General features: G+C 66.6%; 37 protein-coding genes, 1 tRNA gene and 1 pseudogene. 6 read left to right on the plus strand and 33 right to left on the minus strand.

Annotated elements, in window-relative coordinates:
- Positions 1 to 187: 187 nt before the first annotated feature.
- From QQL87_RS34225 to rpmH, 7 genes and pseudogenes are all read right to left on the minus strand, one after another.
- Positions 188 to 1,246 carry a DUF1036 domain-containing protein gene (locus QQL87_RS34225; protein ID WP_284423586.1) on the minus strand — a complete coding sequence of 353 codons (1,059 nt, stop codon included), beginning with the start codon at positions 1,244 to 1,246 and terminating at the stop codon, positions 188 to 190.
- A 125-nt stretch (positions 1,247 to 1,371) separates the two neighbouring features.
- Positions 1,372 to 2,268, minus strand: a complete 897-nt coding sequence (gene argB / locus QQL87_RS34230; RefSeq protein ID WP_284423585.1) for an acetylglutamate kinase — start codon at positions 2,266 to 2,268, stop codon at positions 1,372 to 1,374.
- Positions 2,269 to 2,342: 74 nt separating this feature from the next.
- Entirely contained in the window at positions 2,343 to 2,714 is a 372-nt protein-coding gene (locus QQL87_RS34235; protein WP_284423584.1) for a DUF423 domain-containing protein, read from the minus strand.
- Positions 2,711 to 3,370 carry a ribosome biogenesis GTP-binding protein YihA/YsxC gene (gene yihA, locus QQL87_RS34240; protein ID WP_284423583.1) on the minus strand — a complete coding sequence of 220 codons (660 nt, stop codon included), beginning with the start codon at positions 3,368 to 3,370 and terminating at the stop codon, positions 2,711 to 2,713. Before yihA ends, QQL87_RS34235 begins: the two co-directional genes overlap by 4 nt.
- A gap of 143 nt (positions 3,371 to 3,513) precedes the next feature.
- Positions 3,514 to 5,379 (minus strand): membrane protein insertase YidC, encoded by a 1,866-nt coding sequence (gene yidC / locus QQL87_RS34245; protein WP_284423582.1) that lies wholly within the window; start codon positions 5,377 to 5,379, stop codon positions 3,514 to 3,516.
- Between the two features lie 22 nt (positions 5,380 to 5,401).
- Positions 5,402 to 5,808 (minus strand): annotated as a pseudogene (gene rnpA, locus QQL87_RS34250) (ribonuclease P protein component).
- A gap of 31 nt (positions 5,809 to 5,839) precedes the next feature.
- Positions 5,840 to 5,974 (minus strand): 50S ribosomal protein L34, encoded by a 135-nt coding sequence (gene rpmH / locus QQL87_RS34255; protein WP_006609582.1) that lies wholly within the window; start codon positions 5,972 to 5,974, stop codon positions 5,840 to 5,842.
- 511 nt (positions 5,975 to 6,485) lie between these two features.
- Here rpmH and QQL87_RS34260 point away from each other — a divergent pair.
- From QQL87_RS34260 to hisC, 3 genes are all read left to right on the plus strand, one after another.
- Positions 6,486 to 7,961, plus strand: coding sequence for a sensor histidine kinase (locus QQL87_RS34260; RefSeq protein ID WP_284423580.1), 1,476 nt, complete (start codon positions 6,486 to 6,488; stop codon positions 7,959 to 7,961).
- A 323-nt stretch (positions 7,962 to 8,284) separates the two neighbouring features.
- Positions 8,285 to 8,361: transfer RNA gene (locus QQL87_RS34265), tRNA-Arg, on the plus strand.
- A 93-nt stretch (positions 8,362 to 8,454) separates the two neighbouring features.
- Complete coding sequence (hisC, locus tag QQL87_RS34270; protein ID WP_284423579.1) at positions 8,455 to 9,528, plus strand: histidinol-phosphate transaminase; 1,074 nt, start codon at positions 8,455 to 8,457, stop codon at positions 9,526 to 9,528.
- Positions 9,529 to 9,610: 82 nt separating this feature from the next.
- On the opposite strand, the gene QQL87_RS34275 is transcribed toward hisC, so the two are convergent.
- The 22 genes from QQL87_RS34275 to QQL87_RS34380 all read right to left on the minus strand — a co-directional run bounded on the left by QQL87_RS34275 (position 9,611) and on the right by QQL87_RS34380 (position 35,174).
- On the minus strand, positions 9,611 to 11,311 hold the full coding sequence (locus QQL87_RS34275) for a chemotaxis protein (protein ID WP_284423578.1): 1,701 nt from the start codon (positions 11,309 to 11,311) through the stop codon (positions 9,611 to 9,613).
- A 47-nt stretch (positions 11,312 to 11,358) separates the two neighbouring features.
- On the minus strand, positions 11,359 to 12,453 hold the full coding sequence (locus QQL87_RS34280) for a protein-glutamate methylesterase/protein-glutamine glutaminase (protein WP_284423577.1): 1,095 nt from the start codon (positions 12,451 to 12,453) through the stop codon (positions 11,359 to 11,361).
- A 13-nt stretch (positions 12,454 to 12,466) separates the two neighbouring features.
- Positions 12,467 to 13,351 carry a CheR family methyltransferase gene (locus QQL87_RS34285; RefSeq protein ID WP_284423576.1) on the minus strand — a complete coding sequence of 295 codons (885 nt, stop codon included), beginning with the start codon at positions 13,349 to 13,351 and terminating at the stop codon, positions 12,467 to 12,469.
- A complete protein-coding gene (locus tag QQL87_RS34290; RefSeq protein ID WP_284423575.1) occupies positions 13,332 to 13,820 on the minus strand; it encodes a chemotaxis protein CheW in 489 nt (162 codons plus the stop codon). The genes QQL87_RS34285 and QQL87_RS34290 overlap by 20 nt, the downstream gene beginning before the upstream one ends.
- Positions 13,821 to 13,901: 81 nt before the next feature.
- A complete protein-coding gene (locus QQL87_RS34295) occupies positions 13,902 to 15,728 on the minus strand; it encodes a methyl-accepting chemotaxis protein (RefSeq protein WP_284423574.1) in 1,827 nt (608 codons plus the stop codon).
- A gap of 202 nt (positions 15,729 to 15,930) precedes the next feature.
- Positions 15,931 to 18,027, minus strand: a complete 2,097-nt coding sequence (locus QQL87_RS34300) for a HAMP domain-containing methyl-accepting chemotaxis protein (RefSeq protein WP_284423573.1) — start codon at positions 18,025 to 18,027, stop codon at positions 15,931 to 15,933.
- Positions 18,028 to 18,056: 29 nt separating this feature from the next.
- Complete coding sequence (locus tag QQL87_RS34305) at positions 18,057 to 18,524, minus strand: chemotaxis protein CheW (protein ID WP_284423572.1); 468 nt, start codon at positions 18,522 to 18,524, stop codon at positions 18,057 to 18,059.
- Positions 18,524 to 20,584: a chemotaxis protein CheA gene (locus tag QQL87_RS34310; RefSeq protein WP_284423571.1), complete on the minus strand. Its 2,061-nt coding sequence runs from the start codon at positions 20,582 to 20,584 to the stop codon at positions 18,524 to 18,526. The genes QQL87_RS34305 and QQL87_RS34310 overlap by 1 nt, the downstream gene beginning before the upstream one ends.
- Complete coding sequence (locus QQL87_RS34315; RefSeq protein ID WP_284423570.1) at positions 20,581 to 20,946, minus strand: response regulator; 366 nt, start codon at positions 20,944 to 20,946, stop codon at positions 20,581 to 20,583. The genes QQL87_RS34310 and QQL87_RS34315 overlap by 4 nt, the downstream gene beginning before the upstream one ends.
- Complete coding sequence (locus QQL87_RS34320) at positions 20,946 to 21,269, minus strand: STAS domain-containing protein (protein ID WP_284423569.1); 324 nt, start codon at positions 21,267 to 21,269, stop codon at positions 20,946 to 20,948. The genes QQL87_RS34315 and QQL87_RS34320 overlap by 1 nt, the downstream gene beginning before the upstream one ends.
- 246 nt (positions 21,270 to 21,515) lie before the next feature.
- Positions 21,516 to 21,713 carry a cobaltochelatase CobT-related protein gene (locus tag QQL87_RS34325; protein WP_284423568.1) on the minus strand — a complete coding sequence of 66 codons (198 nt, stop codon included), beginning with the start codon at positions 21,711 to 21,713 and terminating at the stop codon, positions 21,516 to 21,518.
- The gene (locus QQL87_RS34330) at positions 21,710 to 22,534 is read right to left on the minus strand and encodes an NAD(+)--dinitrogen-reductase ADP-D-ribosyltransferase (RefSeq protein WP_284423567.1); all 825 of its coding nucleotides are present in this window, start codon (positions 22,532 to 22,534) and stop codon (positions 21,710 to 21,712) included. Before QQL87_RS34330 ends, QQL87_RS34325 begins: the two co-directional genes overlap by 4 nt.
- An 85-nt stretch (positions 22,535 to 22,619) precedes the next feature.
- Positions 22,620 to 23,447 carry a TIGR04222 domain-containing membrane protein gene (locus tag QQL87_RS34335; RefSeq protein WP_284423566.1) on the minus strand — a complete coding sequence of 276 codons (828 nt, stop codon included), beginning with the start codon at positions 23,445 to 23,447 and terminating at the stop codon, positions 22,620 to 22,622.
- Positions 23,448 to 23,449: 2 nt separating this feature from the next.
- The gene (locus QQL87_RS34340; protein ID WP_284423565.1) at positions 23,450 to 24,004 is read right to left on the minus strand and encodes a glycine-rich domain-containing protein; all 555 of its coding nucleotides are present in this window, start codon (positions 24,002 to 24,004) and stop codon (positions 23,450 to 23,452) included.
- 95 nt (positions 24,005 to 24,099) lie between these two features.
- The gene (locus QQL87_RS34345; protein ID WP_284423564.1) at positions 24,100 to 25,182 is read right to left on the minus strand and encodes a M48 family metalloprotease; all 1,083 of its coding nucleotides are present in this window, start codon (positions 25,180 to 25,182) and stop codon (positions 24,100 to 24,102) included.
- A complete protein-coding gene (locus QQL87_RS34350) occupies positions 25,183 to 26,373 on the minus strand; it encodes a vWA domain-containing protein (RefSeq protein ID WP_284423563.1) in 1,191 nt (396 codons plus the stop codon).
- Positions 26,370 to 28,751, minus strand: a complete 2,382-nt coding sequence (locus tag QQL87_RS34355) for a DUF5682 family protein (protein ID WP_284423562.1) — start codon at positions 28,749 to 28,751, stop codon at positions 26,370 to 26,372. The genes QQL87_RS34350 and QQL87_RS34355 overlap by 4 nt, the downstream gene beginning before the upstream one ends.
- Before the next feature lies 1 nt (position 28,752).
- Complete coding sequence (locus QQL87_RS34360) at positions 28,753 to 29,856, minus strand: ATP-binding protein (protein WP_284423561.1); 1,104 nt, start codon at positions 29,854 to 29,856, stop codon at positions 28,753 to 28,755.
- Between the two features lie 31 nt (positions 29,857 to 29,887).
- Complete coding sequence (locus QQL87_RS34365; RefSeq protein WP_284423560.1) at positions 29,888 to 31,282, minus strand: DUF5691 domain-containing protein; 1,395 nt, start codon at positions 31,280 to 31,282, stop codon at positions 29,888 to 29,890.
- 2 nt (positions 31,283 to 31,284) lie between these two features.
- A complete protein-coding gene (locus tag QQL87_RS34370) occupies positions 31,285 to 32,715 on the minus strand; it encodes an SWIM zinc finger family protein (RefSeq protein ID WP_284423559.1) in 1,431 nt (476 codons plus the stop codon).
- A gap of 137 nt (positions 32,716 to 32,852) precedes the next feature.
- Positions 32,853 to 33,968, minus strand: coding sequence for a TAXI family TRAP transporter solute-binding subunit (locus tag QQL87_RS34375; RefSeq protein WP_284423558.1), 1,116 nt, complete (start codon positions 33,966 to 33,968; stop codon positions 32,853 to 32,855).
- Between the two features lie 255 nt (positions 33,969 to 34,223).
- Positions 34,224 to 35,174: an aldo/keto reductase gene (locus QQL87_RS34380; RefSeq protein WP_284423557.1), complete on the minus strand. Its 951-nt coding sequence runs from the start codon at positions 35,172 to 35,174 to the stop codon at positions 34,224 to 34,226.
- Positions 35,175 to 35,437: 263 nt separating this feature from the next.
- Between QQL87_RS34380 and QQL87_RS34385 the strand changes: the two genes are divergently transcribed.
- Complete coding sequence (locus QQL87_RS34385; protein WP_284423556.1) at positions 35,438 to 36,658, plus strand: NF038122 family metalloprotease; 1,221 nt, start codon at positions 35,438 to 35,440, stop codon at positions 36,656 to 36,658.
- A 110-nt stretch (positions 36,659 to 36,768) separates the two neighbouring features.
- Here the strand turns inward: QQL87_RS34385 and QQL87_RS34390 are convergent, their stop codons facing one another.
- From QQL87_RS34390 to QQL87_RS34405, 4 genes are all read right to left on the minus strand, one after another.
- Positions 36,769 to 37,293, minus strand: coding sequence for a P-loop nucleotide/nucleoside kinase family protein (locus tag QQL87_RS34390; protein WP_284423555.1), 525 nt, complete (start codon positions 37,291 to 37,293; stop codon positions 36,769 to 36,771).
- A 136-nt stretch (positions 37,294 to 37,429) separates the two neighbouring features.
- Positions 37,430 to 38,950, minus strand: a complete 1,521-nt coding sequence (locus tag QQL87_RS34395; protein WP_284423554.1) for a C13 family peptidase — start codon at positions 38,948 to 38,950, stop codon at positions 37,430 to 37,432.
- A 327-nt stretch (positions 38,951 to 39,277) separates the two neighbouring features.
- Positions 39,278 to 39,535: a hypothetical protein gene (locus QQL87_RS34400; RefSeq protein WP_284423553.1), complete on the minus strand. Its 258-nt coding sequence runs from the start codon at positions 39,533 to 39,535 to the stop codon at positions 39,278 to 39,280.
- Between the two features lie 282 nt (positions 39,536 to 39,817).
- Positions 39,818 to 40,519, minus strand: a complete 702-nt coding sequence (locus tag QQL87_RS34405) for a hypothetical protein (protein WP_284423552.1) — start codon at positions 40,517 to 40,519, stop codon at positions 39,818 to 39,820.
- A 341-nt stretch (positions 40,520 to 40,860) separates the two neighbouring features.
- On the opposite strand from QQL87_RS34405, the gene QQL87_RS34410 reads away from it, so the two are divergent.
- Together QQL87_RS34410 and QQL87_RS34415 are read left to right on the plus strand one after the other, a co-directional pair.
- Positions 40,861 to 41,523 carry a hypothetical protein gene (locus tag QQL87_RS34410; RefSeq protein ID WP_284423551.1) on the plus strand — a complete coding sequence of 221 codons (663 nt, stop codon included), beginning with the start codon at positions 40,861 to 40,863 and terminating at the stop codon, positions 41,521 to 41,523.
- Positions 41,524 to 41,852: 329 nt separating this feature from the next.
- A complete protein-coding gene (locus QQL87_RS34415; protein WP_284423550.1) occupies positions 41,853 to 42,236 on the plus strand; it encodes a hypothetical protein in 384 nt (127 codons plus the stop codon).
- Positions 42,237 to 42,368: the final 132 nt, after the last annotated feature.

Raw genomic sequence — 42,368 nt, forward strand, 5'->3', positions numbered from 1 at the left:
TGATTCTTCGCCGCAAGTCTATTTTAGCGCCTATGGGCGAAAGCCGGGACCCATACCGCGTGATGTGTCTTGTGGCAGGATGGCTGATGCTGGTGGCCCAAACTACGGCCGGTGGTTATGGATCCCGGCGTTCGCCGGGATGACAATGGAGTTTGTCGAGGCATCCCGGGCATCATCGACCCGACCATCACGGCAGCGCAAATCTGAGCGTCTTGCCGCCGCGGGCGATGTCGACGGCGGTGAAGCCGGTCGCGGTGAAGCCGCGGCTCGGACAGTCGCCTTGCTCCGATGTCTCGAACTTGTTCTCGCGCGTGCAGAGCTGGATCAGGCCGCCCCAGTTCAGCGGCTTGTCCTTGATCTTGATGGAGCGGTTGTCGGCATCGACAGCCTCGGCGAAGCTGTAGACCTTCTTCGGCTGTCCGGTGATGTCCGGATGCAGGCACTTGCCGGCATCGATGCGGTACCAGCCGCGGCTGACCACGGTGCGGCCGTCATCGGTGCCGACCGCCGCCATCACCTTGTGCGGGGTGTCGTTGCACCAGGTCAGCCCCACCGGCGACGGAGTCTGCACTGCATCGACCATCGTGGCGAAGAAGGTCGGCTGCGTGACGACATCGGACGACAGATTGCGGCTCTTCAGGAAGGCGGCGAGTGCGGCTTGGGTCTTCGGCCCATCGACGCCGTCGATCGGCGAGGCGTCATAGCCGGCGATGCCGAGCAGCCGCTGGATGCCGGCAAGGCGCGCCTGCTCGTCGTCATACTCGGCGCTCTCGGCGAGATAGGCGATCAGGGTGCCGTCGTCGGCCTTGGTCGGCGTCACCTGCGTGAACGCTGCGGGTGTCTGTCCGGTCCGGCACTGCCGGGCGGCGGCGATGATGAAATTGTCGGTGGTGGCGACGCACAGCTGATCATTGCCGTTCTCGGCAATGGGTGATGCGCCGTACAGGCTCAGCGCGCGCGCATGAAGGAGAATGCGATCGGCGGTCATCGTCCCCTGCAGCACCACGCGGCAGCTGGCCGGATCGAGCCGGAACCAACCACGCGTCGCGGTCGCCGCCTTCTCATCGATGCCGATCGCGGCCTCGATGACATAGCTCATGCGGTTGCAGAGCTTGAGGTCGGCGCGGGCGGGAGTGGCGAAGGTGAGGAGTAAAGCGGATAAGGCCAGAGCGACGCGAGTTCGGGTGGATGTCGCGTACGCAGCTATCTCACCAGCGTCACGGGCGGGCTTGACCCGGCCATCCATGTCTTTCCGACCACCGGAAAGGAAGTCGTGGATGCCCGGGCCTTCGCCGCGCCGGAGGGGCTTCGGCCCCGCAGGCGGGTCAAGCCCGGGCATGACGAGTTCTGACTGTGTGGCGGCCGTGCCCATCACTTGTGGATCAGCGTGCCCGTGCCCTGGTTGGTGAACAGCTCCAGCAGCACCGCGTGCTGGACCTTGCCGTCCAGGATCACGACGCCCTGCACGCCCTGCTCGAGCGCGTAGATGCAGGTCTCGACCTTCGGGATCATGCCGCCCGAGATGGTGCCGTCGGCGATCAGCTTGCGCGCGTCCTTGACCGACAGCTCCGGAATCAGCTTCTTCGACTTGTCGAGCACGCCGGGCACGTCGGTGAGCAGCAGCAGCCGCTTGGCCTTCAGCGCACCGGCGACTGCGCCCGCGAACGTATCGGCGTTGACGTTGAACGTCTGGCCGTCCTTGGAGGTCGCGAGCGGCGCCAGCACCGGGATCAGCTCGTAGCCGATCAGCTGGTTGAGCAGCGTGAGGTCGACCTTGTCGGGCTCGCCGACGAAGCCGAGATCGACCACCTTCTCGATGTGGCTGTCGGGGTCGACCATCGTGCGCGACGCCTTGACCGCGCGCACCATGTTGCCGTCCTTGCCGCACAGGCCGACGGCCTTGCCGCCGGCTTCGTTGATGTAGCCGACCAGCTGCTTGTTGATCGAGCCGGCCAGCACCATCTCGACGATCTCGATGGTCGCGGCATCGGTGATGCGCAGGCCGGCGGCGAACTCGGAGACGATGCCGAGGCGCTTGAGCATGGTCGCGATCTGCGGTCCGCCGCCATGCACCACCACCGGGTTGATGGCAGTCTGCTCGAGCAGCACGATGTCGCGTGCGAAGGCTTTGGCGGTGTCCTCGTCACCCATGGCGTGGCCGCCATATTTGATGACGATGGTTTCGTCGTCATACTCCTGCATGTGCGGGAGCGCTTCGGACAGGATGCGGGCTTGATCGAGCGGGCTGATGGTGGTCGCGTCGGCCATGTCTGGGAGGTCTCGGCTATCGGGGCGTCGCGCGCGGTTCTAGCCGATTGCCGGTCGCGGCGCAAAGCGCCGGATCACGCCCGCCGGGGCCACAACGCGCAGATGGCGAGCGCAATCCAGCTCGCGATCTGCAGGCTGCCACCGATCGGCGCCGCGAATGGAAACAGCCGGTCGCCGGTGAACTGTCGCATCAGGAGATCGCCCGCGAACAAAGCCGGGCCGAGCACGAAGCCGGTTGCTGCGATCAGGCCGATGCGCCGATGGACGATGCCGCGTTCGGCGAGAGCGATCGTGCCGAGCAGGGCGCAGGCGTGGAACAGCAGCATGGTCGAGGCGGTCGCGAGCCGCGCTGCTTCGGGATCATGCGCGGCCTTGGCCGCCAGCGCGACGCCGGCAGCGCCCATCAGGCCTGCCAGCGCCACCAGGATTCGCCACAGTCGCGTCATGCGCCGCGCTCCTCCAGAAGCCGCACCATCGCGGCGCGCAGCTCCGGCATGCCTGTGCCGGAGCGCGACGAGGTGGCCAGCACCTGCGGGAACGCCGCCGGATGCTTGGCGAGTGCGGCCTCGGTTTCGGCAATACGGCCGGCGAGCTCAGCCGGCTTGATCTGGTCGGCCTTGGTCAGGACGAGCTGGTAGCTGACGGCGGATCTGTCGAGGGTCTTGAAGATCTCCTGGTCGACCTCCTTGAGCCCGTGGCGGGCATCGATCAGCACGTAGACGCGGGCGAGCGAGGCGCGTCCGAGCAGGAACTTGTGGATCAGGTCGGTCCAGGAGGCGACCTTGGTCTTGGCCGCGGCGGCATAGCCATAGCCGGGCATGTCGACCAGCCGCAGGGGCGCGTATTCGGGGGCTTCGAAGAAGATCAGCTCCTGGGTGCGGCCCGGCGTGTGCGAGGTGCGCGCCAGCGCGTTCTGCCCGGTCAGCGCATTGATCAGGCTGGACTTGCCGACATTGGAGCGGCCGGCGAAGGCAACCTCGATGGCGCCCATCGCCGGCAGGCTCTCGATCGACGGCGACGCGTGCGTGAAGCGCCAGGACTGCGCGAACAGCTTGCGGCCCTTTTCGATCAGGCGCTCGTCGGTGTCGTGGCTGGTGGTCATCAATGTTCTCGCCTCGTCATTGCGAGCGAAGCGAAGCAATCCAGGGCTCGAAAGGAGGTCTGGATTGCTTCGTCGCTTGCGCTCCTCGCAATGACGAAACGGCGGCCGAAGCCGCCGTGCGGCTCACGCCGCCTTACTCGTCGTCACGCCGCTTTTTTTTTGAACGTGCCGCGGATGTTGTCGAACAGCTCCACCTTCACGCCGTTGCGGCGCATGATGAAGCCCTGCTGCAGCACCGACAGGGTGTTGTTCCAGGCCCAGTAGATCACCAGACCGGCCGGGAAGCCGGCGAGCATGAAGGTGAAGATCAGCGGCATCCAGTTGAAGATCATCGCCTGGGTCGGATCCGGCGGCGTCGGGTTCAGCTTCATCTGGAACCACATCGTGATGCCCATGATGATCGGCCAGATGCCGAGCGCGAGATAGTGCCCGAACAGCGGCAGCTGGGTCGGATCGAACGGGATGAGGCCGAACAGCGTGAACAAATTGGTCGGATCCGGCGCGGAGAGGTCCTTGATCCAGCCGATGAACGGCGCGTGCCGCATCTCGATGGTGACGAACAGGACCTTGTAGAGCGAGAAGAACACCGGGATCTGCAGCGCCACCGGAAGGCAGCCGGCGATCGGGTTGATCTTCTCCTTCTTGTAGATCTCCATCATCTCCTGCTGCTGCTTCATCCGGTCGTCCGGATAGCGCTCCTTGAGCGCGGCGAGCTGCGGCTGGATCGCCTTCATCTTGGCCATCGAGGCGTAGGACTTGTTGGCGAGCGGGAAGAACAAGAGCTTCACCAGCACGGTCACCAGCAGGATCGAGATGCCGAAATTGCCGAAGAAGCGGAAGAAGAAGTCGAGCGCCAGGAACATCGGCTTGGTCAGGAAATAGAACCAGCCCCAGTCGATCAGGAGATCGAAATGGTTCAGCCCGAGCTTCTGGTTGTAGCCGCCGAGCCCGCCGAGCGGGAAGTTGATGCCGACGACGCCGGCCTCCTTGGCGCCGGCGAACAGCCGGGTGGAAACGGTGTTGGTGGCGCCCGGCGCGACCGTCTGCGCATCCTGCAGATAGTCGGTCTGGTAGCGGCGGACGTTGTCGACCAGGTTGGACTGGTAGCGCGCCTTCAGATGCGCATCGCTGGCCGGCAGCAGCGCCGCGGCCCAGTATTTGTCGGTGAGGCCCATCCAGGCGTCGGTGACGCTGAACTCGGCGTTCTTGTCGTCGTCGATCTTCTTGTAGGTGTATTCTTGCAGGCCCTTTTCGCCGAGATAGCCGATCAGGCCCTCGTGCAGGATGTAATAGCCGGAGACGTGCGGCGTGCCGTGGCGCGAGATCAGGCCGTAGGGAAACAGCGTCGCCGGTGCCGTGCCGGAGTTGGTGACCTCGTCCTTGATCGAGAACAAATAGTGGTCATCGATCGAGATGGTGCGGCGGAAGGTGAGACCCGCGCCGTTGTCGTAAGTCAGCTTGACCGGCGTCGACGGCGTCAGCGCATTCGAGCCGTCCTGCTGCCAGAGTGTATTGCGATCGGGAATGTTGCCCGAGGCGCCGGCGGCGGGCACCCAGCCGAACTCGGCGTAGTACGGGTTGGCGGTGTTGGACGGCGAGAACAGCACGATCGCTGGTGAGGTGGGATCGACCGTGTCGCGGTACTGCACTAGCGCCAGATCATCGATGCGCGCGCCCTTGAGCGCGATGCTGCCGGTCAGGCGCGGCGTATCGATCTTGACCCGGGGCGAGGCGGCGATCGCGGCTTCGCGGGGCAGCACGGCGCCGGCGGCCGGCGCCACGCCGCCCGGGACGGTTGGGCTGCCGGTCGCGGCCGCGCCGGGCTGCGGCGTCGCGGCTGGCGCAGCGTCGCCCTGCGCCGCCGGCGCCTGCTTCTTGGCAAGCTCCGTCTGCAGCTGCGCCCGTTGCCGCTCCTTCTCCATTTGCGGTCCGTTGTAGAAGACCTGCCACAGGATCAGCACGAGGCCGGACAGAATGACGGCGAGGATGGTGTTGCGATTGTCGGTCATCGTTCTCTTATCGTCTCGTCATTCAATCCGGTTTGCGGGATGCGCGCCCGGCGTCGGTGCGGGCTGCCTGGCAGGCGAGGGCCGGCGCGGTTGCGGCCTGGCCTGAGGCCGGTCGAGGCGGCGCAGCGCGGTCGTGAGGTCGTCGAACATCGTCTGGAAGTCGCGCGACAGCGCATCGCGCCGGCCGATCAGCACATAGTCACTGTGCGGCCGCATCGACAGGGGATCGAGCCGTTTCACAAGCTCGCGCAGCCGCCGACGGATGCGATTACGCTCCGTGGCGGTGCCATTCTTCTTGGTGACGGTAAAGCCGACCCGGACCGGGCCCTGATCCGCGCGCTCACGGCGCTGGACCACGAAGGCAGGACTGTTCGCCCGTGCGCCATCGGCAACGGCGAGGAAGTCCGCCCGCTGCCGTAGCCGATCCATGATGGAAATCTCCGGGACAGACGCCCTGGCTTCAGGCGCTGAGGCGCTTGCGGCCCCGTGCGCGACGCGCGGCAAGGACCTTGCGACCGCCGGTGGTGGCGAGACGGGCGCGGAAGCCGTGACGGCGCTTGCGCACCAGTTTGCTGGGTTGATAAGTCCGCTTCACGGGTCGTTCTCCGCTGACGGGCAATTTGCCAGTTGACAACTTGCCGGCTTGAAATGTCGATTGATGTCCGGTGATGCTTTCGGGCCCAAAGTGGACCGCTGCCGGCCCTGAAATCGAGCCGCTCCCGGGCGAGCCGGGTCATCGCGGACAGTTGGCGCGGCTTATAAGGGAGCGTCCTGCCTTCGTCAATCGCGGCAAGCCGTCGCCGGGACAGGCAGATGCCTCGTCAAGGTCCTGGTAACGGACGCTGGCTCAGCGTTGCGGACGCCGAGAGAAAGGAACGCAAGGCCGCAGCAAAGGCCGCGATACAAGACGAGAAGGCGGCATCGCGCAAGAATAGTCCCCATATCGGCGCATGAAGCGGGATGAGCGATCGGGGATCGGAGCAATGCGAGTTCCATTCTGAACGATTTGGAAACCGGAACATGAGCGATCCGTAATTTGACCGGACTCCGGTGCAGTCCCATCTTGCGGTCCCGTAAGGGTGGGGTGTCTCTTACAAGGGCAGTACGTGACAGAGAGCGACAACCAGCCGATTCTGGAGCGCCTGCGACCGAAACGGTCGCGCCGACTCGGCTTGTCCGGAAAGCTTCTCCTGTTGACCATCCCGCTGGTGATGATCGCAGCAGTGCTGGTCTACGTGCCCGCGATTGCCAATTTCTGGAGCAACCGGCTCAACGACCGCCTCGCTGCCGCCAATACCGCTGCGCTCGTGCTCGATGCCGCACCCTCAGGCATGGTGCCGGATTCGCTGGCGCGGCAGATTCTCACCTCGATCAATGCCCGCGGCGTCGCCATCAAGATGGGCCAGCAGCGGCGGCTGCTCGCCAGTGCCGATCTGCCGGCCTCGATCGACCACGATTTCGATATGCGCGACATGACGGTGTGGTCGTCGATCATCAACTCGCTGAAGATGATGACCGAGACCGGCGACCACACCATGCGCGTGATCGGGCCGTCGCCCGGCCGCGCCCAGTTCATCGAGGTCGTGACCGACGAGAAGCCGCTGCGCAAGGCGATGTACCGCTTCTCGCGCAACCTGCTCGGCGTGTCGCTGCTGCTCGCAGTGCTGACCGCAGCGCTGGTCTATCTCGCCTTGCATTATCTGTTCGTGCGGCCGATGCGCCGGCTGACCGCGAGCCTGGTCGGGTTCCATGAGAATCCGGAGAGTGCGGCGCGAATCATCGTGCCGAGCCAGCGCTCCGACGAGATCGGCGTCGCCGAGCGCGAGCTCGCGGACATGCAGCGCGACCTCGTCTCGATGCTGCATCAGAAGAGCCGGCTGGCCGCGCTCGGCCTCGCCGTCTCCAAGATCAACCACGACCTGCGCAACCTGCTGGCCTCGTCGCAGCTGTTGTCGGACCAGCTCGCCAGCGTGCCGGACCCGCGGGTGCAGCGCTTCGCACCGAAGCTGATGCGGTCCTTGGAGCGCGCTATCGCGTTCTGCCAGTCGACCCTTTCCTACGGCAAGGTGCAGGAGCCGGCGCCGGACCGCCGCATGGTCGCCGTCGAGCAGGTGGTGGCGGAGGTCCGGGAGACCGCCGGGCTTGCACCGGACGCCTCGATCACCTGGATCAGCGCCATCGAGCGGGGCCTGAAGATCGATGCCGATCCGGACCAGCTGTTCCGCGTGCTGCTCAATTTGGTGCGCAACGCCGCGCAGGCGCTCGAGAGCATTTCCGGCGATTCGGGCGTGCGCCAGATCCGCATCACCGGCCGCCGCGAGGGGGCCGTGACCATCCTCGAAGTGGCCGATACCGGCCCCGGCGTGCCGCCCAAGGTGCGTGAGCACCTGTTCGAGGCGTTCCGCGGTGCCGGCCGGCCCGGCGGCTCGGGCCTCGGCCTCGCCATCGCCGCCGAGCTTGTGCGAGCCCATGACGGTGACATCCAGCTGGTCGAGGGCACCCTGGGTGCCACCTTCCGGCTCACGATTCCCGACCGTCCCGTCGAGCTGCAGACCTTCTGGACCGAGCGCGCCAGCGCCTGAGCCTTTGCCCGTCCGGCCCTGTCCAGGGCTGTCACAGAGGCGCTGGAGCCGCCATCCGGCGAACATCACGTGCTCCCGGCGCAACGCCGCAGGCATCGAACCCGGGATCCCGAGCCGGTCGGACAGCACACTATCCGCGCGAGCCGATGCAAACCGGCCCAGCGCGGTTGCGGAAAAATGCTTGCAAAAATGTCCCGCTCCAGCCTTGCCAAGCGGCCTCCGAGCCGTTAGTCAGAGGCCCTTCGCGAGGCCAGCCGGCGTTTGCCGCCCCGGCCTTCCAGGGTGCGGCCCCCGTGGTCTGGATCCTGACAGCCGCGAAAAACGCGCCCGTAGCTCAGCTGGATAGAGCATCAGACTACGAATCTGAGGGTCGGACGTTCGAATCGTTCCGGGCGCGCCATTTGTCGATGAAACCACTGCCATCCCCGTCGTATTTTCGGCGACGCCGATCGATCCACTGCGCCGTGGCTCTCGGCTCTGCAGGAGAACCGTCTTGAGCCGTTTCTGGTCAGAGCTCGCGCACGGGCTGTCGCCCTATGTGCCGGGCGAGCAGCCGCAGATCCCGGGTCTCGTCAAGCTCAACACCAATGAGAGCCCGTTCGGGCCGTCGCCCAGGGCGATCGCGGCGATCCAGGCTGCGGCGGCCGATACGCTGCGGCTCTATCCCGATCCACAGGCGACGCGGCTGCGCGAGGTGCTGGCTGCGTACCACAAGGTCGCGCCCGAGCAGGTGTTCGTCGGCAACGGCTCGGACGAGGTGCTCGCGCATACATTCGCAGCGCTGCTGAAGCAGCCGGCGCCGCTGCTGTTCCCGGACGTGACCTACAGCTTCTATCCGGTGTACTGCCGCCTGCTCGGGATCGCCTATGAGACCGTGCCGCTCGATGCCGGGATGCGCGTACGCGTCGATGACTATCTCGGCCGCGCCGGTCCGGTGATCGTAGCCAATCCGAACGCGCCGACCGGAATCGCGCTGGCGCGCGCGGAGATCGCCCGACTCGTGTCGGCCCGCAGCGACGCGGCCGTCGTGATCGACGAGGCCTATGTCGATTTCGGCGCCGAGACCGCGATCCCGCTGATCCGCGACTATCCCAATCTCCTGGTGGTCCAGACGATGTCGAAGTCGCGCGCGCTGGCTGGACTGCGCGTCGGCTATGCGATCGGTGACGCCGGGCTGATCGAGGGGCTGACGCGGGTCAAGGACAGCTTCAATTCCTATCCGCTCGGCCGCCCGGCCCAGGCCGGCGCCATCGCCTCGCTCGAGGATGAGGCGCACTTCCAACAGGCGCGCTCGGTCATCATGCAGAATCGCGCAGACCTCACGGCCGCGCTGGTCCGGCTCGGCTTCGATGTCCTGCCCTCCAGCACCAATTTCGTGTTCGCCCGACATCCGGACCGCGCGGGCCAGGCGCTGGCCGCTGCCTTGCGCGAGCGCGCGGTGCTCGTCCGCCATTTCACGGCGCCGCGCATTGCCGATTTTCTTCGCATCACCATCGGCTCGGCGGCGGAGCTTGCGCGGCTGACCGAGGCGTTGCGCGAGATCCTGGCCGGCCCCCGAATCGGCTGATCACGTCTTGCCGTCCTGACATCGCCGGGCGCGGCAGGTGACAGGCGGGGGCCGCCCAGCCGCTGTCTCCTCGACCGACCAGCTAGAACAGCTCGATGCCGTGCTCGAGTTCGCGGGCCGTGTCCGCCATTCGAATCTGCGCGAAGCCCGGTCCGGCAAGGCGCATGAACTCGGCATGGACCTCGCGCTCGCGTTTCATGGTGTAGCGCGCGAACACCTCATCGACGACGCGTTGATCATCCACGGTCGGTCGATCGACCGGCATCGATGCGCGGCGGGCTTCCAGGGCGTCTGCGGCTGCCGACAAGCCGCCGAAATCGGCGGCCAGAGCGGCCATCAGCTCGCGGGCCGAGCTCACGAGCTGCTCGAACTCGCGGCCTTCCTGGGTCAGCCGGTTCATGATGCCGGAGAGGTGGCGGTTGCCCGTTTCGACCTTGCCGAGTGCTGTCGTGATCGACGGCTCGAGCCGGGCGAGCTGCATCGGATCACTGTGCTGGCGAAGCGCCTTCAGGCTGTTCGCCGCGGCCTCGATCTCGTCCAGCAGGGGCACGAGCCTGCCGGCTCCTGCGGCAATATGGCCGCCATTCGTATTGAGCTCGTTGGCAATGACGACGAACGCGCGCCCCCGCGTGCCCAGCCGGTTGGCGCGCAGTCCGGCGTTCATTCCGGTCAGCGTGATGTCGGCAACGACGTCGGACAGCACGCGAACGGTGTGCCGGAATCGGGTCAACGTGGTCTCGACGATGACGATCGCGTCGTCCATCGCGCGGCCGGCGCTCTCGCATTCGGCAATCAGCCGCAATGTTCGGCCGAGCACCGTTCGGGTCTGGTCCAGGAACGTTGACGATCCGTCATCCTGGCCGCCGCTCAGCGAACGGCCTTTGGCGATGACATCGGCCGCGCGGGCGCGGATGTCGTTGAAAGCGTCCAGGATCGCGTCGATGTTCTCGCGAAATTCGCCGTCGGTGTCGCGCAGCTGCATGGCGAGCAGACGCTGGAGCAGATCGGCGACCTCGGGACGCACGCCAACAGCCGATGCGGAGCCGGCGCCCGCATTGCTTGCCAGCAGCAGGCCGTCTCTGATGTGTTCGAGGCGCTGACGGGTGCTGTCGCCGGACTGCAGCGATACGATGGCGCGGCCGACGGCGTCCGCGATCGTTGCCGTGCCCTGCAGGGTCAGCTGGGCGACGGTCGCGGCCGTCTGGCGATGGTTGACGATCGATCCGTGGGCCGTGCCGAGCTCGCTGCGGCTGCCATGGAGCTGGTCGCGGTAGGATGCATCGAACTGCGACTGCCGCTTGAAGGCGCCGTCGACGGCCGCAGCCAGCGATTGCTGGTCGCGCAAGCATTCGCTGACCGCTTGCTGCACCTGCCTGCCGAGCTCATAGGCTTCATGGGTGAACGCCAGAAAGCTCTCGCGGTCTTCCTGCAGCGACGCGGCTTCGATCCGCGCGCTGCGCGCGACGATCGTGATCGTTCCGATGTAGCCCGACAGCAGCTTGAGCTCGGGAGCCGTGGCTTCGACGCTCCTGGCAATGCGGGCGAGCAGGGCACTCTCCGACGGCAGCGCCTCGACGATGCGGTCGAGTGTGGTGTTGATGTCGGACACGACCCGCGAGACGTCCTCGAGATCGGTGCCGGGCAGGACCTGGCACAGCTCGGCCAGCGTCTGATTGAGCTCCAGGAAGGTCGCGCGGCCGTCACCCAGCTGGAGGCCGACCTGCGCCAGGGTCTCCTCGATCCGCGAGCGCGCGGCGTCGATTGTCGCGAGGCTGTCAGCCATGGACTTTGCTGGCGAAGCGGACATGGGACGTCGTCTTTCGGCTCTTGCTAGTGCGCCGCCGTGGCGTGGCCGGCGTGCTGCCATTTCGTGATTTCGCGGGGAATCTGATCCAGGGGAATGACCTTCTCCACTGCGCCACAGGCGATGGCCTCCTTCGGCATTCCGAACACGACGCAGCTTTCCTCGTTCTGTGCGCGGGTTGCCGCACCGAGCTTGCGCATCTCCAGCAGGCCGCGCGCGCCGTCGTCGCCCATCCCGGTCATGATCACGCCCAGCGCATTGGACCCGGCATATTGCGCAGCCGAGCGAAACAGCACATCGACGGACGGACGGTGACGCGACACGGGTGGACCGTCCTTGATCGCAATGTGATAGCGCAGACCCGAACGCTGCAGCAGCATGTGGCGCGCGCCCGGCGCGATGTAGGCCCAGCCTGCATGCACCGTTTCGCCGTCCTCGGCCTCCTTGACGTTGATCGCGCAGGTCATGTTCAGCCGGCGGGCAAACGCCGCCGTGAATCCCGGCGGCATGTGCTGCACGATCAGGATGCCGGGGCAGTCCGCCGGCAGTGCCTCGAGCACATCGGCCAGCGCCTCGGTCCCGCCGGTCGAGGCTCCGATGCAGACGATCCGCTCCGTCGTCGGCCGCGACCGCGTTTCCACCGGCGGCGGCATGATGGCGTCCGCAGTGAGCTTCTTCTCGACAAGCGAGCGGCGCTCCGACCGCGGCCGGACCCGCGCGCGCGCCGCCGACTTCACGGCATCGCGCAGCCGCCCCGAGGATTCCAACAGCGCCTGGCGGGTGTCGACGCGTGGCTTCGGCACGATGTCGACCGCGCCGGCCTCGAGCGCCTCGAAGGTCAGCTGCGAGCTCTGTTCCGTGGCGGACGAGCAGATGACCACCGGAATCGGATGCTGCGCCATGATCTTGCGCAGGAAGGTCAGGCCGTCCATCCGCGGCATTTCGATGTCGAGCACGATCACGTCGGGCAGCTCGCTCTGCAGCCGGCGCACGGCCGCAAAGGGATCGGCAGCGGTTCCCATGATCTCGATGTCGGGATCGTCACCGAGGATCGACGTCATGATCTGACGGACAGATGCCGAATCATCCACGATCAACACGCGCACCTTCTGCCTGGTCATGCGATCGCCTCGCCTACACGGTGAAGATCGTCGGTCGGACCTGCTTGAGGCCCGGGACGACGCTGTGAACCATGGATTCGGAATGTCCGACCATCAAATATCCGCCCGGCCGCAGATGCGAGCAGAGCCGTGTGACGACCTGGCGCTGGGTCGGCTTGTCAAAATAGATCAGGACGTTGCGGCAGAAGATGATGTCCACGTCGCGATCCACTGGATAGGTCGAATCCATCAGGTTCATCCGCTGGAAGTTGACGCGCCGCCGCAGCTCCGGGACGACCCGGCATTCGTCGCGCGCCGGATTGCGCGACCGCAGGAAGTAGCGCTTGACGAGATTCTCCGGGACCGGTGTCAACGCCTGGGTGCTGTAGATCCCGGTCTCGGCGATCCGCAGGACGGGGTTGGAGATGTCGGTCCCGAGAATGCGGAAGTCGAAGCGCGGTCCGCTGCGCACCATGTCGTCCAGCACGATCGCGATCGTATAGGCCTCCATGCCCATTGAGGCGGCCGCGCTCCAGACCTTCAGGGCGCCAGAGCGAAGCGCTCCTCCCCTCGAGTTGAGCAACTCGGGAACGGCGGTCTGTCGCAGGAAATCGAAATGCGCCGGTTCGCGAAAGAAATCGGTCTTGTTCGTCGTGACGGCGTCGATCAGATGGATCAGCTCGTGCTCGAACTGACTGGGTTCGAACAGGGCGTCGACATAGTCGCGGATATCCGTGAGACCGAGCGCACGGACACGCTTCAACAGCCGTCCCTCCAGCATGAAGCGTTTGCCAGGCGGGATCTTGATGCCCACCTGCGTCTCGATGAGCTGCGCCAGCGCGCGGAAGTGCGGATCCGTCAGGGATCCGCAGCCGCCGATGCCGTCCGCCCAGGCGGGCTTAAGCTGCGGCTGGGGCATGAGCACCGTGGTCGGCAGGAGCGGGCAGGCCCGTCTGGGCCATGAGCTTGGCGAGATCGAACAGCACGACGAACTTGTCGCCCTTGCGTCCGATGCCGGCGATGTAGTCCGAGGTCCAGCGGCCGCCGACCTGCGGCACGGACTCCACTGTTGCCTCGTCGATGTCGGTGACCTCGAACACGCAATCCGCGACGAAGCCGACCCCGACCAGGCGGTCGCCGACCGGTACGTCGAGAATGATGATCCGGGTCGCCTCCGTTGTTGCCACGTTCGGCAGGTCGAGCTTCAGCCGGAGATCCACGATCGGATAGCCGCTGCCGCGCACATCGATCATGCCGAGCAGGAAGTGCGGCGCATGAGGCAGCCGGGAGATCGGTCGCATGTCGAGGATCTCGCGGACGTTCCGGATGCTGATTCCGAAAATCTCGCCGGCGAGACCGAGCGTGAGGTATTGAGCGGTTTCGGTCATGCTTCGTCCTGTTCTCTGGTCGCGGTCCGTCGGCGAACCCCACCCGTCTCTGCCGGGGCAGGGCCCGGTGGGGGACGCATCTCAGCGCCGGAAATCGGCGTCGCGCTCGTCCTCGCCGTCGTCCAGGCTGAAGGCGAAGCCTCCGCCGCCTGCGGCCCTGACCGCACGTGCCGGCCTGGACTTCGCGGGCGCCTGCTTCTTCATCCCGCCTCGGTCCGCGGCAGCCATGCTGGCGGCCTTGGAGCGCAACTGGGACACGGCGCCATCGAGCGCCGCGGGCGAAGCCGCGTTGCTGATCCCGGCGGTCTCGTCGATCCGGAAATAGGCGATGGTCGACTGCAGCTGATCGGCTTGGGCCGCGAGCTCTTCGGAGGTCGCGGACACCTGCTCCGAGGCGCCGGCGTTCTGCTGGCCGACCTGGTCGAGCTGCTGGATCGCCTGGTTGATCTGGGCCGAGCCGACGTCCTGTTCGCGGCAGGCGGCCGTGATTTCTTCGACGAGCTCGGCCGTCCGCTTGATGTCGGGCACGAGCTTCGCCAGCATGCCGCCGGCCTCCTGCGCGACCTTGACAGTCTCGCCCGACAGCTGTCCGATCTCCGTCGCGGCCGCCTGGCTGCGTTCCGCGAGCTTGCGAACCTCTGACGCGACCACGGCAAAGCCCTTGCCATGCTCGCCGGCGCGCGCGGCCTCGACCGCCGCATTCAGCGCCAGCAGGTCGGTCTGGCGCGCGATCTCCTGCACGATCGTGATCTTGCTGGCGATGGTCTGCATCGCCTCGACGGCGCGGCCGACGGCGGTGCCGCTGGCTTCGGCATCCTTGGCCGACTGCGCTGCGATCTTCTCCGTCTGGCTGGCGTTCTCGGCGTTCTGCTTCACGTTCGCCGCCATCTCCTCCATCGAGGACGAGGCCTCCTCGGCGGAGGACGCCTGCTCGGTCGCGCCCTGCGACAGCTGCTCGGCGCTGGCCGACAGCTGCTGGCTCCCGGCCGAAACGTTCTGCGCCGCGGTGAGCGCCTCGGACACGATCTGGCGCAGCTTTTCGACCATGCGCTCCAGCGCCATGCCGAGCGTATCCTTGTCGGACAGCCGCTTGGCCTCGACGGTGAGGTTGCCGCTGGCGATCTCGTCCGCCACCGTCGCCATCTTGTTCAGATTTGCGGTCATGACGTTCAGCGACTTGATGAGGTCGCCGACCTCGTCATTGCTGTTGTGAGAGACCGTCTGGCTGAGATCGCCGGTGGCAACCGCTTCGGCGAGATCCACGGCGCGACCGACTCCGCGGCTGATGTTGATGGCGATCCACAGCGCCGAGGCCACGGCGATGATGAAGGAGGCGGTGACGATGCCAAGCAACAGAAGCTGAGCATTGGCACCGTCCGTGCGCGCGGCCTCAGCGCGCTCGGCCATCAGCCCCTGAACATAGTGTACATATTCGGTGAGGCCATTGGTCGCCTGTCCGACCGCCTTGCGGACTTCCGTCGTCGATAGCACGACGCCTCTGGCGCGATCGGCTCTGCCGATCTTCAGTGCTTCATCCTGTGCGGCGTTGACGGCCGTATACTGAACTGCAAACTGGTCCAGCAGCTTGCGTCCGTTCTCGGTGGCGACTGCATAGATCTCATCCCTGCCCTTGAGCATGGTCGTCCTCAGCGTCGCGACCTCCGCCGTGAATCGATCGAAATCCGCGTCAGTCGCGGCCAGCAACGCATTCTTTTCGGCCCGGATCTGGAGCAGCAGCGTCGCCTGCAACTGCATGGCTTTTTCCAGCCGCCCCGAAGCTGCGACGATGGTTTGCGTGGCCGCGATGGTCTCGGAGAGCTTCATGTAGCTGAGCGCACCTGCGATCACGGAAAGCAGGATGACGATGCCGAATGATGCCGCTAGTTTTGCCTTGATCGTCAATCTCATATCGTCCCCTAATCTTCTGTGACGAGCTCGGAAGCTGTTGCTTTGCTGCTACGATCGCGATCGCTTCGCGCCGGTTGATGATGACGTAGATGAAGTCGAGCTTCGCAGTTCACGCCTTGCGTCGAGTCATCCCTTTTCGGTGTGTCGCCGCCGGGCCGTCGCACGCTCTCGACAGAGCGCCAGCGATTGTCCGGCGGCGGTGTCAGAAGCGCTGGAAGTCGCCGTCGCGATCATCCCCGCCATGGTCGAGATTGAACGCGAAGCCCGGCCCGCCTGCCGCAACCCGTGCGGTCCGCGCCGGCTTGGCCGTCGTCGCAGGCCTCTTGCCGCGATCGGCCGCGGCCATGGCCGAAGCCTTGGCGCGCAGTTGCACGACGGCGCGGTCGATCGGCGGTTCGGCCGGTTCTGACGGAGCCGAGCCTGCGCCGCCGATCCGGAAGAACGAGATGGCCGATTGCAACTGCTCGGCCTGCGACGCCAGTTCCTCCGATGTTGCAGAGACCTGCTCGGAGGCGCTCGCATTCTGCTGGCCGACCTGGTCGAGCTGCTGGATGGCCTGGTTGATCTGCGCCGAGCCGACGTCTTGCTCGCGACAGGCGGCGCTGATCTCGACCACGAGCTCCGCCGTCCGCTTGATGTCGGGCACCAGCTTGGCCAGCATGATCCCGGCGTCCTGCGCCACCTTCACGGTCTCGCTGGACAGCTGCCCGATCTCGGTTGCGGCGGCCTGGCTGCGTTCCGCAAGCTTGCGGACTTCGGAAGCGACAACGGCAAAACCCTTGCCGTGCTCGCCGGCGCGCGCGGCCTCGACCGCGGCGTTGAGCGCCAGCAGGTCGGTCTGCCGGGCGATCTCCTGGACGATCGTGATCTTGCCGGCGATCGTCTGCATCGCCTCGACGGCTCGGCCCACGGCGGAACCGCTGGCTTCCGCATCCTTGGCGGACTGCGCCGCGATCCGTTCGGTCTGGCTGGCGTTCTCGGCGTTCTGCTTCACGTTCGCTGCCATCTCCTCCATCGAGGAGGACGCCTCCTCGGCCGAGGACGCCTGCTCGGTTGCGCCCTGCGACAGCTGCTCGGCGCTGGCCGAAAGCTCCTGGCTGCCGGCGGAGACGTTATGCGCCGCCGTCATCGCGTCGCCGACGATCTGGCGCAGTTTCTCCGACATCGTATTGAGCGAGGTGACGAGATCGCCGACCTCGTCGTTGCTGGAAACCTTCAGCGTCTGGGTCAGGTCGCCCTCGGCCACGGCGCTGGCAAGCCCGACGGCGCGGCCCAGCGCCCGGCTGATGCTCAATGCGATCCAGAGGGCGGAGGCCAATGCGATCACCAGGGAGGCGACGATGATGCTCATCATGATCGTCTTCGCGCGCGCGCCGTCCTGCTCGGCGTCGGCGGCGATATCGGCCATCGCCTTCCGGACATAGGCGATGTAGTCGCTCGACGTTGCCATGGCGGCGTCGGCGTTCGCCTTGGCGTCGGTCGCGGCGAGCATGGCGGCGCGGATGTTGCCGCCTTCCTTCACGATCTCGGCAACCCGGGACATTGCTTTGGTCAGGCGGTCGGTCTGGGTCACCAGCGCGGCCGGCGACAGGCTGGCGGCGGCGAGCGCACCGCCTGCGCGCTGCACGGCCGTACGTAGCGCCTCCATATCCGACATTTGCGCCTTGATGATCGCGTTGAGATCGTCGAGGCTGGACGCGTAGAACGACAGCGACATCTGGTTCTGTGCGGCTTCGCTCTGTTTCCGGATCGTCTCCAGGGCCAGCAGCGCATTGCTGCGCTCGACCGAGGGCGCGGCACGGCCGGCGTCGGCCGCAAGGCCATCGACCACCGCGGTGAAGTCCTTCAGGATCGGCAGCCCCTCCGCCGTCCAGACCTGGAAGCCGCGATTGTTCGAGTTCATCGTGCCGAACTTGATGATCTCGTCCTCGGTCGCGTTCATCTTGTCATAGGCCGCCGAGAACTTGTCGAGCAGCTTCCTGCCGGCTTCGGTCGCGACCGCATAGACTTCATCACGCACGCGCTTGGCTTCGACGCGGTTCTGCTTCACGTCCGCCGCGATTTTCGCCGACTCCGCATCCGTCGAGGCGATGATGATGTCGCGCTCGTAGCGCGTCTGCTGCAGGATGTAGTTCTGCAACTGCCCGGCCTTGTCGATCCGGACAGCGCGCTGTACCAGGACGTCCGACGTGTCCGCGAGCTGTGTCAGCTTCGTGTACGCCACGCCTCCGGTGACCATCGACAGCACGATGATCGCGCCGAATGCGCTGGCCAGCTTTGCCTTGATCGTAAATCTCATGATAGCCCTCTTGTGCCCCGCACGGATCTCTAGTGGAGGATCCGCTCGATGTTCGGAACGATGACGAACTCGTCACGCCATTTGGTGATGAAGCGGATGAACTCCGACTTCCAGCTGACGCCGACACGCGGCGTCTGTTGCGTATCGCAGCGCGAGATCTCGGTCACCTCGTAGACCTTGTCGGCGGTCAGGCCGACCAGCACGGGCTCGTTGTCGATCTGGGTTTCGATGACCACGATCCGCGTATCGGTCGAGGCGTCGGTCAGCGGCATGCCGAAGCGAAGCCGCAGGTCCGCCAATGGCACGATGTTGCCCCGGACGTTGATGATGCTGTGGACGAACGGCTTGGCGCCGGCCACTCTCGTCGCCGGGACGGGATCGATGATCTCGCGGACGATGGCGGCATCGAGCGCGAACTTCTCGTCGCCCAGGCCGATCATGACGACCTGGATCGTCTGGTCGCCATCAACTGCTGCGTGCTCGCTCTGCTGAGTCATCAGGCCGCCTCGTTCAGATGTTGCTTGTCGGCATGCGCCTGCGCCAGCGCGACCAGTTGGACGACATCGAGGATCAATGCTGCCGTGCCGTCGCCGAGAATGGTGGCGCCGGAGAAGATCGTGACGTCGGAATGCAGCTTGGAGAGCGACTTGATCACGGTCTGATGGCTGCCGATGATCTGGTCGGCGACGAGGCCGACGCGCGTCTCGCCGGTCGAGACGATGATGGTCTTCTGATACTCATCCGGCGAGCCGCTGGCCTGCAGGATGTCGCGCAGCATCAGGAACGGCACGAGATCGCCGCGGATGTTGAGGAAGTTGCGTCCGCGTGCGCGCTGGTCGTCGGCGGTGAGCTCGACGCATTCCTCCACGGCTGACAGCGGAATGATGTAGCGGCCTTCGCCGACCCGGATCATCAGGCCCTCGATGATGGCGAGCGTCAGCGGCAGGCGCAGCGTGACGGTGGTGCCTTCGCCCGGCTTGGTGGCCATGTCGATCGAGCCGCGCATGGTCTCGATGGTGCGCTTGACCACGTCCATGCCGACGCCGCGGCCGGACAGCGCCGAGATCGTCTGCGCCGTCGAGAAGCCGGGATGGAACAGGAACTGGTGGATGTCGGCGTCCGGCAGCTCTGCGCCGGGCGCGAGCAGTCCCTGCTCCTCGGCCTTGGCGCGGATGCGCGCCGTGTTGAGGCCGGCGCCGTTGTCGCGCACCGTGACCAGCACCTGCGCCCCGGAGTGGATCGCGTGCAGCTCGATGCGGCCCTTCTCGGTCTTGCCGGCGGCGTTGCGCGCGTCGGTCTGCTCGATGCCGTGATCGATCGCGTTGCGAATCAGATGGACGAGCGGATCCGCCAGGCCTTCGATCATGGTCTTGTCGAGCTCGGTGTCCTCGCCCGATGTGATCAGGTCGACCGGCTTGGAGAGATCACGCGACAGGTCATGGACCAGGCGGCGGAAGCGGCCGAACAGCGAGCCGATCGGCACCATGCGCGCGCCCATCGTGGTGTCGCGCAGGCTGCCGGCGAGGCGCTCGATCTCCTCGGCAATGAGCTTGATGGATGCGTCGGAGCTCGCGGCCGCGAGCTGGCTCAACCGCGCCTGCGCGATCACCAACTCGCCGACCCGGTCCATCATCTCGTCAAGGCGACGGGCCTGCACGCGAACGGTCGCGATGGCGCGGTCGTCGCTGCGCTTGGTTTCCTCGCGGCGTGGGTCCGGTGCCCGCTCGGCTTCCTTGGTCTTCGCTGCTGGCGGCTCCGCGGCCGCGGCGTGCGGTTCGGGCGCTCTCATTGGCGGCTGAGCCGCGGGCTCGGCCGGATGCGACAGATCGCTCCGCGACAACGGCGTCGCCGTGAGCGTCATCTCGTCGATGACGAACATGAAGATGTCTTCGATGACCTCGCGGCCGCAGGACGCGTGCAGCGTCACGTCCCATGTCAGGTAGCAGTCCTCCGGCTCGAGCGCGTCGAGCAGCGGGATGTCGTCGGTCAGTGCGATGGCGAAGCAGGGACCGAGCTTGCTGAGATCGTCGAGGAAGTTGAGCGGATTCGAGCCGTTTCGGAGAATGTGCGACTCGAACTCCAGATGGAGGCGCCAGCCTGCCACGGCCGTGTCGTCGTCCGTGCCGCGGTCCGTCGCGGCCGGTGCGCCGGCCGGTTGCAGCGGCGGCGACTCCATGACCGCGCTCGGTGAGACGAAGCGTCGGAGGTCGTCGAGGATGCCGTCGCCGATGATCGTGTCGGTGCTGTCAGGCGCTTCGATCAGGGCGCGAATGTAGTCCTTGGCCGCGAGCGCCACGGTAATGAGCTCGCGCGTCGGCGCGATCTCGCCCTTGCGGACGCGATCGAAGGCGGTCTCGAACTCATGCGTAAAGTTCGCCACCTTGTCGAAGCCAAACATCGCGCCCGACCCCTTGATGGTGTGCAGGGCACGGAACGCGCTGTCGACGAGTTCGCGGTCGTCGGGCTTTTCGCACAGGTCCAGCAGCGCGCCTTCGAGGGTCTCGAACAGCTCGGCGGCTTCCTGCCGGAAGGATTCGGTCCAGTCGGGGCTGCTCATGGGCGCACCAGCCTCGCGACGATCGTGGCGAGCTGCTCGGGCCGGAACGGCTTGGTGATCCAGCCGGTCGCGCCCGCGTCCTTGGCTTCGGACTTCATCGTGTCGTTGGATTCGGTGGTGAGGAAGATGATCGGCAGCCCGCTGAAGCAGGCTTGGCCGCGCAGCGCGCGGATCAGCTCCAGCCCGTTCAGGACAGGCATGTTGAGGTCGGTGATCACCATGTCCGGGCGGCTCGATTGCGCCTGCGCCAGGCCCGCGCGGCCGTCAGCGGCCTCGATCACCGTGTGGCCGGCAGGCTCGAGCGCGACCTTGATGGTCTGACGAATGCTCGGCGAATCGTCGACTGCGAGGATCGTAGCCATCAGATGCCGTCTTTCTTGTACGCGAAATGACGATCGACTGCGGCATCGCCGGCAAATCCCGCGCGACGAATGGCGTTGCGCAACACCTCCGACGGCGCCGTCAGGGCGACCGCGCGTCCCTGGTCTCGTCCGGTCTTCGCCGTCGAGATGAGGAGTTGGATCGAGGTGACGTCGGCCTTGTCGACGCATGAGCCGTCGATCTCGAGTGCGGCACGTTGTCCGAACGCGTCGCGGATCATTTCGTGGACTTCCCGGATTGCCGCAATGCTGCAATCCGCCGGTAGTTTTACGGCCTCTTTCGACTTCAGATACTCAGACACCATTACGTCTCCAGCGGGAACGTCACGGCGGCATCGTGCAGGACGAGAATTAGAGATTCGCTAAAACGCATCAGACTTTTCAGGCAATCGGATAACTCAAATGATCCCGATCAACTAATAAGTAGATCGCGGTGCAGATCTCCCCGGAGAACTACGGTGCGGCAGCCTCTTCGCGGCCTGGCGAATGGATGATGCGATTCCGCGGCTCTTCAGTCCCGTGGCAGATGCTGACGTCAGTGCCTGCGCGCGTCAGGACGGTTGTTTCAACAGCCGATCGATCAGCTGAACGACAGCCTCTTCCAATTCAGCCGGCGAGTCGATCGTGATGCCATCCGTGTAGTACTGCCCGACGGGGTGGCCGATGCCGATGGCCGTGAGACCGATATCCCCGGTCCGCTCGATCTGCTCGGTGACATCGCGCAGATGACGAACCAGCGGCCCGATCACACATAGTCGACGCTGACGCGCGTGTCGCCGCCGATCACCAGAAATTCGCCTTCGCCCTTCAGCGCGTGCGACGACAGGAGGCTGTTGAAGAACACGATCTTGCTCACCGGAATCCTGGCGGTGAGAATCATGTCGCCAAAGCAGCCGGCGGTGTCGCGGTCCGACGAAAACGAGACGAGATTGTTGAGCCGGATCACCGCCTCGCGCCGCGCCGTCCGCTCGACGATCCAATGCTCGTCGAACGCGTTGACGCCGCGATGCAGCGTGAGATGCGTCTCGCCAGGGAAGGCGAAGCGGCGGATCGCCCATTGGCAGAATTCGAACAGCAGGTCGAGCTGCACCCAGATCGCATTGTTGTGGAAGCGGCTCGACATCTTCTCCTCGACATAGGTCGTCCAGGCCCGGCTCGCGACGAGCGCGATGACCTCCTTGTGGAACGAAGGGCCGAGGCCGAAGCGGCTCTCGACCCAGCCTTTCAGAACGGCGCCTTCCGGGCCGTTGCTGTCGAAGCCCCAGCCCTGGATCAGCCGCAGGAACGACGAGCGAAAGCGCCGCTGGCCACTGGACACGGCTGCGCGCTGCTCCGGATCAAGGCCGAACATCGCCATCATGTAGGTCGAAAACGCCTGTCCGGCTTCGCTGAGATCCTCGGCCTGGTCGAGCATCGTGAACAAGCTGGGGTTCATCTCGGTGACGCCCCAGATGTGCAGCGGCACCGCCGTCTCGTTGAAGGCGCAGCTCGCCAGCCACTCGGAGGGACGCCCCACCAGATTGGTCGAATGGCCGATGCCGCGCCGTGATGATCGTGCTGAGTCCCTCATGGCGGACATGATGCCGTCTTATGCCGCGGTGGGGAAGGTCCCGTTGAGGGGCCTTCGAACGAGATCCTCGTTGATTGGCCGCAGCTCAGCTGCAGCCGCCGCATCCGCCGCCGCCCCCGCCATCTCCGCCGCCGCCACATCCGCCGCCCGTCGAGCCGCCGCCGCTGCCGAGCGTTTGCGAGGTCGCCAGCACCGAGGCATAGGCGGAGCCGGAGAGCACCACGGCGCCCGACAGGGCCACGGCGATCAGCAGCTCGTGGTCGCGCGGTGCGCGCGCGGCGCGGGCGTGAGACGCCTTGTAGCTCTGGAGCGCGTCGTTGCCGGCGCGGGTCCGCGTCGGCGCCTTCGTCATCTCGTAGGCGACGTAGCAGGTCGCCGCCATCAGGACGAGGAGGAAGCCGACCGGGTGATGCCGCTCGGTGCCGACCACCACCTTGATGGTGCCGAGCAGCAGGAGCGCTGCGATCAAGGCCAGCGCGGCGCTGCGGAAGGCAGTCAGCTGGGGAGCGGTCGGCGCGTAGCCGAGCGCCTGCAGCCGTTGCTTGACACGCTCGGCGAGCGGCCCCAGCGCGCTCTGGAATTCCTTGCGCGTCATCTCGGAACGCAGCTTGAGGTGAGGCGGACGGTCGATCAGTCCGGCCAGCGGCGCCTGGTCGGACACCGTGATCCTGTGATTGCGCGGCGTGAAGGTTGCGGCGTTCTTCGCGGCAAGGCCGAGCAGCACCGCGTCGCCGAGACGGTGTTCGCCGCCGGCGAGATAAGCGAGCTCGAGCTCGCGCAAGGCACGGATCGTGGTCGCGGCTGGACCGATCATGCGGCGGCCGAGACCGACGAGCCCGAACACGATGACCGCGCTGGTCGCATAGAGCAGCAGGAATGGGCCGGCCGTCCAGTCGAACGGATTGAGCGCCATGTTCATCTCCTCAACAGTCGCCGCAGCCAAGCGCTTGGCCGCGGCAGGATGAGCCAATAGGTGCGGTCGGTGACATGATAGCGCGGGCCGGCGAAACGGAGATGTGTCGCCGGCCACAGATCGGGGCTGGGCGGACCGAAGAAGCGTTCGTGCAGCGCCAGGGTCTCGGCATATTGGCGGCGGTAGGTCATCTGCGCCTCCGGGCCGCCGGGGGTCGGATCGTGATGCAGCGGAGCCTGCAGCCGCTCGCCGCACCAGGTGGTCCAATAGTCGCGCGAATAGATCAGGTGCTGATGCCAGACCTCGTCGACGGCCTCGCTCGGCGTCACCGGCGTCGGCGAGACCATCGCGAGGAAGCAGAAGCGGCGATAGGCCTCGATCGTGGCGCGCGCCTCGTCGAGGCTCCAGCCATGGTCGCGGGCCAGACGTTGGGTGAAGTTCAGCGGCGTGGCGGGCTCGAAATCATGCGCGGCGATGCGCCGCCACAGCTCCTGTCGCGCAGGCGTCCAGTCCGGCTCGTCGGCCTGGACGTCGACCTTGACCTGCGCGCGCAGCACCGAAAGCTCCCGGAGATCGTGCACGACGAGACCATAGCATGGAAGCGCGTGCAGTTCCAATGGCGGGCCGGCGCCGCAGGCGGCTATGCTGAATATCAGCCTCCAAGACGGACCCTGGTCTGTGCCAATTTGCGCCACTCGGCGTCGAGCCGGGCCGACAGGTCGCGCGCCGTATCCGGTGAGAGTACTCGCTCGATGGCCGGGGCCTCGATCGGATCGACTGCGGGGAGCGTGGCATAGCCCAGATTGGCAAGCCTCGCTCGGAGCGGCGGGTGGGTCGAATCGGGATCCTCCCCGGGTTCCTCCTCCATCGTCTTGGCCGCAGCAGCGGTAAGCGCATCATGGTCGCGGAGGTCGGCGAGCCGGGCTGACACGCGCTGCAGCGGCGCCGCCGGCACGCTGACGGCGCCGAGCATGTCGGTCTCCAAGGGCGTGAATACCAGCTCGCGCAGCCGCGCCACGGCGCCGGCGATCAGCACGAGCGATCGCGCCATCTCGGATGGTCCCATCAGTGCGGCCGCGCGCCGGTCAGCGGCCAGCTCGTTGCGGCGCGACAGCGCACGATGTTCGCCGTTCAGCCATGTCAGCAGCGAGCGCAGCAGCAGCGCGGCGAGGCGGCCGGTGATGGTGCGGTCGGGATTCGCGTAGTGCAGAACGTTGTCGCAGGCATGCATGAAGTCGAGCAGGTTCTTGCTGCCGGTGATGTGCCGCAGCTCCGCATGAGCCACCTCGTGGGCGACGGTGGCGCGGATGGCACGCTCGTCGAGGATCATCAGGAGCGGCAGTCCGACCGTCATCGTGACGTGCTGCCGGAAGAGACCGGCATGGCCGCGCGCCTCGCTGATCGATGCGTTGAACTCGCCATCGATCCGCAGCGTGCGCTTCGGCTTGGCGAAGGCCGGATCGATCTCCTGCCAAGTCCTCCACAGCAAGGGGGCCATGGCTTCGTCGAGGGCGTTGCTCCTCTCCCGCCACGCCGGCACGAACAGAATTCCGAGCGCCAGCGCGGTGGCCGCTGCCACCACGCAGAACATGATGGGAGCCGTGACGAGCGCCGCCCTCGTATAGTTGTCCAGCATCATCAGCCAGAGCACGACCACGCCGCCCGCCAGCGCGACCACGGGAAGGACCGCATAGCGCCCGAGCTGCAGGATGCATGACAGAACGAGACGCTTCATTCACACGCCCTGATCGCCGTCCTCCGGCCGCACCAGCTTGATGTCCTGGGCGGCGGCCCAGGACCAGATGTCCTGGCGCTTCAGCGCGGTCGCCATCAGCTCGGGAAACTGATGCGGCGTGCAGGCGAACACGGGACAGCCGAGCGAGGCGAGGATCGCGGCATGCCTGGCGTCATAGGCGGGGCGGCCGTCGTCGTTGAGCGCGAGCAGCACGATGAGGTTCACGCCCGACGAGACCAGCGCCTTGGCGCGCGCCAGCATCTGCTCGGCGATGCCGCCCTCGATCAGGTCGCTGATCAGCACCATGTGCGTCCGTGTGGGCTCGCGCACGAGACGCTCGCAATAGGCCAATGCCTGGTTGATGTCGGTGCCGCCGCCGAGCTGCACCGAGAACAGCACCTCGACCGGATCGGCGAGCTCCTCGGTGAGATCGATGATGTTGGTGTCGAACACCACGAGCTTCATCGCGATCGCCGGGATCGAGGCCAGCACCGCAGCGAAGATCGAAGAGTAGACCACGGACGTTCCCATCGAGCCCGACTGGTCGACGCAGAGAATGACCTCTTCCAGATTGGTCCGCCGCGCCGCCCGCGCATGACCGACCAGCGTCTCCGGAACGATGGTGCGATGCTCGGCCTGCCAGTGGCGCAGATTCTTCGCAATGGTGCGCGGCCAGTCGATGTCGCTCGCGCGCGGACGCCGTGTGCGGCGGCGCCGGTCGACCGCGCCGCGGATGGTCTCGGTGGTGCGCGCGTCGAGCTTTTCCATCAGCTCCTTCACGACCTTTGCCACCACTTCCCGCGCCGTCGCCTTGGTCTTCTCCGGCATCACCGAGCGCAGTGCCATCAGGTCGGCGACCAGATGCACGTCGGCTTCGAGAGCTGCGAGAAACTCCGGCTGCAGCAGCATCTCCTTGAGGCCGAGCCGCTCGAACGCGTCCTTCTGGATCACCTGCACCACGGGCGCGGGAAAGAACTCCCTGATGTCGCCGAGCCAGCTTGCGACGCGCGGCGCCGAGCCGCCGAGACCGCCGCGGCGTCCGCCGCCGCGCTTGCCGCCGGAGCCCGCGTCATAGAGACCCGCGAGTGCCGCATCGAGCCGCCGGTCGCGCGCGGACAGGCCGGCCTGATCGTCGCCGCCGAGCACGAGGCGCCAGCGGCGGTTGCGCTCGGCATCCGCGTCATTGCTCATGTCGGTCGTCCCTTCATCGCCAAGTCAGCGCCGAGGATCGTCAGCAGCAAGGGCAGGGCGGCATCGAAACCCACGGCATTCGCCGGCATTGGCGCGAGCGGCTGGAGAGGTGAGACATCGCGGGCGTCCGACGCGGCGAGCGGTCGTTGTCTGGCCAGCTCATCCAGCAGGCGCCGCCGCTCGCTGCGGTCGAAGCTCGCGAAGGCGCGGCGCAGCACCGGCAGCAGATTGTTGAAGGCCTCGTCGTCGATCGCGGCCAGCCAGGAGTCGATGATCCGGCGCAGCGCCTGGTCGTGCAGCAGCACCTGGCCGCTCTGGCCGAGGAAGCCGTCGAGCCATTCGCCGGCCTCCAGCGTCGGCACGCTATGGGACAGCGCGCGCGACAGCGACAGCGCGGTCTGGTCGGGCGGGACAACGCCATGATCGTAGAGGGCGCGGCTCGCAAATCCGCGGAGCAGCGGATGCGCTGCGGCGTCGGTCGCGACGCTCGCGAGCGCGCGGCGCCAGCCGTCGCGCAGGCCGGCATCCTCGATCAGCCCGATCGCAGCGTCGAGCCGCGCCAGCCGGCCACGCAGCTCGGCGGCGATTTCGGCCTGCAGGTTGCGGCAGGCATAGACGAGGCCGGCACAGATCGCCTCGATGAGGCTGATCACCAGCAGGCGCAGCGCCTCGGTGGGCAATGCGCGCGCGGTGCCGTAGCGCAGGATCTCGGCGAGCGGCGGCACGGCCTCGGTCAGATCGGTGACATCGCTGGTCGCCGCCGAGCGCTCCTGCAGCAGCGCGATCGTCGTCTCGGCCGCCTGCACCAATCCGGCTTCCAGACAGCCGCGCACGATGTCGGCGACCGTATTGAGCGACGTGGCCGTCTGTGCGGTGGTGATCGCGGCGTTGCCGGCGGCCTGCGCGACCGTCGTGCCGTGGACCAGCGCCTCGACCAGTCTGACCGAGAATTCCGGCTCCCAGCGCAGCCGCCAGTTCTCGCGGAACGTGCCGCGGCTCTGCCCCGATCCCTGCAGCAATCCCCACGGCACCTGGATCAGGGCGAGCCGATGCAGGAGCTGCGACTTCGCGAGACCGGCCTCGCTGCGCAGGTCCAGCGCGATGTCGCTGTCGAGCGCCTCGGGCTTGAGCTTCAGCTTGCGTTGCCAGCGCGCCAGATCCGCGGCGAGCGGCATCTGCGGCACGCTATCATCGATCTCGCCGACACCACGGCCGATGATGAGCTGCTGCTCGATGAGGCGGAACAGCGCGGTCTCACCTTCGCAGAGCGTCGCCAGGCTTGCCTCGCGCATCTCGGCAAGCCCGGGCAGGGCCACGTCACGCAACGCCGCGAGCGTGATCGCCAGCCGCGACGCTTCGATCACGGAGGCGGTTGACGCCGGCCGGCCGTTTCGCCGCAACAACTCGGCGACGCGCGCCTGCCAGCGCGTCGTGAAGCCGGTGGCGTCGAGCGCTGCGGCGTCCTCGTGCTGCAGTCCTTGCCAGAGATGCGCGTACCAGCCGGGCGAAATCACGCCGGCACCATAGCCGGACGACGCGGCGAGACGCGTCTCCGTCCATGGCACCCAGGTCGCGGTCACCTTGATCTGCGGCAATCCCTTCAGCAGCGCACGATCGTCCTTCAGCGCGACCTTCTTGCGCAGCGCCGGCACGTGCCACGCGCCGCAGACGACCGCGACAGGTCCATCCTGCCCGCTCAGCGCAGCGGCGATTTCCAAGCGCATATGCGCCTCGCGGCGCAGCTCGCGCTGCGCTTCGTCCGCGGGCTGGTAGGGCAGGGGATCGATCTTTTCGCGCAGCGCGCCGATCGCCGCTTCCAGTGCGGCAAAGATCTCCGGTCCGTGCGTGCCCTGCTCGACGATCGCATTCCACCAGGACTCGCTATCGTCATAGCCGGCGAGGGTGGCGAGATAGGCCAGCGGATCGCGCCGGATCTGTGTCAGCTCCGGATCCGTAACTTCAGGCTCATCTGGAGCCGCCGCGCTGGCGTCCTCCGGCTCGGCCTCGCTGTCGTCACGCTCCGCCCGCTTCGCCTTCGCCCGCTCCGCGAGGCGATGCGACGCCGGCAGATCGATGAAGCGCACCGGACGCCTCTTCGCCAGCGCCCAGCGGATCGCCTGCCATTCCGGCGAGAACACCGCGAACGGGAAGAAGCTGGCATTGGACGCATCGTCCTGCGCGTGCACCAGCAGCGCGATGGGCGGGACCGTCGCCGGCGAGGCGGCAAAGGCGATCAGCTCGTCGGCATCGGGTGGCCCCTCGATCAGCACGACTGCGGGATCGGCGGCGTCGAGCGCTGACAACACCGCGCGCGCCGAGCCCGGCCCGTGATGCCGGATGCCCAGGAGATGCAGGCGATCGGGCGAAGCCGCGGCCATGTCACATCACGTCGCGAATGGCGCCATAGAGGTCGGCCCACGGCTTGCGCTCGCGGACGACGGTCTCGAGATATTCCTGCAGCACCACCTTGTCCTGCACCGGGTCCTTGACGATGGCGCCGACGAGGTTCGCGGCCATGCTCTGCGCGTCGATCACGCCGGAGCCGAAATGGCCGGCCTCGGCCCAGGCGCCGATCGTGACCGCAATCGCCTCCGCCGTCGACAGCGAGCCGGACGGCGATTTCAGCTTGAGCCGGCCGTCGAGCGTCTGGCCGTCGCGCAGCTCGCGGAACACCGTGACGATGCGCATGATCTCCTGATCGGCGGGCGCGATCTTCGGCAATTCGAGGCCGCCGCCGATTTCGCCGACGCGCTTGGTGACGATCTTCACCTCTTCGTCGAGGTCGGCCGGCAGCGGCAGCACCACGACGTTGAAGCGCCGCTTCAGGGCCGAGGACAATTCATTGACGCCCTTGTCGCGCGCATTCGCGGTCGCGATCATGTTGAAGCCGCGGGTCGCGTGAATGGAGTCGTTGATCTCCGGGATCGGCATCAGCTTTTCAGACAGCACGGTGATCAGCGTGTCCTGCACGTCCGACGGCATGCGCGTCAGCTCCTCGAAGCGCACGATCCGTCCCGCTTCCATCGCACGCATCAGCGGCGTCGCCACCATGGCTTCGCGCGACGGTCCCTTGGCTAGCAGCAGCGCGTAGTTCCAGCCATAGCGGATCTGGTTCTCGTCGGTGCCGGCCGTGCATTGCACGATCATCTCGGACGAGCCGGAGATCGCGGCGGCCAGATGCTCCGACACCCAGGACTTCGCCGTGCCGGGCACGCCGAGGATCAGCAGCGCGCGGTCGGTGGCGAGCGTCGCCACCGCGGTCTCGATCAGCCGGCGGTTGCCGATATATTTCGGCGAGATCTCGACGCCCGACTTGGTGCGGCCGCCCATCAGATAGGTCACGACCGCCTGCGGCGACAGCCGCCATTGCGCCGGCCGGGCGCGTGTGTCCTCCTGCGCCAGCGCCGCGAGCTCATCGGCGTGGAGCGCTTCGGCCGAGCTGCGCAGCTGGGCGCCGGCTTTGCTCGCATCTTGCGTGGTCATGGTCATGCTCCGGATGTCATGAAGGCGCCGCTCACCTTGGCAGCGCGAGGACGAGATCGGTGAAATCCTTGGCCCCGCGCGTGGTCGCGAGCGGCAGCGCGTCGAGCGAGGCGAGGAAGGCGGGCATCGCCGCTGATGGCATCAATGCTGCCATCAGCACCAGCCGGCCGTCGTCCTTCTGCGCCGCCGGCGTGGTCGCATCGGCGAGCTCCTTGACCGCTTTCTGCCAGGCGGGCGATGCCAGCACGCGCTGCGCTGTCGCCGGCGCGAGCGGCTGACGGGCCTTCGCCGCAAGCGACATCACGATGTAGCCGTGCAACGAATCGCCCGCAGCGAGGCGTGCGCCGATGATGTGCATCACCGTGTCGTCATCGCCTTCGGCTGAGGCGGCTTCCATCAGCAGCACGAGAATCCGGTGCTCGCTCGGCGGCAGCGCCGCGATCAGCGCCTCGGGCGGTGCGCCGACGGCGGCCGCGAGCGCGGAGAGCTGCAGGCCGCCGAACAGCCGCTCGCGCAGCGCCTCGGTCTCCTGCCATTTCAGCCCGTCGCTCGGCAGGGTGAAGGTCAGCGTCGAGGCCGAGCCGAGGCCGATCTTGGCCAGCAGCGACCCCGCGCGCTTGAAGCATCGCGCCGCCTCCGTCAGCCGGTTGCCGCGCGCCGCGCGTTCGGCGATGCGCGCCAGCAGCTGGACAGCGACCTGCTTGACGCTGTCGGCGCGATCTCCGCTGAGGCTCTCCAGGAACGGCTGGTCGTCCGCGCCGAGGCCGACGACCAGCGCATCGAGCAGCGCGGCGCGCACCGGCGCCGGCTCGCTCTTCCAGACGGATTCGATCAGCGCGCGGCCCGCGGCGGGATCGTCGCGGCGCAGCCCGGCGACGAAGGCGCGGCGCTGCGCCTTCGGGAAGGTGGTCCAGTTGTCGATGGTGATACGCTCGAAGAACAGGCCCTTTGCCGCATCCTCATCGGAGTCGGAGGCGGTCAGCGCGAGAAAAGCGCGCTCGGCGAGACCTTGGTCCTCGGCATTCGCTTTGATGTGGGGCACGAGATCCGGCAGATCGAACGGATGCAGCCGGCAGCCGGCGGCCTGGATGCGGCGCAGCGCGAGCGGCAGCACGTTCGAGGTCAGCGACTTCTCGGCGCTGCGCGCGAGCGCCTTGAGCGCGCGCCGTGCCGGCGCGGGCAGGATCGGCCGCGCGTCCTGATGCAGCCGCAGCGCTGCGTCCGGGACAGGATCGGCGACCGGCGATGGCGCGCCGGCAAAGCGCTGCCATTGCGCAGCGAGCGCCAGCAGCGGCAGCGCTGGCTCGCGATCTCGCGGCAACAGCCCGGTCAGTGTCGCCGGCACTGTCAGCGGCTGCCGCGTCAGGCCGAGCAGTAACGACTGGCGCAGCCGGGCATGAATCTGCGGATCGATCGCGCTGGCCATCGTCAGTCCTCGTGATGCCAGCGGCCGAGCTGCGTGTCGGCGGCGAGCACCTGCGCGGTGCGGCCGTCCCACAGGCAGAGCAGCGACACATCGTCCAGCCCGAGCAGCGGCACCAACTGATCGATCTGGCCGCGTTCGACTGCGATCGTCGCGCCGCTCGCGTCGGTGATCGCGAGCGCGCCCTTGCCTGCGGTGCGCAGCGCGACGCCCGACAGCAGCATCGGCCAGCGCTCGAGCCACGGCAGCGCCGCGAGCGTCGATGCGTAGTCTCGCAGCGCCGGCGCAAGGCCCGGCAGCGGGCGCGGCCATGTCGCGCCGTCCGCCGTCTTGCGGCTCGCCAGCAGCCCGCGCAGCGGCGCGGCCGAGGGATAGAACACGACTTCGCCGTCGATGACCTCGCCGGGCGCGAACGGAAAGCCGGCGCCGCCACTGGAGACCGGCACGAAATCGACCAGCACCGCGACGCCCGGCTGATTCATGTCGTTGCTCGCATTGACGAGCCACGTCTCCAGCCGGCGCAGCTTGTCGGGCTGCACCTCCGAGAGATTGGCGGCGACGATCCACACGCTGCTGGCCCGCGGTGCTGTCGCGTCGGCCAGCAGCTCCTCGCGGCGCACCGACCAGCCGACCGCGCGGCGGACATCGTCGCGCAGCGGGGCGGGCAGGCGGTCCTGGTGCCGATAGGCCGAGGCGATCAAGGTCATCGCGCCGAGCCGCTCGATGGCGAGATCGGCGCGGCGCTCGTCGCCGACGCGAAACAGCTCGGTGCCGAGCTGATCGAGCCGTGCGGCGAGGCCGCCGGCCTTGGCATCGACCAGCCGCGTCGACAGCGTGCGCGCGGCCGCCGCGGCGCGCGTGGTGAAATCGGCGAGCCCCTGATTCAGCTGGTCCGCGATCCAGCGGTCGAGCTCGTCGAGCCCGGCAAGGATCGCCGCCTCGCGCTCGGCCTTGATGCGCTCGCGCTGCGCCTCGGCGCGCGCGGCGGCCTTCGGATCAATGGTTGCCGTGGTCGCAGCGTCGGCCAGCGCCGCATCGAGCGAGGGCGCCGCGGCCGTCTCGTCGCCCTCGGGCCTGGGCTTCCCCGGCGGACGGCCGCTCGTGCCGCGCCGCCGCGCGCTCCAATCCTCGACCCATTGCGGCGGGCTCGCGCTCTCGAACCGCTCCGGCTTGTCGACGCGCAGCCACAGCACGGCGAGGACGTGCTTGCAGGGAAACTTGCGGCTCGGGCAGGTGCATTTGTAGCCGCGGCCATCGGCGGCCGTGACGACGCGATACGGCGTCGCGCCGGAGCCCTGGCATTCGCCCCACAGCACCTCGGCATCGGTGCTCGCGGCCAGCACCGGCCAGCCGGCGGGCTTCACCAGCTTCAGTGCAGCGGCGAGTGAGGCCTGGTCAGGTGCCAGCCCTTCGATCCGTTCGCGTGTCAGAGACACCCACTCTCCCAACGGCTGATCGCGCGATGATGCACTCCCTAGCAGATGGCAGGAGAGCCGCACAACAATTCAAGCGCGATCGGCGAGCGCCGTTCGCATTGATCGCCACATCGCAGGTCAGAAACGCGCAGCGTGCCTCAGCGCGTCTCCTTGCTCCGCTGCCATTTCAGGAAGTCGCTGTAGAGCTTCGCCGCCTCGTCCGGCGACATCCGCGCCTGCGCCTTGCGCTCGTCGAGAAACTTGCGGAATTCGGCCGGGTTACCGTCGGTCGCCGGCGACTGCATCGCCCGCGCGCCGTCGAGCCAGTCCTGCGCCGCCTTGAAGCGGATGAGGCCCTGCACCGGCGCCGACAGCACGGTGTCGCGCCACTTCGGATGCCGCGGCGGCGATTGCAGCACCTGGATCTTGCCGAACAATGCATCGACGAAGCGCGCCGTGCGGCGATAGCGCTCGCTGTTCTCCGGCCAGTTGTAGACCATCAGCACGGTGGAGGCCGCGACCGCGTCGACCCTGGCGCCCGGCGGCACCAGGTTCGGATACTCGTCGGACGAGAACGTCGTCGGCAGATAGATGTCCTGCAGCGCGCGGTCATACGGGACCGGCAGCAGATGCAACCGGCCGCCGTCGTTCTTGATGCCCTTGATGATCGGCGCGTCCTTCGACACCGACGCGATCCAGGCATCGCCCTGGCCGTCGATCAGCTTCTGCAGGCCGCCGGTCGGGTCGGTCTGCGAATCGATCTCGGCCTGGATGCCGAGGCGGCGGAAGATGGTGCGCGCCGCCGGCAGGCCGATCGAGCGTTCCGCGAACACGCGCTTTCCGTTGAGATCCTGCAGGCTGCGGATCTCACGGCGGGCGATGATGTGGACGTCGTTGTGGAACAGCTGCGCGATGTAGCGCACGCGCTGGGCGATATCCGGAATGTTATATTCCGTCTTGACGAATTCCAGCGCGTCGGTGGCGACGAAGCCCATGTCGATGTTCTTCAACATGATGATGTCGACGAGGTTCTGCGCCGAGCCCTTGCCGAGGATCGGCAGCACGCGCAGGCTCTCGCCTTCATCGAGCACTGCCGCCATGTCCGAGCCCATCACCGACATCGGTCCGCCGATCGGCGCGGTAATCACGGTCACGGTGCCGGAGTTCAGCGATTCGCGGTCCGGCAGATTGCCGACAGTGGCCGCGCCCGCCGCCGGGCGTTGCTGCTGCTGGGCCTCAGCGCTGCCGGCGAACGCGGCTGCGGCCGCCAGCATGATTGTCGATACGAGTGCGCAAACACGAACACGCGCCACACCTGCCCCCAAACGCTTCCTTGAGTCATTCTAATTTGGCAGTGTACGTAGCAATTCGATCCGGGCCGAATTTTGTCCTCTAGGCGGCGATGCACAAGACGCTGCAAAGTCGCCCCACCGGTTCCATGCCAATGCTGGAATTCCGGGGGGCGGCAAGGCCGTGAGCGACGCGGCCGTCATGCGTCAACGCGTCGCGCCGATCAACAAACTATCAACTTAGGCGCTTGCGGCGTCGAGCCGCGCAACCTGATCGGGCGTCAGCGCGAGCTCTGTCGCCGCGACCAGCGTATCGACATGCTCCGGCTTGGTGGCGCTCGCGATCGGCGCAGTCACCGAGGGCTTGGCGAGCAGCCAGGCCAGCGCGACCGAGGCCTGCTGCGCGCCGGTTTCCGCCGCCACCGCATCCAGCGCGGCCAGGATGCGCAGGCCGCGCGCGTTCATGTATTTCGGAATGCCGCGCTGTCCGCGCGGGCTCTTGCCGTAGTCGGCCTCGGAGCGGTACTTGCCGGTGAGGAAGCCGGCCGCGAGCGAGAAGAAGGTGATGACGCCGACCTCGTTCTGCTCGCACACGCGCTGCAGCGCGCCCTCATACACCGACCGCTCGGCGAGGCTGTAGTCCGGCTGCAGGCTCTCATAGCGCGGCAGGCCGTTCTTGGCCGAGATGTCGAGCGCGGCCTGCAGCCGCTCCGCGGAGAAGTTCGAGGCGCCGATGACGCGCACCTTGCCGGCCTTGATGAGCTTGTCATAGGCCGCCAGCGTCTCCTCCTGCGGCGTCGCCTCGTCGTCCTTGTGCGACTGATAAAGATCGATCGCGTCGGTCTGCAGCCGGCGCAACGAGTCCTCCACGGCGCGCGCGATGTAGTCGGCCTTCAGCCCGACCTTGCCGTCGCCCATGTCCATGCCGACCTTGGTGGCGAGGATGATCTTGTCGCGGTTGCCGCGCAGCTTCATCCATTTGCCGATGATGGTCTCGGACTCGCCGCCGGTGTGGCCGGGCACCCAGCGCGAATAGACGTCGGCGGTGTCGAGAAAGCTGATCCCCGCATCCAGCACCTTGTCGAGCAGGCGGAACGAGGTCGCCTCGTCCACCGTCCAGCCGAACACGTTGCAGCCGAAGCAGAGGGGCGGGACGAGGAGGCTGGAGCGGCCGAGCGGACGATGCTTCATGACGATCTCTCGATTCGGGAGGGCTTATGAAATGTGTAGCTGGATGTATGGCGAACGCCTGCGGCAGATTGCCTCGGTTCGCTGCGCATGACCAGCGCGGCAGCAGCATGGCGGGGCCGCCATCGCGCATCCAAACCATGGCGCCGTTGCCCCGAAGAGGGTCCGACGACGTCAGACTTTGCACTTAGTTGCCGATGATGGTCCGCTCATTGCGAGTGCTTCGCATATGAGGATGCGAGGCCCGGGGGTAAGGAGTCCGTCCAATGAACACGCTGACCTATGACCAGCTCGGATTGAGCTCCGACGCCCTCATGGTGCCTGACGCGGCTGCTGCGAAGACCACGACGACCACCACGGCTGCTGCGGCCACGCCGTTCGCGCTGCCCGCCGGGGCGGTGTCGGATCCGGTCGTGCACGCCGACGGCTCCGAGACCGTCGCGGTCCACACCGGCGGCCTCACCTTCAATCTCACCTTCGATGCGGCGGGCGCGGCGGCGCCCGAAAGCTTCCGTGCGGGCGTCGAGCAGGCGGCCGCCATCCTGTCGTCGGCGATCACCGACCAGGCCACGGTCAATCTCTCGATCGAATATAACGGCACCGGCGGCGGCGCCGGCGCCAATGTCAGCAACGGCGTGATGGCCAACTACACGTCGTTGAAGAACGACCTGCAGGATCACGCGGCGGCCGGCGATACCGTGTTCGACAATCTGTCGAACAAGGCGACCGTGCAGGGCCATTCGCAGGTGTTCGTCGCCAACGCGCAGGCCAAGGTGCTCGGCCTGATCGACCCGAACAACACCACCACCGAGGACGGCTTCGCCATCTTCAACACCGACATCCCGACCCAGTCGCTGGTGGGCGTCGCGCTGCACGAGCTGTCGCATGCGCTCGGACGCGTGCCCTCGCCGGGCAATCTCGACATCTTCGACCTTTCCGACTTCACCCGGCCCGGCCACAATTTGATCAACAACAGCATCAGCTCGGCGCCCCCGGCCTATTTCTCGCTCGACGGCGGCGTCACCAAGATCGCCGATTACGGCCAGACGTCGGATCCCGCCGATTTCCTCAACACCGGCATCCAAGGCGCCAACGATCCGCTCAACGAGTTCTACAATCCGACCACGTCGCAGACGCTGTCGCCGATCGACCTCGTGGTGCTGGAGGCGCTCGGCTACAACATCTCGACCCCGGACACCCAGGCGCTGCTGGCGCAGATCCCGCATGCGGCCGGCGTCGCCGCGCCGGTGCAGACGCAGCAGCAGGCCGCCACGATCGCCTCGGCGGTCGCGGCCGAGACGGCGGCCAGCCTGACCAAGCTCGGCGATGCCGCCGGCGCCGCGCAGGTGCTGGCGAATGCGCAGGCCGATGCCGCCGCAGCCAACGGCTCACACGGCGACGCGACCAGCTACGCCACCTATTCCACCGACTCTCATCACGATCCCATGGCGCTCGCCATGCATCTGCACCACATCAGCATGAATTGAGGGAGGCGGCGAAGGCGGCCTCCTGCCGCGCCCCACGCACGATGCGCCTTCGCTCGCCTGCCATGCGGCCGTCCCGCAGCCGGGCTCGCGCGCGATGCAGCCGCACGCCATCAGCACGAACCAGCGCCGCGCGCGAGCGCGGCGTAGACGCCCCGATGGGCGCTCATCTCCGCTGACGTCGGCGGCTCCCAGATGCTTTCGATGACATCGAACATCGGCCTGGTGACGGTGAGCGAGAAGGTCTCGCCCCGCGTCTCGTTGCGCAAGCTGACACGCTGCCAACGCTCGGCGGCCGGCACGTCGAGAAAGTGCAGCGTGACGTCGAATCCGGATTGGCGAGCCAGGGCCGCGAAGCCCGCCCGGCTGCTGGCGCGCAGAAACGACAGGTCGAGCACCGCGTCGACGCCGGCCTGTGCGCAGCGCGTCGCCATGCGCCCGATCAGCTGCTCGCAGCGCCCGACGCGTTCGACCACCCAATCGAACCGCATCGGCTCGGGCTGATCCTTGCCGAACAGATCCACCATCCATTCGTCGATCGAGAAATGCACCCCGTTGCAGCGCCTGACGAGATCCAGCGCGTAGGTGGTCTTGCCGGCACCGGTCGCGCCGCAAACGAGGTGAAAGGTGCTGGCCATCGCTTGGTCGATCCTTGTTCGGTCAAGGACATATTATCCGGGTAAAATTTCCTTCTGTCAATAATTACCCGGGTAATAATTTGCGATGATCCTGCGGCGGCCGTTCGACATCAGTCCGCGCCCGCCGCGTCGCTCATTACGGTGACAGTGCACTAAACTTCGCAATCTGCCGCCCATGGAGCTTCGCGGCCAGCTCCGTGCCGAAATGGCCCTGCGGATTCGACGGCGACAGTCCATCGCGCTTTTCCCATTCCGTAATCCGCACCCTTGCCTTGTCGAAGGCGTCCTCGAGCGACACGCCTGCGGTGAGGTTCTGGTTGAAGAGCGCATCGCCGAAATAGGTCCATTCGCGCTCGTTCGAACAGCCGAACGACGGATTGTTCTCGTCGGCGGCGGTCAGCACCACGCTGTCGGACGAGGCCAGGCGCTTGACGAAAACGCCGGAATAGCAGGCCGACACGATGATCATCCGGTTCTTGATGCCTTCGCGATCGAGCACGGTTGCGATGTGATCCGGGGAGAGATGAGTGTAGACCGCGCCCGCGAGGTGGAGTCCGACGCCGGTCGCATCGCCGTGCGAGGTGATGAAGATCAGCAGGACGTCCTCGTCCTTGTTCATGACCTTGGCGATCGCATGCACGGCGGCGGCGAAGTTCGAGCGGTTGGCGATCGGTGTCGTCTCGGTCGTGGCGGCGTGATTGACGAGCCGGATCGTGCCGCGGTCCAGCCCGATCGCGCGGTCCAGCGCCGCCAGCCCGCCATCGAGCTCCTTCACGAACACATTCTCATCGGCCCAGCCGGCGATTCCGACCGTGTAGACGTCGACCGCGCCCTTGCGCTCCGGCAGCAGCTTGCCGGCTTCGGCCTCCATCAGCAGGGGCTGCGCGAGCTGGATGTCGGCGCCGGCCGGTTGAGGCGCTGGAGCGGCGTCGGCCGCCGCCGAGCGGGAGCGAACCCAGGCCCAGAGATTGTAAGTGCTCGGATCGGACTCGTCGTCGAGGAACGCCGGCTGTCCCGGCAGCAGCACGAGCGCCAGTCCCGAAGCGACGGTCAGCCCGAGCGCGCGCAGCAGCGGCCGCCGGTCCGGTCCGAGATTGGCGCCCAAGGTGCGCGCGACGGCGCCGATCCACCACACCACCAGCGCCAGAAGTCCGGCGCCAGCTGCGGCGATTTTCACCCAGGGGCTGGTCAACGGGGCCGGCTGCTGGCCGGCCGCCAGCAGCGCGAGCTCGACCGCGCCGCCCAGCACCACCAGCTTCCACAGCAGCGCCGTCCGGTGGCGCGAGAAATAGGACACGCCGATCACCACGGCCATGATGCCGATGCTGAGCGCGGGGGCCGCGATCGCGGCGGTCGCAGCCAGCGTGCCGAGGGCGGTCAGCACCTGCAGCTGCGCGATCGCGCCGCCCCGGTTCATCGCCAAGAACGGCAGCGCGACGGCGGCGAGAAGCGCGGTCTCGGCGATCACGCTGGTGATGCCGTACATGTTGAACGAGGCGTCATCGCCGACCAGCGCATATTCCAGGCCGACCTGCGCCGCCGCGGCCAGAAGCAGCGAGACGAGGAGCGTGGTCGGAGCGACCGCCGTAGCCGCCTGCGGCGCCTTCCATGCAGCAGCCTTCAGCGTGGCGGTCAGGACCTGCCGGACGTCGTTCATGTTTGCTTCACCATCAAGGGCAGGGACTCGGTGCGACGGTAACCTGAAGACTTCAACGATCGATTGATCCGGTCCCGTCAATGCGGCCGATCGGCCGCGGGGCCGACATCGCGCGCCCACTTGCGCTCGAAGCGGCTTGAGCAGGTGGAGCCACCCAAGGCCTCGCTAGCTGACGAGAGCGTCATCTGGAGGCGAGGCATGCTCGTCGCGGGTGGAGCAAGGCCGTGCGCGCGGGACGGAGTGTCGTGCAGGGTCAACGTCATTCCTTGGCGTCCGCGGCCGATTCCAGTCGCGCAGCCAGCGATTTGGGGATCCAGCCCGCTGGGACTAGCGGCACTCGTCGATGGGATATTGCTGGACGCTGCCGGGGCTGTCGAAGACGTCGACGAAGACCTTGATGCCGGTCTTGCAACGAGCGATGCACGCGTTGGTCTCGGCGCTGCATCGGTTGATGTATCTGTCGTAGTACTGGGCCGAAACTTTGTTCCTCGCCCAGGAGCGACATTCCTCGCCCTGCTGAGAGCACGACTTGGCATCAGCGGCATGCGGCAGCATCGCCGCGGCAGCCGTGATGGCCGTCGTCACGGCTAAGGATGTGAACCGCCGCGACCACGCCGATGTCAACCACTTGGTAACAGACCTCACCCGCGAGCCCTCCGCCTGACGAGGGCACTATAAGAGCGACGAGTGTCTTAAAACTATCTCAACCGTCGCGCGCAGCGGTGCCTTGAGCCAAGGCCTTGTCGGGGGACGTCCGTGTGCGCCCACGCAAGATGTGCCGCTTGCCACGAGCGCCATCGGCGGATCCGCAGCGATCAGCCGGCCAACGCGAACGACAAGCCGTAGGTGGCTTCAGCCACTCGTTCGTCAGCCGGCCTCCGTGGCGAAGTCGGAGAACCGGACCAGGATGGCCTGTCTGTACTCGTCGGACTTTTCCGAGACCCAGAGCTGCCTGCGGACGGAATTGATGTTCAGGAAGAACTCGGCATAGGGCCAGCCTTTCTGCTCCTCGATCACGACTTTCATACGCATCGTGAAACGGCCCTGGTTCGGCACGATCAATCCTCGGAGCGGCAATAGCACAGACATGAGTGCGCTCTTGTCCGGCAGCGCCGGGCGAGTCTGCGGCGCAAAGCCGAAGCACTGCTCGAGCCTGCGAAGCACGCGGGTCGTCCGGTCGCCATGCGAGACCAGCGCCAACTCGCGCGTGGGATGCCCAAGGGGAATGGTCCATTCCTCGCGCGCCTTTCGTACTGGCGCTCCGCGCCCGTCAAACTCCCAGCTTTCAACGGCGTCCGTGTGCGCGCCGTTCGAGAGACCTAGGACGAGGCCGAAACCAGCCGGGCCGTCGGCTGTGTCGCTCTCCACCTCGATCCAGAGGTTTTTGTCCCATCTCCACTCCTTGATGTCGAAGACCCAAGCGTCCGGCCCTGGGACGAACTCGTCCGGATTGCCAGCGGGATCAGGCCCCGGCTGCCACCGCGAGCCCCTGGGCATCGCGCCGTAGAGCCCTTCGGGCGTCGGCCCGCGTGTCGGCCGTTTGGGTTTCAACCAGTCGAACAGCCCCATTTCGTCTCCCCACACCGCAGTCTCTGCCGGTCAGGAACATAAACCATTTTCGCATTCAAGATGTGTGGAAGCAATAAGGCGACAGCACGCATCATTGGTGCGGATGCTGTTCTCCGTTCGCACTGATTGTCGACGTTGCCGGCCCGGAGCTTCGGCAAGCGCTGCGTGAGTGGACAGTTCGCAGGTCGGCGAGCCGATGGGTTGCCGCTCCCCCTGCGTTGCGCGGCAGGTCGGGTTCGTTCGCAGTTTCATTCTGGTTTAAAATGACGCATGTGGCCATAGGCGTAGCCGAGAAAGCGTGATCGGCGATTGCCTCGTCATGTCTGCTGGTCGGGGAAGTGATGGCATTCTTTATCTGCAACATGTTGGGGCCGCTCACGGCGACCTATCGTTTCCAAGATGGCGATATGATCACGCGGCGTTCGCGCGAGTCGCTCGCCTATGTGCATCGCGGCGTTTCCATCGAGGTGCTCTTTTGGTGCCACGGCGCAGGCATGTACCATTATTGCCTGCCAGCAAGCCTGTCTCAAGAGCAGCGCGGCGAATTCATCGATAGGCTGCAGCGCTATTGCCGGAACAAGCGCATGAAATGCCGCAGGGTAGACTCTGCGGACATTTCAGCGCGCGGAAAGCAGCTCCGCCGAGACATCGAGAACCATTACTCCTGGCTGCGTCGCAACAACGAGCTCCGGTTCGGAATTTTGGGAGCAAACGACATTGGAGATCTTTTGAAAGTCCATATCCCGGAGGGGACGTCATTTGACGTCGGAGAAAACATGCTCCGGTTCGCCGGACTCGCCGTAGCGAAAAGACCAAACTCCGTCGATCCTTACGATCCATTCTGGCACAATGAAATTGATGAGTACGATGTCGTCGCAACGACGGATTTGACGAGGGAATTTTTGCGTAGAGATGAGTTGATAGTTCGTTTGCGTCCCAGATCCCCCGACGATTACACTCTCATAGAGCAGGTCTTTGGTGCGATCATTTCTATCCATCTGTAAGGAGGTGATCTCAAGCATCAGGGCAATGTGCGTCAACGCGGCTCGTCAACCCGACGGGCACTTCCCGCATTCCCGCCATGCACAAACTGCCCGTCGAGCCAGTTTGTCGCACGCTGTTCGGCTTGCACCGTCGGGCAAATCGGGCCGATGCTCTCCGCCATCCCGTTCGCGATGAAGAGGGACGTTTCGGCCGATCGTCACGGAGCGTAGCAAGCGGGGAGCGGTGGACGTGTCGGGCTTGGGGCTTTCGCGCAAGCGGGCCGGCGAGCGAGCCTGGGACGTACGGTCAAGTCGCGTGGTCCTGGCCTCCCGACGCTGAGGTCAAGCCGGTGCTGATGCGCTTGCGCATCGCGTCGGTGATGGGGGCAAACAAGCCGGTCCCCAGGGAGATCGCGAAGCAGCCGTTAAAACCGCCGCGCGGGGAAGGCCGGGTCGTCCGGCTGAACCGTGGTACCTGCCGCCTGCATTTTTTTCCGCAGGCGGGCCACGGACCTCAGTCGAGGTCCGGTCTTCCCCGCGCCCTCTCATTTGTCGAGGGCGATGCCGGCAGCATGACCTGGATGCGGATGCGCTGCGGGGCTGCGGTGGGCTGTTTGCAAAATCGTGCAGTGGATGCGGTAGCCGTGGGCGTGGATGCGTCGCGCGCGGCGGTGCTGATCACGCCGATGAGGTGGAACGGCCGTACGACAATCTCGGTGTCGTCCCGGCCTTGAGCCGGGACCCATAACCACCGGCGGACATGTGAGGTAGGAAGGTGGCTCCGAGTTTGCCCAACACGTCTCCCTGTGGTTATGGGTCCCGGGTCAAGCCCCATAGGCGCTAAGATAGTTTTAGCATCATTTGAT

It is taken from the genome of Bradyrhizobium sp. SSBR45G, from assembly GCF_030159255.1.
Taxonomy (GTDB): domain Bacteria; phylum Pseudomonadota; class Alphaproteobacteria; order Rhizobiales; family Xanthobacteraceae; genus Bradyrhizobium.

Bases quoted from the DNA above. Each gene is read 5' to 3' on its own strand.
- QQL87_RS34225 (WP_284423586.1), bottom strand. From the start codon at position 1,246: ATGGATGGCCGGGTCAAGCCCGCCCGTGACGCTGGTGAGATAGCTGCG.
- argB (WP_284423585.1), bottom strand. From the start codon at position 2,268: ATGGCCGACGCGACCACCATCAGCCCGCTCGATCAAGCCCGCATCCTG.
- QQL87_RS34235 (WP_284423584.1), bottom strand. From the start codon at position 2,714: ATGACGCGACTGTGGCGAATCCTGGTGGCGCTGGCAGGCCTGATGGGC.
- yihA (WP_284423583.1), bottom strand. From the start codon at position 3,370: ATGACCACCAGCCACGACACCGACGAGCGCCTGATCGAAAAGGGCCGC.
- yidC (WP_284423582.1), bottom strand. From the start codon at position 5,379: ATGACCGACAATCGCAACACCATCCTCGCCGTCATTCTGTCCGGCCTC.
- QQL87_RS34275 (WP_284423578.1), bottom strand. From the start codon at position 11,311: ATGGCTGACAGCCTCGCGACAATCGACGCCGCGCGCTCGCGGATCGAG.
- QQL87_RS34280 (WP_284423577.1), bottom strand. From the start codon at position 12,453: ATGACCAGGCAGAAGGTGCGCGTGTTGATCGTGGATGATTCGGCATCT.
- QQL87_RS34285 (WP_284423576.1), bottom strand. From the start codon at position 13,351: ATGCCCCAGCCGCAGCTTAAGCCCGCCTGGGCGGACGGCATCGGCGGC.
- QQL87_RS34290 (WP_284423575.1), bottom strand. From the start codon at position 13,820: ATGACCGAAACCGCTCAATACCTCACGCTCGGTCTCGCCGGCGAGATT.
- QQL87_RS34295 (WP_284423574.1), bottom strand. From the start codon at position 15,728: ATGAGATTGACGATCAAGGCAAAACTAGCGGCATCATTCGGCATCGTC.
- QQL87_RS34300 (WP_284423573.1), bottom strand. From the start codon at position 18,027: ATGAGATTTACGATCAAGGCAAAGCTGGCCAGCGCATTCGGCGCGATC.
- QQL87_RS34305 (WP_284423572.1), bottom strand. From the start codon at position 18,524: ATGACTCAGCAGAGCGAGCACGCAGCAGTTGATGGCGACCAGACGATC.
- QQL87_RS34310 (WP_284423571.1), bottom strand. From the start codon at position 20,584: ATGAGCAGCCCCGACTGGACCGAATCCTTCCGGCAGGAAGCCGCCGAG.
- QQL87_RS34315 (WP_284423570.1), bottom strand. From the start codon at position 20,946: ATGGCTACGATCCTCGCAGTCGACGATTCGCCGAGCATTCGTCAGACC.
- QQL87_RS34320 (WP_284423569.1), bottom strand. From the start codon at position 21,269: ATGGTGTCTGAGTATCTGAAGTCGAAAGAGGCCGTAAAACTACCGGCG.
- QQL87_RS34330 (WP_284423567.1), bottom strand. From the start codon at position 22,534: ATGAGGGACTCAGCACGATCATCACGGCGCGGCATCGGCCATTCGACC.
- QQL87_RS34335 (WP_284423566.1), bottom strand. From the start codon at position 23,447: ATGGCGCTCAATCCGTTCGACTGGACGGCCGGCCCATTCCTGCTGCTC.
- QQL87_RS34345 (WP_284423564.1), bottom strand. From the start codon at position 25,182: ATGAAGCGTCTCGTTCTGTCATGCATCCTGCAGCTCGGGCGCTATGCG.
- QQL87_RS34350 (WP_284423563.1), bottom strand. From the start codon at position 26,373: ATGAGCAATGACGCGGATGCCGAGCGCAACCGCCGCTGGCGCCTCGTG.
- QQL87_RS34355 (WP_284423562.1), bottom strand. From the start codon at position 28,751: ATGGCCGCGGCTTCGCCCGATCGCCTGCATCTCCTGGGCATCCGGCAT.
- QQL87_RS34360 (WP_284423561.1), bottom strand. From the start codon at position 29,856: ATGACCACGCAAGATGCGAGCAAAGCCGGCGCCCAGCTGCGCAGCTCG.
- QQL87_RS34365 (WP_284423560.1), bottom strand. From the start codon at position 31,282: ATGGCCAGCGCGATCGATCCGCAGATTCATGCCCGGCTGCGCCAGTCG.
- QQL87_RS34375 (WP_284423558.1), bottom strand. From the start codon at position 33,968: ATGCTGGCGGCCGCAGCCGCGTTCGCCGGCAGCGCTGAGGCCCAGCAG.
- QQL87_RS34380 (WP_284423557.1), bottom strand. From the start codon at position 35,174: ATGAAGCATCGTCCGCTCGGCCGCTCCAGCCTCCTCGTCCCGCCCCTC.
- QQL87_RS34385 (WP_284423556.1), top strand. From the start codon at position 35,438: ATGAACACGCTGACCTATGACCAGCTCGGATTGAGCTCCGACGCCCTC.
- QQL87_RS34390 (WP_284423555.1), bottom strand. From the start codon at position 37,293: ATGGCCAGCACCTTTCACCTCGTTTGCGGCGCGACCGGTGCCGGCAAG.
- QQL87_RS34395 (WP_284423554.1), bottom strand. From the start codon at position 38,950: ATGAACGACGTCCGGCAGGTCCTGACCGCCACGCTGAAGGCTGCTGCA.
- QQL87_RS34405 (WP_284423552.1), bottom strand. From the start codon at position 40,519: ATGGGGCTGTTCGACTGGTTGAAACCCAAACGGCCGACACGCGGGCCG.
- QQL87_RS34410 (WP_284423551.1), top strand. From the start codon at position 40,861: ATGGCATTCTTTATCTGCAACATGTTGGGGCCGCTCACGGCGACCTAT.